The sequence below is a fragment of the Komagataeibacter xylinus NBRC 15237 genome (assembly GCF_001571345.1).
Lineage (GTDB): Bacteria > Pseudomonadota > Alphaproteobacteria > Acetobacterales > Acetobacteraceae > Komagataeibacter > Komagataeibacter xylinus.
On the sequence record NZ_BCTP01000006.1, the window covers coordinates 54,310 to 111,980 of the forward strand.

The following is a 57,671-nucleotide window of genomic DNA, read 5'->3' on the forward strand; positions in this document are numbered from 1 at the left end:
TGGCTTCCACGCCCACGAAAAAGCCGGGATCGGCTTCCTCATACACCAGCGTATCGTGGTCCGCGCCGATGCGGCGGCGATAGACGCGGGCCGGGCGGCCATGGCTGTCGCGCCAGACCCAGAACAGGAAGGCGCTGTCGGGCGAAAACACGAACGCCCCGCTACAGTTCTCGACCGGGGGCAGGGGTGTGCTGTCACCGGCCAGCCTGCGGATGTGGATGCGGTAGATTTCCGAGCCCTGCGTGTCCTCCGCATGGGCGAACAGGCTGTGGTCGGGGCTGTGGGCGGCGGCGGCCACGGCGTAATATTCATGCCCCTTTGCCGCTTCATTCACGTCGAGCAGCACTTCTTCCGCCGTGGGCGTGGCAGTGGGGTAGCGTTTATAGACCGGGTACTGCGCGCCCGCCGTGTAGCTGGTCTGGTAGTTGTAGGGGCCATGCGGGGTAGGCGGATAGGTGTCATCCGCCTGCATGCGGCCCTTCATCTCGGCTACCAGTGTGTCCTGCAACGCATCCGTGCCAGAGAGGACGGACTGCGTATAGGCGTTTTCCGCCCGCAGGTGCCCGGCAATGTCGGGGCGCAGGAGCGTGGGGTCGCGCAGCACCTCCTGCCAGTTATCGTCCTTCATCCACGCATATTCATCGTGCCGGGTGCGGCCAAGCTGCGTGATGGCGTGGGGGATCTGGCGGGCAATGGGGGGCGTGGTCATCGCATGGTCCTCGGGGTGCAGGGGTTCAGGCGGGGCGGGGGGCGTGCCAGCCGGTCAGGCCCTGGCGCAGGCGCTGGCCTTCGGGGCTGGTGGCGTCAATCAGGCCCGTGCGCAGGAACAGGTCGATCAGCACGAGGTTGACGTTGAACTTGAACGCATCCGTGTCACGCACCAGCGTATAGGCTTCCTCGATCGGGATCAGGCGGAATTCCTCCACTTCCCCATCGGCGGGAGTGGGCACGAAGTCAGGCGGCAGTTCCAGTTCGAAGCAGTGCAGCACGTCGCGCCGCAGCCCTTCGGGGCGGTCGAGCGCGTAGCGGATATCGGCAGTGGGGCGGGCGCGCTGCACCAGTTCGGCTGGCAGGCTGGCTTCCTCCGCCGCTTCCTTGAACAGGGCTTCGGCCGCCGTATGGCCCGCCGGTATGCCGCCCGCCACGAGGTGGTCAAGCTTGCCGGGGTCGAGGCGCTTGGTCATGGAGCGCCGCGCGATCCACAGATGCAGGCCGTGGGGCAGGCGCACGAGGCCATTGAGGTGCACGCCCGCCGCCATCAGCCCAAACAGCGGCAGCGCGCCACGGTCGATGCGGGCCACGGGGGGCAGGGCCATGTCGGTCCAGACATCGAACAGCTCATGGTGCGAGCGGTACACGCCTGCCTGCGCCATGGCCTCGCCAATGGCTTCAAGCCGGGCGGGGTCGGCAAGGGTGACGGTGTCGCCCGCATGGGTCATGCCGTGTTCAAGCAGCACCGGCAGCAGGGCGGGCTGCACCCAGCCCGCGGGGGCATGCCCCAGCCGGAACTCCAGCCGCCCGCCGGGCAGCACCGCCGTGTTGCAGGCGGCGATATGACGAAAGAAACCTTCAAGGCTGCGTGACATGTTTCATCCCTGTCCTTCGGGTTGAGGGTGGCATAACGGCTGCCCCCCGGCCTGACAATGCCGGGCTGTTCCGCGCCGGGGTGGGAATATGGGTTGCAAAACAGGCGGCATGTGCCACATGCGGTGGCTATGGCTGTTTCCCCCCCGGCCCGGCCCGACAGGCCGGAGCGCTCCGCCGCCGCCACCCTGCGCGGCCTGTTACCCTATCTGTGGCCCCGCCATGACCCGCGCACCCGCCTGCGCGTGGTGGGGGTGTGCATGCTGCTGGTCACGGCCAAGGTAGCCACCATTGGCGTGCCCTATGCCTATAGCCGCGTGATCGATGCGCTCCAGCCGCATGCAGGGGGCGTTGCCATGATGCCGCTCCTGCTGATCGTGGGCTATGGCCTGCTGCGCATGGCCGCCGCCGGACTGGGCGAATTGCGGGATGCGCTGTTCGCGCCACTGCGCTACCGCATCAGCCGGGTTGCGGCCATGCAGAGCTTTACGCACATGCATCAGCTTTCGCTGCGCTTTCACCTCAACCGTCAGTCGGGCGGGGTGACGCGGGCGATTGCGCGCGGCACGGAAGCCATCGAGACGCTGCTGCGCGTGGGCGTGTTCAACGTAGCGCCCACGCTGATCGAGGCGCTGATGGTCATCATCGTCATCTGGCGACTGTTTGACTGGCGCTACGCGGTGGTGATGCTGGCGGCGGTGGCGGCCTATGTGGTGTTTACCATCAAGTTCACCTCATGGCGCATCGGCCTGCGCCGCCAGATGAACGAGATCAACAGCGAGGCAAGCTGGAAGGCGCTCGACAGCCTGCTCAACTACGAGACCGTCAAATATTTCGGTAACGAGGCGCACGAGCGCCAGCGCTACGAGGATGCCCAGGCCCGTTACGAGCACGCCGCCATCCGCACCCAGATCTCGCTCAACGGGCTCAATTTCGGGCAGGCGGCGATCATTGCCGTGGCCCTGATCGCGGTCATGCTCATGGCCGGGCGCGATGTGGAGGCAGGCCGCATGACGGTGGGGCACTTCGTGCTGGTCAACACCTACCTCATGCAGCTTTACCTGCCGCTCAACTTTCTGGGCAGCGTGTATTCCTCGCTGCGTAATTCCCTCGTTGACCTTGAGCACATGTTCGGCCTGATGGATGAACGCGCCGACATTACCGATTCCGCCAGCGCCCTGAGCCTGCCCGCGCGGCTCGATGAGGCACCGGCCGCCGATATCCGCTTCGAGGACGTGCATTTCAGCTACCGCCCCGACCGCGAGATTTTGCGCGGCATCAGCTTTCACGTGCCCGCGGGGCACCGGGTGGCCATCGTGGGGCCGACAGGGGCGGGCAAGTCCACCATCAGCCGCCTGCTGTTCCGCTTCTATGACGTGACGGCAGGCTGCATTCTGGTCGATGGCCACGACATACGCGACTACACGCAGGCCGCCCTGCGCGGGGCCATTGGCGTGGTGCCGCAGGATACCATCCTGTTCAACGACACCATCGGCTACAACATCGCCTATGGCCGACTGGGTGCCGCGCAGGCTGAGGTGGAGCAGGCGGCAAGGCTCGCCTGCATCCATGACTTCATCATGAGCCTGCCCGAAGGCTACGCGACAAGGGTGGGCGAGCGGGGGCTCAAGCTTTCGGGTGGCGAGAAGCAGCGCGTGGCCATTGCGCGCACCATCCTCAAGAACCCGCGCGTGCTGCTGCTTGATGAGGCAACGAGCGCGCTCGACACCGGCACCGAGCACGAAATCCAGACCGCCCTGCGCGCGGTGGCCGCCAACCGCACCACGCTCATCATCGCCCACCGGCTCTCCACCATCGTGGACGTGGATGAAATCCTTGTGATGGGTCACGGCCAGATCCTCGAGCGCGGCACGCATCGCGCCCTGCTTGAGCGCGGCGGCCTGTACGCGGGCATGTGGGCCGCCCAGGCGGAGGAGGATGCCGAGCGCGGATGAAGCCCCTCACGCGGGCTTGTGACCCCTTTCATGCCCGCCCCGCACTGGTCAGGGGCGGCAAGGCGGTACATATCAGGGATAACGCGAAAAGGAGCCGTGACATGACGGACAAGACCAACCCGCCGCCCGAAGGCGACGCCATTCCCCCCGAACTGAGCCATTGCGGCGCGGTGGTGGACAAGGCCATCGAATACATGCTGGGCGAGAACCTGCCCCCCATGGCCATTGCCTCCGCCCTGCTGGGCGGCTCGCTGGGCCTGCTGTCGCGCACCATGGGGCGCGAGGCCATGCAGGGCCTGCTTGAAAACGCGCTGCACAGCGTGCAGGCGGGCGAACTGCACCCCGACCATGAAGGCGGGGCCGGCTGAACAAAGGGCCGCGAAAGGGCCGTAACGGGGTCGTTTGCGCCCTTTCGCATACAAAATATGCCGAATCATGCTTATGCGTCTTGACGAATGGCGGTGGTTTGGCGATAAGCCGCGCCTAATCTAGACGATCCTTGCCGGGCATTTATGCCTCGGCCAAAGTTATATCCGAGGATGATAAAATGTCTCGCCGCTGCCAGATCACAGGCAAGGGCGTGCTGACCGGTAACAACGTCAGCCACGCCAACAACAAGTCCCGCCGCCGCTTCCTGCCCAACCTGCAGGAAACCTCGCTGCTGTCCGATATTCTCGGCACGGCCGTTCCCCTGCGCATGACCACCAACGGGCTGCGCACGGTCGAGCACAATGGCGGGCTGGACTCGTTCCTGCTGTCCACCCCGAACCGCAAGCTGACGCCGGAAGCCATGACGGTGAAGCGCCGCATCCTGCGCGTTCAGGAAAAGAAGGCCGCCGTGGCCTGACATGCCTCACGCCGCCTGCCTGCAAACGCGGGCGGGTGGCCTGGTGCTGTCAAAAAGCCTGACTGAAGTCTGGCGCATTGTTCCGCTATGCCGGTCTGCGTCGTCCAGGTTGAAAGAGACTGAGGGCGGAAGCAGCTTACGGTTCTGGCAGGCGCGAAAGGGAACGGTTTCCCTTCGCGCCCGTGTTGTCTTGTGGAGGTTCTCCCGTGTCCGCCAAGTCTGATCTGTCCCTGATTCGCAATATCGGTATTACCGCGCACATCGATGCCGGCAAGACCACCACCACCGAGCGTATCCTGTACTACACCGGTGTGTCCCATAAGATCGGTGAGGTGCACGAAGGCAACACCACCACCGACTACATGGCGCAGGAGCGTGAGCGTGGCATCACGATCACCTCGGCTGCCGTGACGTGTGAGTGGGAAAACCACCGCATCAACATCATCGACACCCCGGGCCACATTGACTTCAACATTGAAGTCAACCGCTCGCTGCGCGTGCTCGATGGCGCGATCTTCATCATCGAAGGCGTGGCCGGCGTGCAGCCGCAGTCCGAGACCAACTGGCGTCTGGCTGACCGGTACAACGTGCCGCGCATCATCTTCATCAACAAGCTCGACCGCACGGGCGCCAACTTCTACAACGCGTTCGACACGCTGAAGGAGAAGCTGGACATCGTGGCGATTCCGCTGCAGCTGCCCATCGGCGCGGAAGAGAACTTTGTTGGCGTGGTCGATCTGATCGAGATGCGTGCCATCGTGTGGGAAGGCGGCGAGCTTGGTGCGAAGTTCCACTACGAGGAAATTCCCGCCGACCTGAAGGAAAAGGCCGCCGAAGCGCGCGAGAACCTGCTCGACACCGCGCTGTCCGTTGATAACGCCGCGATGGAAGAATACTTCGACAAGGGCGACGTGGACGTTGCAACGCTCAAGCGCTGCATCAAGAAGGGCACCATCGCGGGCGACTTCCGCCCCGTGCTGTGTGGCACCGCCTTCAAGAACAAGGGCGTGCAGCCCCTGCTCGACGCCGTGATCGACTTCCTGCCCGCGCCGAACGACGTGGAAGGCATCCGCATCGCGCCGCCGGAAGACGAGGAAGTTGACGAGAACAAGCTGCCGATCATCCCGGTTGACCCCGATGGCAAGTTTGCTGGCCTCGCCTTCAAGATCATCAACGACAAATACGGCACGCTGACCTTCGTGCGCGTTTACCGTGGCGTGCTCAAGACCGGTGATACGGTGCTGAACACGACCAAGGGCCACAAGGAGCGTATCGGCCGCATCTACCAGATGCATGCTGACAAGCGCGAGGAACTGTCTGAAGTGCACGCGGGCGACATCGCCGCCTTCGTGGGCCTGAAGGACAGCCAGACCGGTGACACGCTTGCCGATCCGGCCGATCCCGTCGTGCTCGAGCGCATGACCTTCCCGATCCCGGTCATCGACATCTCGGTCGAGCCGAAGACGAAGGACGGCGTGGAAAAGATGACGCTGGCGCTGCAGAAGCTGTCGGGCGAAGATCCTTCCCTGCGCCTGAAGACCGACCAGGAAACCGGCCAGACCATCCTGTCCGGCATGGGCGAGCTGCATCTCGACATCATCATCGACCGCCTGCGCCGCGAATATGGCGTGGATGCGAACATCGGCGCGCCGCAGGTGGCGTATCGTGAAACGATCACCAAGCCGCATGTCGAGACCTACACCCACAAGAAGCAGTCGGGTGGTTCGGGCCAGTTCGCGGAAGTGAAGATCGAGTTCGCGCCGGTCGAGCGCAACGAGGGCATCTCGTTCGAGAACAAGGTCGTTGGCGGCACGGTGCCCAAGGAATACATCCCGGCAGTGGACAAGGGCATCCAGGCCCAGGCCTCGACCGGTGTGCTCGCGGGCTTCCCCACGGTGGACTTCAAGTTCACGCTGCTCGACGGCAAGTACCATGATGTCGACTCCTCGGCGCTGGCGTTCGAAATCGCGGCGAAGGCCTGCTTCCGTGAAGGCATGAAGAAGGCCGGTCCGGTCATTCTCGAGCCGATCATGGACGTGGAAGTGACGACGCCCAACGATCACGTTGGCGACGTGGTGGGTGACCTCAACCGCCGCCGTGGCATGATCCAGAGCCAGGAAACCGCAGGGTCCACCGTTATGGTCCGCGCTTCGGTGCCGCTGAAGGAAATGTTCGGCTACATCTCGCACCTGCGCTCCATGACCAAGGGCCGTGCGTCCTTTACCATGCAGTTCCACCACTACGATCCGGTGCCCCGCAACGTTGCGGAAGAAATCATGGCGCAGTCTGCCTGATCCTTCTCGAAAGAGAGTGCCTGAAAAAAAGCCGGCCCCTGCGAGGGGGCCGGTTTTTTTTGTATGAAAAGCAGGGGCAGGCAAGGCGTGGTTTTACGCTCTTCAGGGGCTGTAGCCATTGGGCGCGGACATGCGTTCTGGAACAATATAAGGTGCTGGCAAGACGGGGCTGATTTTTCAGGTCAGGTCTGGCATCCTGTCATAAAGCAGTTTCTGAACCGCGCTTTGTTCAGCGATACGCCCTGAATCGGGGAAATATATACTTTAACGTCAAAATCGACATCGAGGATATTACCGGACGACAGGAGGGAGGCTAAGATTGTTCCGATACGGATCGTTGTGAACTTTATTTTTATCGGAATACATCAAATGAAAAAACAGGCTTCTGTAGTCTTATATGGGATTGCATGCCTCTCTTTGTCCGGATGCCAGAGTAACCTGCAAAAAGAACATATAAAATATAAGCATTTAATAAATGAATCAGAGGAAAATATACAGAAAAAGACGACTGTTTCTAAGCGGCCGTGGGAAAGATATATCAAGATACAACAGGATCACGTGTATCGGAACGGGTTTAATCGGGAGCTTAATTCAAAACAGAATAGTGTTGGTATTACAACAGATACATTCCTAACTGCAAGAATTGATAAAAAAACAGGAAATATCGACTATTACATATTAATAGATATGCACACTAGCGATAATGTTTTCCAACGCATGGAATATACAGATAATGGAGAGAAGAAATCTATCAATGCAACGGATTTGGATCGTGAAACCAGATGTGTCGGAGTGGGCATATATACATCCAATTTAATTCAAGATAGAGCGCCAAGTTGTGACTATGAGGCAAAATCCTTAGTAAAAATCAGCAGAGAACTGGTAGAAAACATATCCAGATCATCTGCGCCATTCGGGTTTCTTCTTGTTTCCGATAGTCCGGAAATACTGCCTTTCCATGACATCATCACCGCGCCGGAGGCGCATGCTTTGCTCGACCGTGTGCAGCAGGAAAAAGCCAGCGCAGCGACCAGCACTGACGCAGAACTGGACGCGCAGCCGTAATAATCCTGCCATGATCGGCCCATGCGATGGCCCAAGGTCGTCAGAACGGCTCGCGGTGCGCTCCCCCGCCATGTGCCTGATCCTTTACACGCATGCCGTGTCAGGCGGTATTCTGGCCCACAGGTTCTCCTGCAGCCGGACCTTTCCGTCCTCAAGCAGTTTTTCAAGATGCGCCTGCAGGTTGAGCCGTGCTGCCCGGCGCAGGGCAGGGCGCAGGTTGTGGTACAGGCTGTCCACAATCTCATCGAGCGTGCTTGGCCGGGTTGGCAGCAGGGCCATGATGCTGTCCTCGCGCGCCATGCGGTGGGCGACCAGCCCGTCAATGCAGGCTTCCACCCGGGTTATGGCGGGGCCATGCGCAGGCAGCAGCAGGCGGGCGTTGCGGGTGCGTACATAGTCCATGCTGCGCAGGAACTGCCGCACCGAGCCATAGGGCGCGGGCGGGATCATGGTAGTGGACCAGCCCATGATATGGTCGCCGGTAAAGATGATGCCATCCGGCGTTTCAAGGCAGATATGGTCGCTGGCATGGCCCGGTGTGTACAGCACCCGCAGGCCCGCAATCCGCTCGCCATCGCGCAGGCCGATATCGGGTGTGAAGTCCGGGTCTTCGCTGGCATGGAATCCGCACACGGGAATGCCCAGGCGCTGTCCGAGCGGGCGGGCGCCATCAAGGTGGTCATGATGGGTATGGGTCAGGATGATATGGGTCAGCGGCCGCTCACCCTCCGCCGCCACAAGGGCATCGAGATGCGCAGGCGTGGCGCTGCCGGGGTCGATCACCACGCAGCCACCCTCATGCTCCACCAGCCAGCTATTGGTGCCGTTGCCGGTCATGGGGCCGGGATTGTTCGCCACCACCCGCCTTATGGCGGGTGTATGGGGCAGCGGCACTTCATAGGGCGGTGGCGGTTCACTGACCCGCCACCCGTTGCGCGGGGCAGGGTTAGCCAAAAGCGCCAACATGGTGCATCACGCCGGTGCTGATTTCACGCACCATCTGGAACAGGCGCTGCATCGGCTCGAACACTTCTGTGTATTCGCGGCTGTACGTGCCCTCCTGCCGGGGGCCATGAGGCTCGTGGAAATCAAGGTCGAAGCTGCCATCGGAGCGGTAGGGGAAGATCTGCTCCAGTTCCTTGAGCACGGCGGGCACTTCAAGGCACAGCACCTTCAGTGTCATGACATCACGCGAGAAGGCATGCCGGGGCGAGAAATACGGCACGCGGGTGGAAAGCATCCAGATCTGCTCGATCAGCGCAATGCGGATGCCATGCAGCAGCAACTCGTCGGGCTGCATGCGCGGGGCTTCGGGCCAGGCGCGGCGCAGGGCGAGGTGGTCGGACTGGATGCGGCGGAACATGGCCTGCGTGCTGGCCCAGAAATCAAGCTGTTCCAGCCCGTGCATCAGGGTGAGGCAGGCTTCCTGCGCGCCCGCGTCGCGCTGGGCGGTGGCGCGTTCGAGCCACATGTCGGGGTCGAGCAGGCGGATCACGCCGCGCAGTACCCCGTGGTCGGAATGGGCCAGGCCGTGGGCCGCGAAATCCATCGCGCGGCGAAAGCGCGGGCTCTCGGCCAGGTATTTCTCGAAGGTTTCAGGGTGGCGGGCCGCTGCCGTGCCCAGCCCCTGCAAGGTGTTCGCGCACCACGCAAGCTGTTGCAGGATGGCGTTGTTGGGAATGGCGCGGAGCTGGCTGGGGTGCTTGATGCGCGTGACCGTGGAGGCGGCATCGCTCTGCCGCGCTGACGGGCGCGAGCCGGTCTTGTCGATCAGCGAGGGGCCGAACGCGCCAAGCAGGGCGGCATAGCCGGGGTCTTCCACCAGCCCGGTCATGCCATTGGCGATGGTGGAGAAGAAATCGGCCGAGAAATCCGGCTCGTCATAAACCGGGTCGCGGTCAAGTGCGCTTGTGGCGAAGGCGTGCTCGGCAATGATGCTGACCGTGGCATCGGCCAGGGTCTGGGTGCCGAACAGAAGGTAGCCATCCCCGCCCTGGAAGGCGGTTTCCTCACGTAGCTGGATGCCTGCGCGGGTGTAGCGGGCGCGGGCATGCGGCGGGGAGAGGTAGTCAAAGCGGTCGGCCAGCCGGTAGGGGTGGGCACCACGACCAATGCTCTCGCCATGCGTGTCGAACAGGATCACCTCGACAAAGGCCAGATCCCACTTGCGCAGAAGGTCACATACCTTGATGCGCAGCCGCTCGATCAGGTAGGTCGCGGCCAGTTGCCCCACATACCGCCCGGAATCGGAGAAGCCGAACTGCAGGCTCAGCTTGCGCGTGCGCTGCAGGTAGGCGCGCCAGTGCGGCGAGCGCAGGGCCTCCTCGATGATCTGCTCGCCATTTTCCAGCGCATCCTGCGTCTCGAACAGGGGCGAGATCTCGATCATGTCCGCCACGCCATACAGCCGCGCCAGCCACAGCGCGGTGAGCAGGGTGTAGCCGGTCTCGGTCTCGGCAATGAGGAAGCGGATGGGGCTGGTGCGGTCGATATGGCGCAGGATCTGGCGCACGGTCATCATCAGCCGGCCCGCGCTGGCCTGCTCCATCAGCAGGGAGCCGAAATCGATCTCGACCGGCTCCACCGTGTCCAGCGCCTCGTTCATGCGGCTGATCAGCGCGCGGCGCTGGGCGGGAATGTCGGGGTTGTCGGTAATGTTCAGCCGCTGGCGGGCAATGTTGTGCAACTGTGTCGCGTTGAGGCGCGTGTGCGTGTGTGCGGCGGAAAGCCCGTGCGCCATGAAGCCCGCCCGGGCCACCACCAGCGCCATCTTGTCCTCGGGCGTAGCGGCGTCGATGGCCTCGCTGAAGGTCGCGCGCAGGTCGTTGCTGCTGGTCAGGGCCTCCGTGCTGCGGTTGATCAGCACATCGGCAAAGCGCGATACGCCTTCAGGCTCGGGGCCGGTGGGGCAGGCGGCGATCTGGGCGGTCACGGCCTCAAGGGCCGTGGCCACGCGGGCGTGGAGGTCATTGGCGCAGGAGGTGACGGGTTCAAGCTGGGCCTGCAGGCGGCTCAGTTGCAACTGCTTCATGCGCAGGCGCAGGCGCAGCGTGTCCCACCAGCCAATATCGGTGCGGCCATCGGTGTCGTAGCCCACCCAGCTGGTCATGATGATGGGGCGCGGCACCAGCGTGGACCATTGCTGCGGCCAGTGGATGCGCGCCTCTGTGAGCAGGGTCGTGTTGAGCCGGTCAAGCGCGTTGCGCCCGCGCAGTATGGCCTGGGTGGCGAGCGTAAACTCCTCATCCAGCGTGGGTGGCCCCACGCGGCGATGCGTGAGGAAGGCGGGAACGTGTTCGGGTGCGGCAGCGGGATTGGTCGAGGCCAGTTCGGCCAGCGCCTCATAGACCGGGTTGGCGAGCGCGAAGGTGGGGTGCGCGGTAAACACGGCGGCAAAGCGGCTGCGCTCGATGGCGGCGCGGAAGCGCGCGATGGGCACCGGGCTGTCAGTGGGGTCGGGCTGCACGATGTGACGGGCGACGGTGCGCATGCGCGCTGTCACGGTCTGTTCATCCGGCCCGTCGAGATAGGTGGCGATATGGTGGGCGCGGCCCGCAAATGCGCGGTCGCGCAGCAAGCGCACGATGTCCTCCACCGCGTCCATCGTCAGGGTGCCGCTGGCCATCTTCCGGCCAATCTGGCGGGCAAGCGCCATGACGGGACTGCCCGATGCGGTCTCATCGTGGCTTGCGATCAGTTGCGTGGCCTGCTGGAGCAGGTCGGACACATTCCGCGCGGCGGCTTCGGTCATCGGGTCGTCCTGTCATGAAAGGTCGTCATGGTTCTTCTCCCCCAAATCCCATGTTCGGCGGCGGGCTGCAATGTCCCGCGTGGCTTATTCATGCCAATTTGAGGCGTTATATCGAGTGTTGCTTGGGCTGGCGCGGAGACAATGGTATCAGTGGCTTCATGAATGGTATTCCACAAACGGACCATGACGCGCGGCGTATCCTGCTGCGCCACAAGCGGTCCGCAACCGGCCTGCTGGCCGCCATGGCGGGGCTTACGGTGGCAGGCTACGCCCTGCCGCAGATGGGCTGGCTGGCCGATCGCCCCTGGCTCGAGATCCTGCGCTCTGGCACCAAGGCGGGCGTGGTGGGTGGCCTTGCGGACTGGTTTGCCGTGACCGCCCTGTTCCGCAGGCCCATGGGGCTGCCGATTCCGCACACCGCCATCCTGCCCGCCCAGAAGGAGCGGCTGGCGCAGGCGCTCGGGCGTTTCGTCTCGAACAACGTGTTTACGGAAAAGGAAGTGGGCGCCGCCTTCAGCCGCATCGACCTGCCGTCGCTCATTGGCAATATCCTCCAGGAGCCGGAAACGGCGGAGATGGTCAACCGCGCCGTGCTCGGCTCCGTGCCCCACGTGCTCGACCGGCTGGAGGATGGCCGGGCGAGTTCGGCCATAGCCAGCCTGCTGCCCACCCTGCTTGGCGGCGAGGAGATCGCCCCCATCGTGACCCGCAGCCTGCGCGCTATGGTGGAGGGAGACTGCCACCAGGAGGTGCTGTCCTTCCTGCTTGCAAGGCTCAAGGAAGGGATCAAGGCCAAGGAACCCGCCCTGCGCATGATGATCGAGGACCGCGTGCGCGAGCAGGGCGGCCGCGTGCTGGGCTGGGCCATTGGCGGCTCGATCGCGACCAAGGTGCTGCTGGCCGCGAGCCAGGAACTCGACCGCATCGACCCGCAGAACTCCGAGCTGCGTGAAGGCTTCACCACCTGGGTGCGCACCGAGATCGACCGGATCGAACTCGACCCCGTGCGGCGCGGCGAGATTACGGATGCCGTGATGGGCGTGCTGACGCATGACAGCGTGCGCGGCTGGAGCAGCGATGTGTGGCACCGCCTGCGTGGCGTGATTGAAGACGACATGCGCAAGGGCGAGGCAAGCTGGGTGGCAACGCTGGTGCGCGACGCCCTGCAGCGCCTGGCCGACCAGATGTACAATGATGCCGCCATGCGCAAGCGCGTGGAAGACGCCGCGCGCAACATGATCGTGAGCAGCCTGCCCTTCCTGCGTGATCGCATGTCGCGTTTTATTTACTCGGTCGTAAACGGCTGGGATGCCGAAAGCCTGAGCGACCGGCTGGAACTGCGCGTGGGCAAGGATCTACAGTATATCCGGCTTAACGGCACGCTGGTCGGTTTTCTGGCGGGGTGTGGCCTGTCCATGTTATTGCAGATGATATTCGGAACCGGGATCGGTTAGGGCGTCGCTGCTTTACGATTGGACTTGACGGCGCCCGGCTGGTAGCCCATCTGAAACTTCAGGAAACAGTACTGTTCTGGTCCAATTATGGATGCAGGCTCAGGACGTACGGGAGAGCGGAATGCTGAAACTGTCGAAACTGACCGATTACGCCGTGGTGGCTCTGGTCCGGCTGGGGCAGAAAAGCGAGGTCACCACCTCGCCTGTCCTGTCGCGTTCGACCGGCATTCCCGAACCCACGGTGGCGAAGGTGCTCAAGATCCTTGCAACGCAGGGCATCGTGACCTCGCAGCGCGGCGCGCGCGGCGGCTACAGGCTGGCCCAGCCGCTTGAGGAGATCTCGATCGCGGCCGTGATCCAGGCCATTGATGGCCCCATATCGCTCACCACCTGCGTTGATGGCGGCGATTGCGATGCGCGCTCCACCTGCGGGCTGGGCGGGCAGTGGGATATGGTCAATGCCGCCATCCGCCATGCGCTTTCAGCCATTACGCTGGCCGATATGAAGAACCATACAGTAACCGACAGACTGGGTGGCCTGCACGTGCCGCCCATGCCCGACGGGCCCGAGGCCACGGCCTGATACAGGGGAGGAAAGACACATGCCGGCAGTAGCCGAAACCCGCAAGACGGTCGAAACCCTGGGCCAGAACACCTATAAATGGGGGTTCGAGACCGATATCGAGATGGATATCGCCCCCAAGGGCCTGAACGAGGACACGATCCGCCTCATCTCCAGCCGCAAGAACGAGCCCGGATGGCTGCTGGAATGGCGGCTGAAGGCCTACCGTTCATGGCTGGAAATGCGCGAGCCGACCTGGGCCAAGGTCAAGTATCCGCCCATCGACTACCAGGACGTGCACTACTACGCCGCCCCGCGCAAAAAGCCTGGCCCCAAGTCGCTTGACGAGGTCGATCCCGAACTGCTGCGCACCTACGAGAAGCTGGGCATTCCGCTGCACGAGCAGGCGATGCTGGCCGGTGTGGAACTGCCCGAAGGGCAGGAAGCCCGCCCGCCGGTCGCGGTCGATGCGGTGTTTGACAGCGTGTCCGTCGCCACCACCTTCCGCAAGACATTGCAGGAAGCGGGCGTGATCTTCTGCCCGATTTCGGAGGCGGTGCAGGAGCATCCCGAACTCGTGCGCAAATATCTCGGCTCGGTCGTGCCGGTAACGGATAATTTCTACGCAGCGCTGAATGCCGCCGTGTTTACCGATGGCTCCTTCGTGTTCGTGCCCAAGGGCGTGCGCTGCCCGATGGAACTCTCGACCTATTTCCGCATCAATGCCCGCAACACCGGGCAGTTCGAGCGCACGCTGATCATTGTGGAGGACGGGGCTTCCGTCTCCTACCTCGAGGGCTGCACCGCGCCGATGCGCGACGAGAACCAGCTCCATGCCGCCGTGGTCGAGCTGGTGGCGATGGAAGATGCCTCGATCAAGTATTCCACCGTGCAGAACTGGTACCCCGGTGATGAAAACGGCCGCGGCGGCATCTACAACTTCGTGACCAAGCGCGGGGCATGCCGGGGCGCGCGCTCCAAGATTTCATGGACGCAGGTTGAAACCGGCTCGGCCATTACGTGGAAGTATCCGTCGTGCATCCTGCAGGGCGAGGGCTCGGTGGGCGAGTTCTACTCGGTAGCGGTGACCAACAACCACCAGCAGGCCGATACCGGCACCAAGATGATCCATATCGGGCGCAACACGCGCTCGACCATCATTGCCAAGACCATCAGCGCGGGCCAGTCGGACAGCACCTATCGCGGGCTGGTGCGGATGATGCCCAAGGCGTCGGGCAGCCGCAACTTCACGCAGTGCGACAGCCTGCTGATCGGCGACCGGTGCGGGGCGCATACCGTGCCCTATATCGAGAACCGCAACATGTCCGCGCGCGTGGAGCATGAGGCGACAACCTCCAAGATATCGGAAGACCAGCTCTTCTACTGCCGCCAGCGCGGCCTGTCGGAAGAAGATGCGGTGGGGCTGATCGTCAACGGGTTCTGCAAGGACGTTCTGAAGGAACTGCCGATGGAATTCGCCGTGGAAGCCCAGAAGCTTCTGCAGATCAGCCTAGAAGGCAGCGTGGGCTAACAGGGATTCAAAGACGTGAGCAAGCAATTCGTAAGCATCAATGGCCTGTGCGCCCGCATCGATGATGGGGAAGCCCACAAGGAAATCCTGCGCGGGGTCGATCTCGAGATTCCGGCAGGCGAGGTCCATGCCATCATGGGGCCGAACGGCTCGGGCAAGTCCACCCTGTCCTACGTGCTGGCCGGGCGCGAGGATTATGAGGTGACCGGCGGCTCGGCCACCTTCAAGGGGCAGGACCTGCTCGCGCTCGAGCCCGAAGAGCGCGCGGCCCTTGGCCTGTTCCTTGCATTCCAGACGCCGGTGGAACTGCCGGGCGTGAACAACGCCAACTTCCTGCGCACCGCCGTCAACGCCGTGCGCCGCGCCCGCGGTATGGACGAGCTTGATGCCGTGGCCTTCCTCAAGGCCGTGCGCAAGGAGACCAAGCATCTGTCCATGTCTGACGAGATGCTCAAGCGCAACGTGAATGTCGGCTTTTCGGGTGGCGAGAAGAAGCGCAACGAGGTGCTGCAGATGCGCATGCTCCAGCCGTCCTTCGCCATCCTTGACGAGACCGATAGCGGGCTGGACATCGATGCCCTGCGCATCGTGGCCGAGGGCGTGAACTCGCTGCGTTCGCCCGATTTCTCGGCGCTGGTCATCACGCATCACCAGCGCCTGCTGGACTATATCGTGCCTGACCGCATTCATGTCATGGCCAAGGGCCGCATCATTCACAGCGGCGGCCCGGAACTGGCCAAGCAGCTTGAGGCGCAGGGTTACGCCCAGTTCCTCTCGGAGGCGGCGTGAACGCCATTGCACCGGTCGGGATCAGTCCCTCAGCCTTTCTCGACCGGGGTGACGTAAAGGGGAATGCCGCGCGGCTCAAGGCCGCCGACTACCTGCGCACGGTGGGCCTGCCGCGTGCGGGTGTCGAGGCATGGAAATACACCTCGCTGCGCGCGCTGGCCGATGTGCCGTTTGCTGATGCGCCGCGTGATGTCGATACGGGCGCGGTCGATACGCTTCTGGCCGAGGTCGAGTCCATCTCGGGCCTTGGGGCCGGGGCCAATCGGGCCGTGTTCGTCAATGGCCGTTTTGATGCCGGGCGCTCGCGCCTGCCCCAGGGGGTGAAGGTTGCAGCCTTTGACCCGGCGGCCGAACCGCGTGATGGAATTGACCCGGCAGGCGACGTGACCACCGCGCTCAACACCGTGCTGGCCCATGACGGGCTGGCGCTCATCGTGCCCGCGGGCGTTGATGCAGGCTGCCTGCTGCTGGTCAGCATTGGCCTGGCAGGCGAGGATATGCCGGTGTCCTTCCACCCGCAGCACCGCATTGTGGTGGAAGAGGGCGGCAGGCTGGCCGTGCTCGATGCGGCCGTGGGGCGGGGTTATTACCTGCATAACCCGCTTTATGACATCACGGTGGAAGAAGGCGGCTACCTGTCTCATGCCCGCATCCAGGCGGAGGGCAAAAAGGCGCTGCACCTTGCCGTCAGCCATGCCCGCGTTGCCAGCCGTGGCGTGTATGACAGCTTTACGCTCACGCTTGGCGCCAGCCTGTCGCGCCATGAGGTGCATGCCGGGCTGAATGCGGCAGGCGCCAGCGTGCATGTCAACGGCGCGCAGCTGCTGGCGGGCCACCAGCATGGCGACCTGACCAGCGTGATCACCCACGCGGCACCGGACTGCATTTCGCGCCAGACGGTCAAGAACGTGCTGGCTGATCATGCGCGCGGCGTGTTTCAGGGCAAGATCCATGTCGAGCGGATTGCCCAGAAGACCGATGGCTACCAGATGAACCAGGCCCTGCTGCTGTCTGACACGGCCGAGATCGACGCCAAGCCCGAACTCGAGATCTATGCTGACGACGTCAAATGCAGCCATGGCGCCACCGTGGGCGCGCTTGATGATGACCAGTTGTTCTACCTGCGCAGCCGTGGCATCCCGAATGAGGCGGCCCGTTCCATCCTGATCCGTGCCTTTTTGCATGACGTGGTGGACCAGATTGACGATGCGCGGCTCAAGGACGGCCTGAACCTTGCGGTAGAAGCCTGGTGGAAGCGGGAGGTCGCCTGATGGACCAGAGCGTCATCACGCCCACGGATGCCGCAGGCAGCCTGCGCCATCTCCGCGCCGACTTCCCCATCCTGAGCCAGAAGGTGCATGGCAAGGATCTGGTGTTTCTCGATAGTGCCGCCTCGGCCCAGAAGCCCCGGCAGGTGATCGACTGCATGGCCGACACCATGCGCACCCAGTACGCCAACATCCATCGCGGCCTGTACTGGATGAGCGAGCGCACGACCGAGGCATACGAGGCCGTGCGCGATCAGGTCGCACGCTTTGTGGGTGCTGCCGCGCGTGAGGAAATCGTCTTCACCCGCAACAGCACCGAGGCCATCAATCTCGTGGCCCATTCCTATGGTTCGCTGCTCAAGCCGGGGCAGGTGGTGCTGGTGTCCGAGATGGAACACCACGCCAACCTCGTGCCGTGGCAGATGCTGCGTGACCGCATGGGCATCGAACTGCGCATCACCCCCATCACCGATGACGGGGCGCTGGACATGGACGCGCTGGCGGCCAACCTGGCCGATGGCAGGGTGGCGCTGGTGGCGATCACCCACATGTCGAACGTGCTGGGCACCATTACCGATGCCCGCGCCATTATCGACATGGCGCATGCGGCGGGGGCGAAGGTGCTGCTTGATGGCAGCCAGCTTGTCGTGCACCGCCGGGTGAACGTGCAGGAACTGGGCGCTGATTTCTATGTCGTGACCGGGCACAAGCTGTATGGCCCCACCGGCATTGGCGTGCTGTGGGCGCGGCGTGAGCTGCTGGAGGCAATGCCGCCTTTCCTTGGCGGCGGCGACATGATCTCCACCGTGTCGTTCGAGCGCGCGACCTGGGCGAATGTGCCGCATAAATTCGAGGCGGGCACGCCTGCCATCATCGAGACCATTGGATTGGGCGCGGCCCTTGCCTATATCGAGTCCATCGGGTTTGACGCGATTGGCGCACATGAAGATGCGCTGACGGCCTACGCCCTGAAGGCGCTGGGCAATGTCAACGGGCTGAAGGTGATTGGCACGGCACCGCAGCGCGGCGGGGTGATTTCGTTTACCATGAAGGATGTTCATCCGCATGATATCGCCACCCTGCTTGACCGCAACGGTATTGCCGTGCGGGCTGGCCACCACTGTGCCGAGCCGCTCATGCGCAGGCTGGGTGTGACGGCCACGGCGCGGGCGAGCTTCGGCATCTACACCACGCCGGAGGAAATCGACTTTCTGGCCGCAACGCTGGAACAGATCCGTGGCTTTTTTGTCTGATGGCAGATGATGGCGCAGGATGATCTGTACCGCACCGTGGTGCTGGAGCGGGCCAGGGCACCACAGCATGCCGGACCACTCCCGGCGGCCACGCTGAACGGGCAGGGGTCCAACCCGCTGTGTGGCGACCGGGTGCAGTTGCATGCGGTGCTGGACGGACAGGGGCGGATCGAGGCGATCCGGCATGAAACGCGGGGCTGCGCCATCTGCGCTGCTTCCGCCGACCTCATGGCCGGGCGGGTAACGGGCCAGGACCGCGCACATGTGGGTAGGCTGCACGCGGAACTGGTCGAGGCGGTTGAAACAGGCACGGCCCCGGCGGAACTGGGCGAGCTTGCGGCCTTTGCGCCGCTGCACCAGCACCGTTCGCGCAGGCGCTGCGCCCTGCTGCCGTGGTCGGCACTGATTGATATGCTCAATGATGATAAAAACGGGTGAAAGTCTCATGGACGAGAAAAATCAGGTAGAGCCTGCCATGGGCATGGCGGAAGAGACCGGGCATTTTTCCCTTGAGGCCAGCGATGCGCCTGCCACGAAAGCGGCCACCGTATCGGCCTGGACACCGGATGGCGAGCAGCCCGCTACCCCCGCAGACAAGGCGGCCATGCCCGATGAGGAATCGGTGATCGAGGCGATCGCCACGGTGTATGACCCCGAAATTCCGGTCAATATTTACGAACTTGGCCTGATTTACGCCATCGACCTGCATGAAGATGGATCGGTCAAGGTCGAGATGACGCTCACGGCCCCCAACTGCCCCAGCGCGCAGGAACTGCCCGTGCAGGTGAAGGAAGCCATTGAAAAGATCGGGACGGTGACTTCTGCCACGGTCGAGATCGTATGGGAGCCGCCATGGGACATGTCGCGCATGAGCGAAGATGCCCGCCTTGCCCTGAACATGTTCTGAACCCTCAAGGGGACTGTGCCATGACCGAACACCAGACAGCCACACCCGTAAAAGCCCCCGCCCGCCGCGCCCTGCCACCGCTCATGACGATGACGGACCGGGCCGCCGCACGGCTGGAAAAACTCTACCAGACCAGGAACGCGGGCCATCTTCTGCGCATCGCGGTTTCAACCAAGGGCTGTTCGGGCCACGCCTATGACATGAGCTTTGTGGAAAAAGCCGGCCCCGGCGATGAAGTGGTGGTGGACAAGGGCGTGACCCTGCTCGTGGACCGCAAGGCGACGCTGTTCCTGATCGGCTCGGTGATGGATTACGAGGTCAGGCAGCTTGAATCCGGCTTTACCTTCACCAACCCGAACGAAAAAGGCCGATGCGGCTGCGGGGAAAGCTTCCACGTCTGATTGCTGCAGATAAAAAATGTAAGTTTTTGGGTGCCGCCTTTTTTCAAAAAGGCGGCATTTTTTTTAGAGACTATTTGAACAGTCAGCCCGTAAACATCCAGAAATCATAAGGAAGTTTTTGGTGAAGTTTTTTTCAAAAAGCTTCGAAGAATGCTGCCTTTTTGAAAAAAGGCAGCACCCAAAAACTTTTGTCTGTTTTCTAGCGCCGGTAGTTTTTTCCAGCGCCCGGCAGCTTCAGCACGCACACGGCCTCGACCTCGGTTGACCACAGGAACTGGTCGATCACCGTCAGGCGCTCGAGCTGATAGCCAATCTGTTGCAGCGGCGTCAGGTCGCGCTGCAGGGCAACCGGATTGCAACTGACATAAATGACATGGCGCGGCTTGCCTGCCACGATCTGCGCCATCTGCGCGCCTGCACCGGCATGGGGCGGATCAAGCACAATGGCCGCGGCCTTGGCCAGTTCAGCCGCCATGACCGGCTGGCGGTTCAGGTCACGCAGCGCGGGCAGCACCCGGGTGCCCCCACTGGCCTGCTTGAGGCAGGCGAGCGCCGCCCGGTCCCCTTCATAGGCCAGCACCTTGGCATGGGCAGCGAGCGCGAAGGACAGCGTGCCACAGCCTGCATAAAGCTCGATGATGCCAGCCTTCAGCCCCTTGGTGGGGAGTGCCGCCAGCACGGCTTGCCTGATAGCATCCTCGCCTGCCCGTGCAGGTTGCAAAAAGGCACCGGGTGGGGGTGTTACGCGCACGCCATCAAAATGATGAAAGACCGGGCCGTTCAGCGCCAGTGTTTCGGGCGGCGTGCCACCCAGCGAAATGCGCGGTATGCCATGCGCCTTGCTGAACTGGGCCAGAATACGCCGGTCATTGGCATCCGGCCTGCCATCCATCGTAATCAGCAGGTCCGGCCCGCTATCGAGCAGGTTGATCTGCAGGTCGCCACCCGCATGCACGCCGGGCAGCGAATGCAGCATCTCGCGCAGCGGGGCGAGCAGGGCGAACAGGGCCGGGTCGAGCAGGGTGCAGGTGGTCATGTCCACCACATCGCCCCGGCGGCGATGCAGGCCAAGGATGATGCGCCTGCCGTCACGGCGGAAGGCCAGGTCAACGCGCCGCCGCCCCTGCGGGGCAACCTGCACGGTGGTGGGCGTGGGGATGGTGGCAAAGCCCGTGCGGTGCAGCGCCTCGGTCACGCGCCCGGTCTTCCATGCCAGCAGGGCAGGCAGCGCCATCTGTTGCAGGCGGCAGCCACCGCACTGGCCAGACAGGGCGCAGGGCGGCGCAACCCGGTCAGGGCCGGGCGTGACGATGCGCTCAAGTGCTGCGTGGGTGCCGTGGACTGCGCCGAGCACCACGTCATCGCCCGGAACGGCGCCGGGCACGAATATCCGTCCAGCCGGGGTCTCGGCTATGCCATCCCCGTCATTGCCAAGCGCCACCACCCGGGTGGCACTGGCCATGTCGTGTTCCATGCTGGCTCTGTTTATTCGTCAGCCGGGACGACGGGCTTTTCCCGGCGCGGCAACTGCATGAAGGCCGGAACATCATCGCCAAACCCGGTAACGGCATGGTCAGGCGCCGCCGGAAGCAGGCCCTGGTCGCGGCGACCCGCACCCGTGGCGGGCGCAGTGCGGCTGCGCGAAGGCTTGGGCGCGGGGGGAGGCGCTTCCTCAACCGGTGCCGCCGGTGCGGGGGCAGGGGTTGCCGCATTGCTTTTGCGGCGCGAACCGCTCTCGGCACGGGATTTGCGACGACCGCCCGCAGAGCGCGGCTCATCCGACCATTCAAGGTTATCCACGCCTTTGACCTCAATTCGGGGTATGGGTTTGCCCGTCAGTTTCTCGATAGCCTGGGCCAGGGCTTCCTCGTCCGGGGTGGCGAGGCTGTAGGCGTGGCCGGTGCGACCGGCACGGCCGGTACGGCCGATTCGGTGCACGTAGTCCTCGGCATGGAACGGCAGGTCGAAGTTGAACACATGCGACAGGCCGCCAATGTCGATGCCACGGGCCGCGATGTCGGAGCAGACGAGGATTTGCAGCGCGCCTGTCTTGAAGGCCTCAAGGGTTGAGAACCGAACCGACTGCGGCAGGTCACCATGCAATGCGCCGGCTGAAAAACCATGCTTGATGAGGGATTTGCACAGCACATCCACATCGCGCTTGCGGTTGCAGAACACGATGGCGTTCTGCATGTCCGCCTCACGCAGGAGCTTGCGCAGTGCGCGGCGCTTGTCAGCCGCATCGACAATGGCAAGCCCGGTCTCGATGGTGGACGCTACGGAGGAGGGGCGGCTGACCGTAATTTCCTTGGGGTTGCTCAGGAACGCATCGGCCAGGCGGCGGATTTCAGGCGCCATGGTGGCCGAGAAGAACAGCGTCTGGCGCAGCGGCGAGAGCATGCCCACGATCTTCTCGATATCGGGGATGAACCCCATGTCGAGCATGCGGTCGGCTTCGTCGATCACCAGCAGCTTGGTCTGGGTCAGCAGCAGCCCGCCGCGCTCGAACAGGTCGATCAGGCGGCCCGGCGTTGCAATCAGCACGTCCACGCCGCGATTGAGCACTTCCTTCTGCTCGGCCATGCTCTCGCCGCCGATCAGCAGTGCATGGGTCAGCTTGAGATGCTTGCCGTAATTGACGAAATTCTCGGCAACCTGCAGTGCGAGTTCGCGCGTGGGCTCGAGGATCAGCGAACGGGGCATGCGCGCCCGGGCGCGTGAACCCTGAAGGATCTCGAGCATGGGCAGCGTGAACGACGCCGTCTTGCCCGTGCCGGTCTGGGCCACGCCAAGCACGTCGCGGCCCATCAGCACATAGGGGATGGCCTGTGCCTGAATGGGGGTGGGATGACGGTATCCCATTTCATCAATGGCGCGCTGGATGGGTTCGGACAGGCCGAGTTCCGAAAACAGGGGCAGCGCCTCTTCCTGCGCCGGGGTGGCCTGTTCTGGCGCGTCAGGCGGCAGTGCCGCTTCCGTGCTGGCGACGGGGGCCGGGGCGACCGCCTTCTTTGCGGAACGGGTCGGGGCGGGGGACGTTTTTTTGGCGCTCAAATTACTCTCGAACGTATCAGCAGATGAATATGGCCCCGTCCGATTGCCACCGTGTCGCGCTGTATCAGGCTGCCGTCCCTGATGTACCTGCAGCAATGCAGGGAAGGGGAGTGTGACACGCAACGGGGATAAACCCCTCAAAGCGCCACATTCCCAGTGCGTATCGAGATTTGCAATGGAAATCAAGGGGGCGTGAGGTTACGCCCCATATTTGTCAGAACGGATGGGCCAGGCAGGCGGTGATGATGGTCAGGATGCCGATGCCGGTGTTGAGCAGCACCAGCGAGCGGATCGAGTCGAACTGCCCCGGCTGCGGGCGCAGGGCGCGGCGGGCCTTCTGGTAGGGACCGAAATAGATGCGCGCGAAAATGCCCGCCATGATCAGGCCAAGCAGTTGCATGAGGTTGATCTGCCACGGCAGTGAGGCGAACCCGCCCTCGTGCCAGATCATGAGCCAGCCACTCACCAGCACCATAGGCATGGTGTGCCACACGATGCGGAAGAAGCGGTTCAGCGTCTGCAGATGCACCGAGGCGCGCTGCGTTGCATCGAGCAGGTTCAGGCTGGGCTTGAGCACGAAGGCCGCATACATCATGCCGCCGACCCAGGCCGCCATGCCTGTAATGTGGATTGCGAGCACAAGGCTCCAGACAATGGAAAGGGACATGAAGCCTCCTTGCAGGGGTAAGGAATAAGGAAAACGCTCACCTGCCATAAAGCAGGATGCGGGATGCTTGTTTCCTCATTCCTGTATCATGTGCAAGGCCAGTGCGGCAGCCAATTGCCGGGAAAGGGAAAAGAACATGCCCGCGAACGAACAGATGCAAGCCCCCGAAGCCACCCGCCTCGTGCTGCCCACGCCAGCGCAGATGGGCCAGATCGATGCCGCCGCCGCCCGTAGCGTGCCGGTATCGGTGCTGATGGAAAACGCGGGCCGCGCGGTGGCGCGCGCCATACGCCAGCACATGCGCCCGTGCCGGGTGCTGGTGCTGTGCGGGCCGGGCAATAATGGCGGCGATGGGTACGTGGCCGCCCGCAGGCTGGCCGAGCAGGGCTGGCCGGTTTCGGTAGCAGCCCTTGCGGCTCCGCGCCCCGGCGGAGATGAAGCGGCGGCTGCCGCCCGGTGGCGCGGGCCAGTGGTGCCGTTTACGCCTCAAAGTGCGGCAGCCTTCGACCTGGTGGTCGATGCGGTGTTTGGCGCGGGGCTGAGCCGCGACGTGGCGCCTGACGTGGTGGCCGTGCTCGCGGCAGCGCGCCGCATCGTGGCCATAGACATGCCCAGCGGCGTGGATGGCGCGACGGGGGGCGTGCGCGGTGGCGCGGCGCAGGCTGGGATGACCGTGACTTTCTGCCGCCTCAAGCCCGGCCACCTGCTGCTGCCCGGTCGCACGCTGTGCGGGCACGTCGTGCTGGCCGATATCGGCATTCCCGAATCCGTGATCGGGGGTGTTGCGATTCGCACCTGGCGCAATGAACCCGGCCTGTGGCGCACGCCGCCATGTACGGTGAACTCCTATAAATACAGCCGGGGCGTGGTCAGCATATGCGGCGGGCGCGAGATGCCCGGCGCGGCCCGGCTTTCCGCCGCAGGCGCGCGGGCGGCGGGGGCAGGGCTGGTGCGGCTGGCCGTGGGCGACAGCGCGGAGGTCTACCGCATGACCGCGCCCGCGGGCCTGATCGTGGATTCCGACCCGCTGGAAACCCTGCTGGAAGACAGGCGCCGCCATGTATGGGTGTGTGGCCCCGGCCTTAGTGTGGCGGAGGTGGCGGCGGTCTTTCCGGCCCTGGTGGCGGCGGGACGGGCGGTGATTGCCGATGCCGGGGCCTTCAGCATGGCGGCAGGTCACCCGGAGCGGCTGAAGGGGGCGGCCATCATCACGCCGCATATCGGCGAGTTCTCGCGCGTGTTCGGCAAGCCGGGGGCTGACCGGGTGCAGGCCGCACGCAGCGCTGCGGCCTGCACGGGGGCGGTGACGGTGCTCAAGGGGCCCGATACCATCATCGCGGCCCCCGATGGCCGGGTGGCGATCAACGAACATGCCACCCCCATGTTGGGCACGGCGGGCTCGGGCGATACGCTGACCGGCATCATCGCCGCCATGCTCGCTGCCGGCATGCCCGTGTGGGAGGCAGCATGCGCCGGGGTCTGGCTGCATGGCGATGCGGCGCTGCACGCGGGACAATGGCCGCTGGCCGAGGATTTCGACCGCCATATCGGCACGGCCCGCCACCGGGCGGAGGGGCTGGCGAAAAAAGTTTTCGGCTGAAAAGCCCAATCCTTTTCCCTTCGCATCTTGCCCCATGGCCTGTGGTGCGCTAAAGCCGCGCGCTTACAGGCTGGGCACTGTGCGGGCGTGGTGGAATTGGTAGACACGCCAGATTTAGGTTCTGGTGGCGCAAGCCGTGGGGGTTCAAGTCCCTCCGCCCGTACCAATGATCCCGGCAAGTCGCGTTATGCGAGCAGACGTGGTGGCCCCAACCGGCTTCTTGCGTTCTTTGACACGTTCTGACCGAGAGGATGGCCTGGCAGATGCAGGTTACTGAAACGCTTTCCGATGGCCTGAAGCGCGGTTTCACCGTTACGGTGCCCGCAGCGGAAATCGAGAGCAAGCGCACCGCGCGCCTGAAAGAAGTTGGACAGTCCATGAAGCTGCCGGGTTTCCGCCCGGGCAAGGTGCCGATGAGCATCCTGCAGCAGCGTTTTGGCGAATCCGTGCAGGGTGAGGTGATGGAGCAGGTCGTAAGCGACGCGACACGCACCCTGCTTGACGAGCGCGGCCTGCGCCCTGCCATGCAGCCGAAGGTTGACCTCGTTTCCGGCAGCGAGCCGGGCAGCAAGGAAGACCTGAAGTTCACGGTCGAGTTCGAGATCCTGCCCGAGATCACCATTCCCGACCTGTCCACCCTGTCGCTCGTGCGCCTCAAGTCCGAGGTGAATGCCGAGACGGTGGACAAGGCGCTCACGGAAATCGCGAGCCGCCAGCGCGAGTTCGAGAAGGTCGAGGAAGACCGCCCCGCCGCCGATGGCGACGTGGTGAGCGTGGACTTCGTGGGCAAGGTTGACGGCACGGCCTTTGAAGGCGGCTCCGCTGACGACGTGAACGTCGAACTCGGTGGCGCTGGCTTCATCCCCGGTTTTGCCGAGCAGATCGTGGGCATGAAGGTCGGTGAAGAAAAAGTGATCACCGTCACTTTTCCCGCCGATTACGGCGCAGAGCACCTTGCAGGCAAGGAAGCCACCTTCGACATCAAGGTGAAGGAACTCAAGCGCCCGGTCGAAGCCAAGATCGACGACGAGCTGGCCAAGAAGCTCGGCTTCGAGGGCCTCGAGCAGGTGCGCGAGCTGATCACGCAGCAGGTGACGCAGGAATACGACCAGCTTTCCCGCCTGCGCCTCAAGCGCGAGCTGCTCGACAAGCTGGCTGAAAAGACCGACTTCCAGGCGCCTCCGGGCATGGTGGATGCCGAGTTCAGCCAGATCTGGGCCCGCATCGAGGAAGATCGCAAGGCCGGTCGCCTCGATGAGGAAGACAAGGACAAGGACGAGGACACCCTGCGCGCCGACTATCGCAAGATTGCCGAGCGCCGCGTGAAGCTTGGCCTGCTGCTTGCCGAAATCGGTCGTGTGAACAACATCACCGTGACGCAGGAAGAAATCGTTCACGCCGTCCGGGCCGAAGCCGCGCGCTATCCGGGCCAGGAACAGGCCGTGTTCGAATATTTCGGCAAGAACCCGCAGGCGGTCGATGGCCTGCGTGGCCCGATCTTCGAGAACAAGGTCATCGACTACATCGTCGAGCTGGCCAAGGTCGAGGATAAGGTCGTGACGCCGGAAGAACTGGCCGAAATGCCGGAAGCTGACGTCTGATCCGCTCTGGCGGCATAGGTAACGCCTGCGGCGCGCGGAAGGAGACTTCCGCGCGCCGTATGTGTTTGTAGACAGGTGAGCACGCGCGGATTGTGCGCCCCGTTTCTGGCAAAATGACAGGGGTGGGGTGGTATCTGGCGTGTTTGTCTCTATTTTGTCATAAGTAACCGGGAAGGGTCCGGCTGCGCCTGCGCTGTCCGTGCCTCCTGCACCGGGCGCGTAACGTGGAACGGGCCCTTGCTTTTCAGGATCGGGAATATGGCTATGAGGGATCGGGATCCCGTAGAGATCTTCAATAACGCTCTGGTACCGATGGTGGTCGAACAGACCTCCCGTGGGGAACGGGCATTCGACATCTATTCCCGCCTTCTGCAGGAACGGATCATCTTTCTCACCGGGCCGGTCTATGATCAGGTCTCGGCGCTGGTTTCCGCGCAGCTGCTTTATCTGGAAAGCGTGAACCCCAGCAAGGAAATCTCGTTCTACATCAACAGCCCCGGCGGCGTGGTGTCGGCGGGGCTCGCCATCTACGACACCATGCAGTACATCCGCTGCCCCGTCAGCACGGTGTGCATCGGGCAGGCGGCCTCGATGGGGTCGCTGCTGCTCGCCGGTGGCGAGAAGGGGCGGCGATTCGCGCTGCCCAATTCGCGCGTCATGGTGCACCAGCCTTCGGGCGGGGCGCAGGGCCAGGCCAGCGATATCGAGATCCAGGCGCAGGAAATCCTGACCATCCGCCAGCGCCTGAACGAGATCTACAAGGAGCACACCGGCCGCACGCTCGAGGAGATCGAGCAGAAGCTGGAGCGCGACAGCTACATGTCCGCCGAAGAGGCGCAGGCATTCGGCATTGTGGATGAAGTGGTCCGTCGTAACGTTGCGTCAAAACCTGCAGAGTAATCTGCATCAGGGGGTGCGTTCGCAGGCGCGCTCCCGGCCCCGGTGGGGAAGGGTTGCCTGCGGCGGTCCGGGCAGCGCTTTTCGCCCGGTCGCAAGGTATGGAGAAGTTCCCCTGAGCGGGAATAGGAGCGGTTATGAATAACAAGTCCGGCGATTCCAAAAATACGCTTTACTGCTCGTTCTGCGGCAAGTCGCAGCATGAGGTCCGCAAACTGATCGCCGGTCCCACCGTGTTCATTTGCGATGAATGCGTCGAATTGTGCATGGATATCATCCGTGAGGAGCACAAGACGCATCTGGTCAAGTCGCGCGACGGGGTGCCTACGCCGCGTGAAATCTCCAAGATTCTCGATGATTACGTCATTGGGCAGAGCCATGCGAAGAAGGTGCTGTCGGTGGCGGTGCATAACCACTACAAGCGCCTCGCCCATGCCCAGAAGAACAATGATGTCGAGATTGCAAAATCCAACATCATGCTCATCGGCCCCACCGGCACGGGCAAGACCCTGCTGGCCCAGACGCTTGCCCGCATCCTTGACGTGCCCTTCACCATGGCCGATGCCACCACGCTGACCGAAGCGGGTTACGTGGGCGAGGATGTGGAGAACATCATCCTCAAGCTTTTGCAGGCAGCCGACTACAATGTGGAGAAGGCCCAGCGCGGCATTGTCTATATTGACGAGATCGACAAGATCTCGCGCAAGTCGGACAACCCCTCCATCACCCGCGACGTGAGCGGCGAGGGCGTGCAGCAGGCCTTGCTCAAGATCATGGAAGGCACCGTTGCCTCCGTGCCGCCGCAGGGCGGGCGCAAGCACCCGCAGCAGGAATTCCTGCAGGTTGACACCACCAACATGCTGTTCATCTGCGGTGGCGCGTTTGCGGGGCTCGACAAGATCATCAGCGCGCGTGGCAAGGGGTCGGGCATTGGCTTCGGCGCCGATGTGCAGTCGCCCGACGAGCGGCGCATGGGCGCCGTGCTGCGCGAGGTTGAGCCCGAGGATCTGCTGAAATTCGGCCTGATTCCCGAGTTCATCGGCCGCCTGCCCGTGGTCGCCACGCTCGAGGATCTTGATGAGGCGGCCCTGATCGAGATCCTGACCAAGCCCAAGAACGCGCTCGTCAAGCAGTATGCCCGCCTGTTCCAGATGGAAGACGTGCAACTCACCTTCACCGAGGATGCGCTGCGCCAGGTGGCCCAGCGCGCGATTGCGCGCCGCACGGGTGCCCGTGGCCTGCGTGCGATCCTGGAGAGCATCCTGCTGTCGACCATGTTCGACCTGCCCGGCCTGAAGAATGTCGAGGAAGTGGTGGTCAACAAGGAAGTGGCCGAGGGCAAGGCGCAGCCCGTCTATGTGTATGGCAAGAACCAGCCGGCCGAACAGTCCGCCTGACGGTCTGGCCGCTTTATGCCGAATTGCCGGCACCACTTGTGGTGGCGGCGCGTCGTGACAACATTGAAGTGAGGTTGTCGCATATGCGGCGCAACGGATGGGCAGGCCACATGCTTGGGTGCCCATCCGGGATCGTCCATCAGGAGGTCAAAAAAACAATATGTCTGAAACTGACAGACTGACTCCCGTGCCCGAAGGCACGGAAACCACCGAGAACAACACCGCCAGCACCCCCGTCGCCACCACGCGTGGCGTGGAGGAAGCTGATGATGATACGACGCGTGACACGATTGCCGTGCTGCCCCTGCGCGATATTGTCGTTTTTCCGCACATGATCGTGCCGCTGTTCGTGGGGCGTGAAAAATCCGTCCGCGCGCTTGAGGCGGTGACGCGCAGCGACAAGCAGATCCTGCTCGTGGCCCAGAAGAACGCGGCGCAGGATGACCCCACGCCCGAGGACATCTATCGCTACGGCACGGTCTCCACCATCCTGCAACTGCTCAAGCTGCCCGATGGCACGGTCAAGGTGCTTGTCGAGGGCGGCAGGCGCGCCCACATCACCGCGCTGCACGAGGTCGATGGCCACTTCGAGGCCGAGATCGAGGATGTGCCCGAGCAGGAAACCGACGGCAAGGAAGCCGAGGCCATTGGCCGCACGCTGATCGGCCAGTTCGAGCAGTACATCAAGCTGAACAAGAAGATCGCGCCCGAGGTGCTGGTCTCGCTCAACCAGATTGATGACCTGTCGAAGCTCGCGGACACCATTGCCAGCCATCTGAACCTGAAGATTCCTGAAAAGCAGGAAATCCTTGAAATTCAGGACGTGAATGCGCGCCTGGAGCGGGTTTTTGCGCATATGGAAGCCGAGATCGGCGTGCTCCAGGTGGAAAAGCGCATCCGGAACCGCGTGAAGCGGCAGATGGAAAAGACCCAGCGCGAGTACTACCTCAACGAGCAGCTCAAGGCGATCCAGAAGGAACTGGGCGAAGGCGAGGACGGCAAGGACGAGACCGCCGAGCTTGAGGAAAAGATCGCCAAGACCAAGCTGAGCAAGGAAGCGCGCGAAAAGACCCTGGCCGAGCTGAAGAAGCTGCGGAGCATGAGCCCGATGTCCGCCGAGTCGACGGTGGTGCGCAACTATCTCGACTGGATTCTGGGCATTCCGTGGAAGAAGCGCTCGAAGGTCCGCCATGACCTGTCCGAGGCCCAGAAGGTGCTCGACACCGACCATTACGGGCTGGAGAAGGTCAAGGAACGCATCATCGAGTACCTGGCCGTGCAGAGTCGCGCCCAGAAGCTCAAGGGTCCGATCCTGTGCCTCGTGGGGCCGCCGGGCGTGGGCAAGACCTCGCTTGCCAAGTCCATCGCCAAGGCGACGGGGCGGCAGTACGTGCGCATGTCGCTCGGCGGCATGCGTGACGAGGCCGAGATCCGGGGCCATCGCCGCACCTATATCGGCTCCATGCCGGGCAAGATCATCCAGGGCATGAAGAAGGCCAAGACGTCGAATCCGCTCTTCCTGCTTGATGAGATCGACAAGCTCGGCGCCGACTGGCGCGGCGATCCGTCTTCCGCCCTGCTTGAAGTGCTGGACCCCGAGCAGAATTCGACCTTTGGCGATCACTATCTCGAGGTCGATTATGACCTGTCGGATGTGATGTTCATCACCACGGCCAACAGCCTGAACATGCCCCAGCCGCTGCTGGACCGCATGGAGATCATCCGCCTGTCCGGCTATACGGAGGATGAGAAGGTCGAGATTGCCAAGCGTCACCTGTTGGGCAAGCAGACGGAAGCCAACAACCTCAAGCCAGGCGAGTGGTCGGTGTCGGATGATGCCCTGCGCGAGCTGATTCGCAGTTACACGCGTGAAGCGGGCGTGCGTAACCTGGAGCGTGAAATCGCCACACTGGCCCGCAAGGCCGTGACCGAGATCGTGACCGGCAAGGCCAAGACCGTGGCGATCACGGCCGAAAACCTTGAGAAATACGCAGGCGTGAAGCGATTCCGCCACGGTGAGACCGAGTCGGAGGACATGGTCGGAGTCGTGACCGGGCTGGCCTGGACGGAGGTGGGCGGGGAAATCCTGACCATCGAAAGCGTGATGGTGTCGGGCAAGGGCAACATCAAGCTGACCGGCAAGCTGGGCGACGTGATGAAGGAAAGTGTCGCGGCAGCCCTGTCCTACGTGCGTAGCCGTGCGGTGACCTTTGGCATCGCCCCCGACCTGTTTGAAAAGCGCGACCTGCACGTGCATGTGCCCGAAGGGGCCACGCCCAAGGATGGTCCTTCGGCCGGTATCGCCATGGCCACCTCGATCGTGAGCGTGATGACGGGCATTCCCGTGCGGCGCGACGTGGGCATGACCGGCGAGATCACGCTGCGTGGCCGCGTGCTGCCGATTGGCGGCCTGAAGGAGAAGCTGCTGGCCGCCCACCGCGCGGGGCTGCGCACCATCTTCATCCCCAAGGATAACGAGAAGGATCTGGTGGATATTCCCACGGTGGTGACCGAGGCGCTGACCATCCTGCCGGTCTCGCATGTGGATGAAGTGATTGGCCAGGCACTGGTGGAAAAGCCCGAGCCGATCGAGTGGACGGAGCCGGTGGCAGCTTCCTCCACCGAAGGGGCCGCAACACCTGCATTGACGCATTGAGCGCCGTAGGGCAGGGGTGCGTGGTCGCAAAATTGTCATGATGGAGGGGAATGACGGTTTTCTCTGTCATTCCCCGAATTCTGTTGGTTGACGTGAGAAAAAACAGCGGCATAGTGCGAGCAGAAATGCGGCGCGATGTTTGAACGATTGCGTAAGCGCACAGTACAAAGAAAGGCGTAAAATGGAGAAGCCACTTAACAAGCAGGAACTGGTTGCTGCGGTAGCCGAGGAAGCCGATCTGGCCAAAGCCAAGGCTGGCGAAGTGGTTGATGCGGTTTTCGGTGCAATCGAAAAGGCGCTGGCAAACAATCAGGAAGTTCGCCTGGTCGGTTTCGGCACGTTCGTTACGGCGACCCGCAAGGCCGCCAAGGGCCGCAACCCCCGCACGGGTGAACCGCTGGACATTCCGGAATCCACGTCCGTGCGTTTCAAGCCGGGCAAGAACCTGAAGGAAGCGGTCAGCAAGTAAGACCGCCTGTTTTCAGGAAAAAAAGAGGGGGCAATCCATTTTCCGGGTTGCCCCCTTTTTTGTAATCCCTTACTAGGGGCGCGGGCGATTAGCTTAGCGGTAGAGCATCTCGTTTACACCGAGAGGGTCGGCGGTTCGATCCCGTCATCGCCCACCATGTTTCCTGTGTTCGTGCGGGAACATGCCCCATGCGGGTGTAGCTCAGTTGGTTAGAGCGCCGGCCTGTCACGCCGGAGGTCGCGGGTTCGAGCCCCGTCACTCGCGCCATTATGGCGCACAGCCCATCATCATGTTCCGCACCACGCCAGATGCCATTGCACTGGCGTTTTTTTGTGCCCGTTTTTCCACACGGAAAAATGAGAACAATAAATCGTGCCATTATGGCCGAGAAAGAACAGCGTTGACGGAAGCGTTACTGTATTCATCTTCACGGTAATGTTCATGAATGCACACGGTTAAGTAACTGTTCCCTCCACCACGTTGGGTCTAGCATCCGTTCAGCCACACATAAGTCGATAAAGACACCGGGCGGCGTATTAACAGGTTGGGAACACGGAAGATGCATTCCGTTATCGCTGATTATTTACCCGTACTGATATTCGGGTGCATTGCTGTGGTGATCGCGGGGGCCATGCTGGGCAGCTCGCTGCTTTTTGGCCACCAGAAACCCTATGCCGAGAAAACGTCGGCCTATGAATGTGGTTTCGAGGCATTTGACAATGCCCGCCGCCGTTTTGACGTGCGGTTCTATCTGGTGGCGATCCTGTTCATCATTTTCGACCTTGAGGTCGCTTTCCTCTTTCCCTGGGCGCTCAGCCTGTCGCGCATCGGCTGGTTCGGCTTCGCTTCCATGATGGGTTTCCTCGGCGTTCTGGTGGTCGGCTTCATTTACGAATGGAGCAAGGGCGCGCTGGACTGGGATTGAGCATGACAAGGGGAGGCGCCCCAATGGGCAACGACGATACATCAGGGCCAGGTCGGCCCGCTGACAGCATTGCCTGGAACCGCGAGATGCTGCCCCCGGGGCCGGAGCAGGATGCGGTGATAAAGGGCATCACCGGCGAGATGACGGAAAAGGGCTTTGTCGTCGCCAGTCTCGACAAGCTGGTCAACTGGGGGCGCACGGGCAGCCTGTGGCCCATGTCGTTCGGGCTGGCATGCTGTGCGGTGGAGATGATCCACGCCTACATGCCGCGCTACGATCTTGACCGCATGGGCATCATCCCGCGTGGCTCGCCGCGCCAGTCCGATGTGATGATCGTGGCGGGCACGCTGACCAACAAGATGGCCCCGGCCCTGCGCCGCGTGTACGACCAGATGGCCGAGCCGCGCTGGGTCATCTCCATGGGGTCATGCGCCAACGGGGGCGGGTATTACCATTATTCCTACTCCGTCGTGCGTGGGTGTGACCGGATCGTGCCGGTGGATGTGTACGTGCCCGGCTGCCCGCCCACGGCGGAGGCGCTGATCTACGGCATCCTGCAACTGCAGAAGAAAATCCGCAGGACGGGGACAATCCGCCGTGGCTGATGCACCGAACCTTCCCGCAAGCCAGCCGCGTACGGTCACGGGCAGCCTGGGGGCCATCAGCTTCCGGCTTTCCACCACCGTGCCGGGCATCATGTCCGCTGGCATCGAAAAGGGCGAACTGGTGGTGCGCACCACGCGCGACCGCCTGCTTCCCCTCATGTCCATGCTGCGCGATGAGCCGCTTTATGCCTGCCAGCAGGTAATGGACATATGCGGCGTGGACTTTCCCGACCGTACGGAACGGTTCGAGGTGGTCTATAACCTGCTGTCAGTCACCCATAACCACCGTATCCGCGTGATCGTGACCACGGATGAGACCCATCCCGTGCCATCGGTGCACCAGCTCTGGCCCGCCGCCACATGGTGGGAGCGCGAGGCGTATGACCTGTTCGGCATCCTGTTCACCGACCAGCCGGACCTGCGCCGCATCCTGACCGATTACGGCTTCGAGGGGCATCCGCTGCGCAAGGACTTCCCGCTGACCGGCTATGTCGAGATGCGGTACGACGAGGAGCGGCGGCAGGTGGTCTACGAGCCGGTCGATCTGGTGCAGGACTTCCGCAATTTCGATTTTGAATCGCCGTGGGAAGGCATCCTGACCCTGCCGGGCGATGAAAAAGCCCATGCCGACCGCCACGACATCAAGCGAAAGGGCTGAGCCAATGAGCGATGTCACCCTGCGTAGCGATACGGGCATTCCCGACAGCCTGCTGCCTGAAGAACCCGATGGCGAGGTGAAGCGCCATGTGGTGGAAATTGATTCCCACGCGCTGAACTTCGGCCCCCAGCACCCCTCCGCCCACGGCGTGCTGCGGCTGGTGCTGGAGATGGAGGGCGAGGTCGTGGCCCGCGCCATCCCGCATGTGGGGCTTTTGCATCGCGGCACGGAAAAGCTGATCGAATACAAGACCTACCCCAAGGCACTGCCGTATTTCGACCGGCTCGATTACGTCTCGCCCATGTGTGAGGAACAGACCTTCGCGCTGGCGGTGGAAAAGCTGCTCAATATCGAGGCCCCGGAGCGCGCGAAGTGGATCCGGGTCATGTTTGCCGAGATTACGCGCATTCTCAACCACATCCTCAACCTGACCTCCTTCGGGCTGGATTGCGGCGCGCTCACCCCCGCGCTGTGGGGGTATGAGGAACGCGAGAAGCTGCTCGAGTTCTATGAGGCCGCATCCGGCGCGCGCTTCCATGCCAATTACGTCCGCCCCGGCGGCGTGGCGCAGGACCTGCCCGCCGGGCTGGAGGAGCGTATCGCCAACTGGGCGCGCACCTTCCCGCAATGGATTGATGATCTTGAAAGCCTGCTGACCAGCAACCGCATCTGGAAGCAGCGCACGGTTGGCATTGGCGTGTTCACCACCGAGCAGGCGCTGGCCTGGGGCTTCAGCGGTCCGTGCCTGCGGGCCTCCGGCGTGCCGTGGGACCTGCGCCGCAGCCAGCCCTACGATAATTACGACAAGGTGCAGTTCAACGTGCCCGTAGGCCGCCAGGGCGACTGTTATGACCGTTACCTCGTGCGCGTGGCCGAGATGCGCGAGAGTGTCAGCATCATCAACCAGTGCCTCGAGCAGATCCGCCCCGGCCCGGTGAAAGTGCGCGACCACAAGGTTACGCCACCCCCACGGCGCGAGATGAAGCGCTCGATGGAGGCGCTGATCCATCACTTCAAGCTGTTTACCGAAGGCTATCACGTCCCGCCCGGTGCCACCTACACCGTGACCGAAACGCCCAAGGGCGAGTTTGGCGTGTATCTGGTGGCCGATGGCAGCAACCGGCCGTATCGCTGCAAGATCCGGCCCACGGGTTTTTCCCATCTCCAGGCAATCGACGAGATGTCGCGCCGCCACATGCTGGCGGATGCCGTGGCCATCATCGGGTCGCTCGACCTGGTGTTTGGCGAGATTGACAGGTGACCGACATGTCCACCCAGCCCACTGTGCCCACGGGCGCGGAACCCACCCATTTCGCATTTGATGCCGAGAGCGAGCAGCAGATTGCGGTGATCCTTGCCAAATACCCGCCCGAGCGCAAGGCAAGCGGCGTGCTGCCGCTGCTTTACGTGGTGCAGAAGCAGATGGGCCGCCAGACCGGCAGCGCGTGGATACCGCGCATTGCCATGGATGTGGTGGCCGAGCGCCTCGAGATGGCGCCGATCCGGGTGTATGAGGTCGCGACCTTCTACCTCATGTTCAACACAAAACCGATCGGGCGTTATCACCTGCAGGTCTGCACCACCACATCATGCTGGCTGCGCGGGTCGGATGATGTGACGGCGGCCTGCAAGAAGGCCACCGGCATCAGGGCGTTTGGCGAGACCAGCACGGACGGGCTGTTCACCCTGACGGAGGTGGAATGCCTCGGCGCGTGCGCCAATGCGCCGATCCTGCAGGTGGACGATGATTACTACGAGGATCTCGACGGCCCGCGCACGCTTGAGCTGATCGAGGCGCTGAAGCGTGGCGAGCGCCCCACGCCCGGCCCCACCATCGACCGCCTCAACTCCGCCCCGGCAGGCGGGCGCAGGGTGCTGGTGGATGAGGCCGCAATCAAGCCGCAGGGGCAGGGGTAAAGCGCATGTTGCAGGACAAGGACCGCATCTTCACCAACCTGTATGGCCAGGGTGACTGGACGCTGGCCGGGGCCCGCGCCCGGGGCGACTGGGATGGCACGGCGGAAATCCTCGCCCGCGGGCGCGATGCCATCATCGGCGAGATGAAGGCATCCGGTCTGCGCGGGCGGGGTGGGGCTGGCTTTCCCACCGGGGTCAAGTGGTCGTTCATGCCGCGCAAGAATGACGGGCGGCCGCATTACCTCGTCATCAACGGCGATGAGTCCGAACCCGGCACCTGCAAGGACCGCGAGATCCTGCGCCACGACCCGCACAAGCTGGTGGAAAGCGCGCTGATCGCCTCCTTCGCCATGGGGGCGCATGCGGCCTACATCTACATTCGCGGCGAGTTCTACAACGAGGCCATGCATCTCCAGCACGCCATTGACGAGGCGTACGAGGCGGGCCTGATCGGCAGGAACGCCTGCGGCTCGGGCTGGGATTTCGACTTCTACATCCACCGTGGAGCGGGTGCTTACATATGCGGCGAGGAAACGGCCCTGCTCGAAAGCCTTGAGGGCAAGAAGGGCCAGCCGCGCATGAAGCCGCCTTTCCCTGCCGCGATGGGGCTGTATGGCTGCCCCACCACGGTCAATAACGTGGAGAGTATTGCGGTTTCCGCCACCATCCTGCGGCGCGGGGGGGCCTGGTTTGCGGGGCTGGGGCGGCCCAATAACGCGGGCAGCAAGCTCATGGCCATATCGGGCCATGTCAACACGCCCTGCGTGTTTGAAGAAGAGCTGGGCGTGCCGATGCGCGAGATCATTGAAAAACATGGCGGTGGCGTGCGTGGTGGGTGGGACAACCTGCTGGCCGTCATCCCCGGTGGCTGCTCGGTGCCCATGCTGCCGCGTGATGTGTGCGAGAGCGTGCTGATGGATTACGACAGCCTGCGTGCCGAAGGCTCCGGCCTTGGCACGGGCTGCATGATCGTGATGGACAAGTCCACCGACATCATCGCGGCCATTGCCCGGTTCTCGAAATTCTTCAAGCATGAAAGCTGTGGCCAGTGCACGCCGTGCCGCGAGGGCACGGGCTGGATGATGCGCATCATGGACCGCATGGTGGAGGGCCGCGCCGAGATCGAGGAAATCGACATGCTCGAGCAGGTCACCCGCCAGGTCGAAGGCCACACCATCTGCGCGCTGGGCGATGCGGCGGCGTGGCCCATACAGGGGCTGATCCGCAGGTTTCGCCCGGTCATGGAGGAACGCATCCACGCCTACAAGGCGGCGCATGGTGGCGGCCGACCGGTGCAGGTGCCCACCGGCCTTGTTGAAGCGGCGGAGTAGGAACAGTGGTCAAAGTAACCGTTGACGGTATTGTGGTTGATGTCGCGCCCGGTTCTTCCGCGCTACAGGCGTGCGAGGCGGCGGGCAAGGAAATACCGCGCTTTTGCTACCATGAGCGGCTATCGGTCGCGGGCAACTGCCGCATGTGCCTTGTTGAAGTATCAGGCGGCCGCAAGCCGGTGGCCTCATGCGGCTTTCCCATCAGTAATGGCATGCAGATCTTTACCGACACCGAGGTAGTGCGCCGTGCCCGCCGGGCGGTGATGGAGTTCCTGCTCATCAACCACCCGCTTGACTGCCCCATCTGCGACCAAGGTGGCGAGTGCGACCTGCAGGATCAAGCCTTCGGCTACGGGGCGGACCATTCGCGCTACCGCGAGAACAAGCGCGCTGTGACCGACAAGTATCTTGGCCCGCTGGTCAAGACGGTGATGACGCGCTGCATCCAGTGCACGCGCTGCATCCGCTTTTCCACCGAGGTGGCGGGCGTGCCGGAACTCGGCGGCGTGTCACGCGGCGAGAACCTCGAGATCACCAATTATGTCGAGAAGGCGCTGACATCCGAACTGTCAGGCAACCTGATCGATATCTGCCCTGTCGGCGCGCTCACTTCGCAACCCTACGCCTTCAGCGCCCGGCCGTGGGAGCTCAAGCGCACGGACTCCATTGATGTGTGCGATGCGGTGGGCACCAACATCGTCATGCAGGCCCGCGGGGCGTCGGTGCTGCGCATCGTGCCGCGCATCAATGATGAAGTGAACGAGGAATGGCTGGCCGACAAGGGGCGCTTCGTGGTCGATGGCTTCCGCCGTCGCCGCCTTGACCGGCCCTGGGTGCGGGTGGACGGCAAACTCCAGCCCGCAAGCTGGGCGGATGCGTTCTCGCTCATTGCAACACGCCTCAAGGGCGTGCCGGGCGCGCGCATTGGCGCAATCGCGGGTGACATGTGCGACGCCGAGAGCCTGATGGCGCTCAAAGACCTGATGGGCATGCTGGGCTCGCCCAATATCGACTGCCGTCAGGACGGCGCGCGTTACGATACATCGCGCCGTGACTTCTACACATTCAATACCGGCATTGCGGGCATTGACGAGGCGGATGCGCTGCTGATCGTAGGCTCCATCCCGCGGCAGGAGGCCCCGGTGCTCAATGCCCGCATCCGCAGGCGCTTTGTCGATGCGGGACGGGGCAAATTCCCCATCGCCATGATCGGCGCGCCCAATGCCGACCCGACCTACACGGCAGAAGTGCTGGGCGAGGGGCCGGACACGCTGGGCAAGCTCGCTGCAGGCGAACTGCCTTTTGCCGAGGTGCTGGCCAACGCGAAGAACCCCATGATCATCGTGGGCCATGGCGCGCTGACCCGCCCCGACGGGCAGGCCATTGCAAAAGCCTGCTGGGACCTGGCGGTGCAGGTAAATGCCATCCGCCCCGACTGGCATGGCTTCAACGTGCTGCACACGGCGGCCAGCCGTATGGCGGGCCTTGACCTTGGCCTCGTGCCCGGCCCGCAGGGGCGTGATGTGGCGGGCATGCTGGGCGGCGGGGTGGACGTGCTGTGGCTGATGGGCGCCGATGAGTTCGCGGTGCATGACATCGGGCCGGACACCTTCGTCATCTATCAGGGCCATCATGGTGATGCGGGGGCCGCGCGGGCGGATGTGATCCTGCCGGGCGTGCTCTATGCCGAAAAGCCGGGCACCTACACCAATACCGAAGGCCGCGTGCAACGCGCTTTCCGCGCGGTCATGCCGCCAGGCGAAGCACGTGAGGACTGGCGCATCCTGCGTGCCTTCTCGGAGGTGGCGGGCCGCAAGCTGCCCTATGACACGATCGAGGCCCTGCGCGCGCGCATCGCACAGGCGCACCCGGCCTACGGGCAGGTAGCGCACACACGCCTTGGCGCTACGGACACAACGCCCCCGCAGGCGGGCAGCATGGCGGTGGCGGCAACGCCCTTCCATCCGGTCATCGCCGATTATTACCTGACCCATGCCGTGTGCCGCGCAAGCCCGACCATGGAAACCTGTTCGGGGATTTACGTGCGCCCCGCAACCGAGGCGGCGGAGTAGGGACATGGCGGATTTCTTCTTTCACACCACGCTTGGCCAGCTTCTGCTGATCGTGCTCGAATCCCTTGCGGTGCTCGTGCCGCTGCTGCTTGGCGTGGCCTATCTTACGCTGGCCGAGCGCAAGGTGATGGCCGCGATGCAGTTGCGCAAGGGGCCGAACGTGAACGGCCCGTTCGGCGTGCTGCAGGCCTTTGCCGATGCCATCAAGATGCTGACCAAGGAGACGGTCATCCCGTCTGGTGCCAACCGGATGCTGTTCCTGTTTGCGCCCTTCCTCACCTTCTCGCTGGCGATGATCGCGTGGGCGGTCATTCCCACCGGCAACGGGCTGGCCATTGCCAATATCAACGTGGGCATCCTCTACCTGCTGGCCATCTCATCGCTCGGTGTTTACGGCATGCTGATTGCGGGCTGGGCGTCAAACTCCAAATACGCTTTTCTCGGCGGGCTACGCTCGGCGGCGCAGATGGTGTCGTATGAAGTGTCCATCGGGCTGGTGATCGTGTCGGTGCTGCTGGCGGTGGGCAGCCTCAACCTCAATGACATCGTGCTGGCGCAGCGCCATGTGTGGTTCTGCCTGCCCATGTTCCCGATGTTCATCGTGTTCTTCATCTCGGCGCTGGCCGAGACCAACCGCGCGCCGTTCGACCTGCCCGAGGGCGAGAGCGAACTGGTGGCAGGCTTCTTTGTGGAATATTCGGCACTCGCCTTCGGCCTGTTCTTCCTGGGTGAATACGCGAACATGTTCCTCATGTCCGGCATGGTCAGCATCCTGTTCCTTGGTGGCTGGCTGCCGCCGCTGGCCATTGCACCCTTTACATGGATACCGGGGCCTTTGTGGCTGATCGCCAAGATCCTGTTCTGCCTGTTCGTCTTCATCTGGGTGCGCGCGACATTTCCCCGCTACCGCTACGACCAGCTCATGCGGCTGGGCTGGAAGGTGTTCCTGCCGTTCTCGCTGGCGTGGATGGTGCTGACCGCGGGGTTCCTGATGGTAACGGGCCTTCTGCCCGGAGGAGCAGGCTGATGAATGCGTTAACCAAAGCCGCCCGCTCCATGCTGCTCGCCGAGCTTGCGGCAGGCATGGGGGCAACGCTGAAGGCGTTTTTCAAGCCCAAGGCCACGATCAACTACCCCTACGAGAAGGGCGTGCTCTCGCCGCGTTTCAGGGGCGAGCACGCGCTGCGCCGCTACCCCAATGGCGAGGAGCGCTGCATTGCGTGCAAGCTGTGCGAGGCAACGTGCCCTGCCGAGGCGATCACCATCGAGGCCGAACCGCGCGATGACGGCTCGCGCCGCACCACGCGCTACGACATCGACATGACCAAATGCATCTATTGCGGCCTGTGCGAGGAAGCCTGCCCGGTGGATGCGATTGTCGAAGGGCCGAATTATGAGTTCGCGACCGAAACCCGCGAAGAACTGATGTACGACAAGGACAAGCTGCTGGCCAATGGCGACCGCTGGGAAAGCGTGCTGGCCCGCAGGCTCGAGCTTGATGCCCCGTACCGCTGAACGTGCATGGCCGCCCCGGCCCATGCCGGGAAAGCCTTGCCAGCAGGAGGAAACATCCATGCGGCAGGAAACCTACCCATGATGACCCAGATTGTCTTTTACGTTTTTGCTGCGGTTCTGGTCCTGTCCGCCACCATGGTGGTGAGCGCGCGCAACCCCGTGCATTCGGTGCTGTTCCTGATCCTCGCCTTCTTCAACGCAGCCGGGCTGTTCCTCATTGCAGGGGCCGAGTTCCTGGCGATGACGCTGGTCATTGTCTATGTGGGCGCGGTCGCAGTCCTGTTCCTGTTCGTGGTCATGATGCTGGATGTCAACTTCACGCACATGCGCGAAGGCGTGCAGCGTTACGCGCCCATTGGCGGGGTCGTGGGGGGCGTGCTGCTGGTTGAACTGCTCATGGCGTTCATGCACTGGCGCTCGGCAACCAATATCGGCCAGATCGCGCATCTCGTGCCCTCATCGCCCACGCGCACCAACACGGCGGCTTTGGGCGATGTGATCTACACGCACTACATCTTCCTGTTCCAGGCCTGCGCGCTGGTGCTGCTCGTGGCCATGATCGGGGCCATTGTGCTCACCCTGCGCGAGCGGCCCACAGGACGGCGGCAGAACATCGACCGCCAGCATGACCGCATGCCTGCCGGTTCACTTGAAATGCTGCAGGTGCCGCTTGGCGCGGGCGTTGATGCGCAGGGCGGCTTCCTGCGCCCGCATGAAAGCTACGACATCGCCGCCGTGCCCGGCACCTATGGCACCGAGGCCTGGCGCGAGGCGGAAGCACGCGAAGCTGACGGCACCGCGCTGGTGATCGCGACGCCTGCGACTGGCACGAAAGGAGAAGGCAATGAATAGCCCGATCGAGGCCATCGGCCTGGCACCCTATCTGAGCATTGGCGCGATCTTGCTGGTGCTTGGCGTGTTCGGCATTTTTCTCAACCGCAAGAACGTCATCATCATCCTGATGTCGATCGAGTTGATCCTGCTTTCGGCCAATATCAATTTCGTGGCGTTTTCAGCCGCCACCGGCGATCTGTCGGGGCAGGTGATGACCCTGTTCGTGCTGACCATCGCGGCGGCGGAATCCGCCATCGGGCTGGCCATTGTCACGGTGTATTTCCGTAATCGCGGCTCGATTGAAGTTGACGATATTACGATGATGAAGGGGTAAGGGACATGCAGGCGGCATCCTTCCTGTTTGAAGTGGCGGTCTTCGCGCCCCTGATCGGGTTTCTCCTCGCCGGTGGCTTTGGCCACCTGATGGGCGATAGTGCTGCGCGGTTCACCACCATTGCCCTCATGCTGTGCGCGGCGCTGTCCGCCATTGGCGTGCTGGGCTTCGAGATGGGGGGCGTGAACCCGATTGTCGTGCCGGTGGCCGACTGGATCCATGCAGCAGGCTTTGAGGCTGACTGGCAGTTGCGCATGGACATGCTCTCGGTCAGCGTGGTGGCCATGGTCACGACCGTGTCGCTGCTGGTGCATGTGTACAGCGTGGGCTACATGGCGCATGAGAAGCAGGCGGTCTGCCGCTTCTTCGCCTATCTCTCGCTGTTCACCTTCGCCATGCTCATGCTGGTCACGTCCGACAACCTGCTCCAGCTCTTCTTTGGCTGGGAAGGGGTGGGGCTCGCGAGCTACCTGCTGATCGGCTACTGGTATGACCGCCCTGCAGCGTGTGCTGCTGCCATCAAGGCGTTCGTGGTCAACCGCATTGCCGACCTGTTCTTCCTTGTCGGCATCTCGCTCATCTATATCCGGCTGGGCAGCGTGTCGTATGATGCGATCTTCGCCGCCATTCCCTATCATGTGCATGACACGTTCCAGCTTTTCGGCACGCATCCGCTGCTGGAGGTGATTGCCACCCTGCTGTTCATTGGCGCCATGGGCAAGTCGGCGCAACTGTTCCTGCACACCTGGCTGCCCGATGCGATGGAGGGGCCAACCCCGGTTTCCGCCCTGATCCACGCGGCCACCATGGTTACGGCGGGCGTGTTCCTGATGGTGCGCATGTCGCCGCTGGTGGAACTGGCACCCGTAACGCGCGACCTGATCATTCTCATTGGTGGCACCACCAGCTTCTTTGCCGCGACCGTTGGGCTGGTGCAGCCCGACATCAAGCGCACCATTGCCTATTCCACCTGCTCGCAGCTGGGCTACATGTTCGTGGCGGTTGGCGTGGGGGCCTATCAGGCGTCGATGTTCCACCTCACCACGCATGCCTTTTTCAAGGCGCTTCTGTTCCTTGGGGCGGGCTGCGTGATCCATGCCGTGCATGACGAGCAGGACATGTTCCGCATGGGCGGGCTGTGGCGCAAAATTCCCTATACCTACGCCGCCATGTGGATCGGCAGCCTCGCACTTGCCGGTATCTTCCCGTTCGCGGGCTACTGGTCGAAGGACGCCATTCTGGAGGCAGCGTGGATGTCAGGCTCCTCCATGGGCCATTATGGCTGGGTTATGGGTTGCATCACCGCGTTCCTCACCGCGCTGTATAGCTGGCGGCTGATCTTCCTCGTGTTTCATGGCCAGCCGCGTGACATGCACCTGCATGAAGGCGCGCATGAAAGCCCGCCTTCGATGATGGTGCCGCTGGCCGTCCTGTCGGTGGGGGCCGTGCTGGCGGGTGTGGTGCTGGCGCCGTTCTATGTGGGGGGCAACCAGGCCGGGTTCTGGGGTGGGGCGATTGCCAGCCTGCCGGGGCATGACATCATGGAGCGCCTTGAGCGCACACCGGGCCTGATTGCGCTCGTGCCGACATTTGCTGGCGTTGCGGGCATTGCGGTGGCCTATCTGTGCTACATGGCAAGCCCCGACATTCCGGCCACGCTGGCGCGCAGCCTGCGCCCGCTTTATCTGTTCCTGCTCAACAAATGGTATTTCGACGAGGTGTACGATGCCGTGTTCGTGCGCCCCTACCGCGCGCTGGCGCGGCTGTTGTGGAAGGGCGCTGACGAAGGCGTTGTCGAAGCCATACCCGAAGGGCTGGCCAGGCTGACCGCAGGCACTGCAGGCCAGGCCGTGCGGGTGCAGACCGGGTCGATGGCGGTCTATGCCTTTTCCATGCTGATCGGGCTGGTGGTGCTGCTGACCACCATCCTGTTCGCCAGCTAACCCCAAGGATGTCAGGGCCAAACCAATGAACTGGACACTTGCTCTGCCCGAAATCGTGCTGGCCCTGTCCGGGCTGGTCATCCTGCTGGCCGGGGTGATGCAAAAGCGCGGTCAGGCTTTCTTTTCATGCACCATGATGACGCTGTTCGCCCTGGTGGTGACGGCCGCACTCGTGGTGCTCTCGCCCGATGGCACGGGTTACAGCCATGTCTTCATCAATGATGGTTTTGCGCGTTTCATGAAGGTGCTGGCGCTGGCGGGGGCGGCACTCTCGCTGGTGCTGGGCATTGGCTATGCACGCGAGATGGAAATCGACAAATTCGAGTTCCCCGTGCTGGTGCTGTTCTCGACCCTTGGCGCCATGATCATGGCCTCATCGGGCAACCTCATGACGCTGTTCGTGGGGCTCGAACTCTCCTCGCTGTCCATCTACATCCTGTGCGCCTTTGCGCGTGATCAGGTTACGGCGGCTGAGGCGGGGCTGAAATATTTCGTGCTCGGTTCGCTGGCCTCGGGCATCCTGCTTTATGGCATCTCGCTGGCCTATGGCTTTGCGGGCACGCTGGATTATGCCGGGTTGCAGCAGGCGGTGCGCGGTAGCGCCGTGCTGCCGGCGGGGCTTATGGTGGGCATCGTGTTCGTGCTGGTGGGGCTGTGCTTCAAGCTGTCCATGGTGCCGTTCCATATGTGGACGCCCGATGTGTACCAGGGTGCCCCCACCTCGGTCACCGCCTACATGGCAGGTGCCCCCAAGATCGCGGCGTTTGCCGTGCTGCTGCGGGTGATGGCGGGGCCGTTCGGCTCCATGGCGCACCAGTGGCAATTGCTGATCGAGGTGGTCTCGGCGGCGTCGATGGTGTTTGGCGCACTTGCCGCCATACCGCAGGGCAACATCAAGCGGCTCATGGCGTATTCCTCCATCGGGCATATGGGCTACGCCATGATCGGGCTTGCGGCGGGCACGGCGGAGGGCACGCGCGGCACGCTGGTCTATCTGGTAACGTATCTGTTCATGAACGTGGGCGCGTTCGCGGGCATCGTGGCCATGCGGCGCAAGGGCCGCGCGGTCAGCCGCATCAGCGACCTCGCGGGGCTGGGGCGCAGTGACCCCGGCATGGCGCTGGCCATGGCGGTGTTCATGTTCTCCATGGCGGGCGCACCGCCGCTGGCAGGCTTCTTTGGCAAGCTCATGGTGTTCTATGCCGCGATCAACGCGCAGCTTTACGGGCTGGCGGCCATCGGTATCATCAGTAGCGTGATCGGGGCGTATTATTATATACGCATCGTCAAGATCATGTTTTTTGATGCCGCTGCCCCCGCGCTTGATCGCGCGCCGGTTTCGGTCTCGTTCGTGTCCGTCGGCATGGGGCTTGTCACGGTGTTCTTCATCGTAGCCCTCGGCCCGGTCGCCACGGCGGCTCAGGCGGCGGCGGCTGCATTGTTCAGGTAGTTCATGACCCATAACCCTCCTGCCTTCCGCACCATGAGCATTCCCCGCAGCGGGGGGCGCGCGTGGCCATTGCAGGTGCATGACAGGCTCGGCTCCACATCCGACCTGTGCAAGGACATGCTGGCGGCGGGGCACGGGCAGGACGGGCTTGCGGTGCTGGCACTTGAACAGACAGCCGGGCGCGGCAGCCGGGGGCGCGAATGGCGTAATCCGGGTGGCAATCTGGCGCTGTCGGTCATGCTGGTGGGGCAGGGGGCGGTGGTGCCGGTAGGGGCGTGGCCGTTCATTGCGGGCCTTGCGCTGCATGACGCGGTGGCGGGCTTCCTGCCCGAACAGGGCGCGCTGGAACTCAAATGGCCCAATGACCTGCTGCTGCACGGGCGCAAGATGGCGGGCATCCTGATCGAGACGGGGGCGGCTGAGGCAGGGCCGTGGCAGGTGATCGGCATGGGCGCCAACCTTGCCGCCGCCCCGCGCATAGAAGGCCGTGAACTGGCCTGCCTGGCGGAATGTGGCGTTGCGGTCAGCCCGCCCGACATGGCCCGCGCCGTTTTGCAGGCACTCGATAAATGGCTGGAATGCCATGAGGCGCAGGGGTTTGGCGCCATACGCGCGGCGTGGCTGGCGCGGGCGCACCCGCCGGGCACCAGACTGCGTGTGGTGGCGGGCAACCAGGCTTTCAGTGGCACGTTTGCCGGGCTGGCGGATGATGGAATCATGCTGCTCGAAACCCCCGCAGGCCCCCGGCAGGTGGTGACGGGCGAGGTGCTGATGGCGGGTGGCAGGCAAGAATAATCCGCCCCGATTGCGGAAAGAGATTTAAGTCAGGGGGATTACATGATAATCCCTTGCATGAATTCATCGTGCGTCGTTTTGTTTCGGTGCGGTGTCGAACGCCATTTTCCGGGCGGGAAATGCGCTGGTTCCACCGCCTGCTTCAGGCCGCGCACACTGCCAGCGACTGGCGAGAGAACAGGATCTTGGCCCTGATCGGGCTGACAACAGGACAGGCAAACCGGCACGGAACGGGCGTTCCGGGCCCTTTCTTCAAACGCATCTTCCAACCCATGATATCTTGTAACAGGACCTTTTAATGAATGACATGACAGGCGTTTCTTTCCTTCCGCTGGGCGGAACCGGCGAAATTGGCATGAACCTCAACCTCTATCGCCAGGGCGATACGTGGCTGGCGGTGGATTGTGGCATCGGCTTCAGCGGCAACGACACGCCCGAGGCCGAGATCATCCTGCCCGACCCCGTGTTCATCGCCGAGCGGCGCAAGGCACTGGCCGGGCTGGTCGTGACCCACGCGCATGAGGACCATCTCGGCGCCATCGCCCATCTGTGGCCGCAGCTTGGCTGCCCGGTCTATGTCACGCCGTTTGCCGCAGCCGTGCTGCGCCGCAAGCTTGGCGAGGCAGGGCTTGTGCAGCAGGTGCCCATCCATGTGATCGCGCCCGGTGGCGCGTTCAACGTGGGGCCGTTCGACCTGCGTTTTGTCTCGGTCACGCATTCGGTGCCGGAATCGCAGTCGCTGGTGCTGCGCACGCCGCAGGGCATCATCATCCACACCGGTGACTGGAAGATCGACCCCGACCCGCAGGTCGGCCCGCCGACCGACCTTGAAACCTTTGCAGCCCTTGGCCGCGAGGGCGTGCTGGCCATGGTGTGCGATAGCACCAATGTGCGCACTGAAGGGCCTTCCGCCTCGGAAGCCGATGTGCGGCGCGAGATGACCCGCCTCATCGCATCGCTTGAAGGCCGCATTGCCGTCACCTGCTTTGCCAGCAACGTGGCACGCGTGGAAACGCTGGCCAAGGCGGCGCAGGCGGCAGGGCGCCGCGTGGCCGTGGTGGGTCGCAGCCTGCGCAACCTCGAGGTGGCGGCGCGCGAATGTGGCTACCTGTCCGATGTGCCGAACTTCCTGTCCGAACAGGATGCCAATTCGGTGCCGGACAACCAGATCATGCTGATCGTGACTGGCAGCCAGGGCGAGCCGCGCTCGGCGCTGTCGCGCATCGCATCCGACACGCACCCCAACATCTCGCTGGGCGAGGGGGATACGGTCATCTACAGCAGCCGCATGATTCCCGGTAACGAGCAGGCCGTCATCCAGGTGCAGGACAACCTGACCCGGCGCGGCGTGCATGTCATTACCGACAAGGATCATCTCGTGCATGTGTCCGGCCATGCCACGGGCGGTGACGTGCGCAAGCTGTATGACCTCGTGCGTCCGCGCTTTCTCATTCCCGTGCATGGCGAGTGGCGTCACCTGACCGCCAATGCCGCCATCGCGCAGGAACTCAACATCGAGCCGGTGCTGCTTGAGGATGGCGATATTCTCGATATCCGCAGCGACGGGGTGGAAATCGGCGACACCGCGCCCACCGGGCGGCTGGTGCTCGATGGCGGCCGCATCCTGCCCATGAATGGCGGCGTGCTGTCGGCGCGGCGGCGCATGCTGTTCAACGGCATGGTGATGGGCAGCTTTGCCGTCGATGAGGAGGGCTACCTGATTGGCGACCCCAAGGTGAGCGCGCCCGGCCTGCTCGATGCCGAAGACCCCGAGACCGCGCGCGTGACGGAAGAGTTCGGCAATGCGCTGGATGAAATTCCCGATGAACTGCGCGAGAACGACACCACCTTCCGCGAGGCCGCCAAGACCGCGCTGCGCCGGGCGCTTGGCCGCAAGCTGCAAAAGCGCCCTCTGGTGGATGTGCATCTGCTGCGCGTCTGAGAACCTGTTTGAAAACAACGCATTGATAAAAGTTTTTGGGTGCCGCCTTTTTTAAAAAGGCGGCGTTCTCCGAAGCGTTCTGAAAAAAGCTTCACCAGAAACTTTCTTATGATTTCTGGCTGTTTTCCAGGCTGGCTATTTCAGATAGTTCCTGGGTCTGGCGCCACGGCACAAACATTTATGGCAGGGAACGGACGAACCGTTTCCTGCCATTTTTTATTGGTACGTTTTCCCTAAACCCGGCGGCTTTCGTGCAACCCGATTTGTGGGGGCACCATACGCCCGCAAGGGGCGCGTGGCCATGCCTGCTCACGCGGATGTTTACGGCCTTGCGGGCCGGTTGCATCACGCTTGAGTGTAATGTGGGTGTGCATCGGGTGCACATGCCCCATTCCACGGGCGTTGCGATTGGTCTAGGGTCCGCAGCGTTATCGGTTCTCATACGTCAAGGTTCATACGGATATGCGTCTGTCCCGCAGTTTTCTGCCGACCCTCAAGGAAAATCCGGCCGAGGCCCAGATCACCTCGCACCGGCTCATGCTGCGCGCGGGCATGATTCGCCAGACATCGGCCGGCATCTATGCCTGGCTGCCCGCTGGCCTGCGCGTGCTGGAGAACATCGCCAACATCGTGCGTGAAGAGCAGGATGCCGCGGGCGCGCAGGAAGTGCTGATGCCCACCATGCAGTCCGCCGAGTTGTGGAAGCGTTCGGGCCGGTATGATGATTATGGCCCCGAGATGCTGCGCATCCGAGACCGCCACGAGCGCGACATGCTGTTCGGCCCGACCAATGAGGAAATGATTACCGATATCTTCGGGCAGGTGGTCAAGTCCTACAAGGAACTGCCGCAGGTTCTCTACCAGATCCAGTGGAAGTTCCGCGATGAGGTGCGCCCCCGCTTTGGCGTGATGCGCGGCCGCGAGTTCTACATGAAGGACGGCTACAGCTTCGATCTCGACACGGCCTCGGCAGTCGATACCTATCGCCGCATGATGCTGGCCTACCTGCGCACCTTCCAGCGCCTTGGCGTGCGCGCCATCCCCATGCGGGCCGATACCGGGCCGATTGGCGGCGAGCTGAGCCATGAATTCCTCATCCTTGCCCCCACGGGCGAGAGCGGCGTGTTCTTTGACAGCGCGCTCGAGGATCAGGACTGGCTGGGTGAGGACGTGGACACCAATGACCGTGCCTCGCTGGAAAAATTCTTCACGCGCATGACCTCGTTCTATGCCGCAACCGACGAGATGCATGATGCCGCAGCCTGGGCCGAAGTGCCCGCCGCGCGCCAGCGCGAGGGGCGTGGCATCGAGGTGGGGCATATCTTCAACTTCGGGCGTAAATACACCCAGTCCATGGATATTGCGGTCAGTGGCCCCGATGGCGCGCCGCTCTACCCCGAGATGGGTTCCTACGGCATTGGCGTCTCGCGTCTTGTCGCGGCCATCATCGAGGCCAGCCATGACGAAAACGGCATCATCTGGCCTCAATCCGTGGCGCCTTTCAAGGCGGTCATCATCAACCTCAAGAATGGTGATGCCCAGTGCGACGCGCTGTGCGAACAGCTTTACGGCGCCGCCCCCAAGGCCCTGCTGTATGATGACCGCGCCGAGCGGGCAGGGGCAAAGTTTGCCGATGCCGACCTGATGGGCCACCCGTGGCAGCTTATTGTTGGTCCGCGGGGTGCCAAGGAGGGCAAGGTGGAAGTCAAGAACCGCCGCACTGGTGAGCGCACCGAGGAGACGGCAGAAGGCGCGCTGGCCCTTATCGCGAAACTGCAGGGCTGAGCATGTTTGGTCCCTTCGAGCGGATGATCGCCGGGCGCTACCTGCGGGCCCGGCGGGGGGAGCGGTTCGTTTCCATCATCGCGATCTTTTCGCTGGTCGGGATCGCGCTTGGCGTTGCCACGCTGATTATCGTGATGTCGGTCATGAACGGGTTCAAGGCCGACCTGCTCGGTCGCATCCTTGGCCTTAATGGCGACCTGAGCGTGTACGGCCTGAGCCGCACCATCAGCGATTATGATGCCGTGGCAGGCCGCGTGCGCGGCGTGCCAGGCGTGGTTTCGGCCGCACCGCTGGTTGAATCGCAGGTGCTGCTCAATTCGGGCAGCTACAATGCGGGTGGGCTGGTGCGCGGCATGACGCGGGCCGACCTGGTGGGCTTGCATGAGGTCAGTGACAACCTTGTTGCGGGCAGCCTTGATGATTTTGGTGGCGATGACACGATCGTTGTCGGCACCACGCTGGCCGAGCGCGCGGGGCTGACCGTGGGCGGCAGGCTTACCCTTGTCTCGCCACAGGGGGCGGCCACCGCCTTCGGCACCATGCCGCGCGTGCGGGCCTACCGCGTGGTGGCGATTTTTGATGCGGGCGTGAGCGACTATAATTCCAGCTACGTGTTCCTGCCGCTGCATGCCGCCCAGGTCTATTTCCAGCTACCGGGGCAGGTGACGCAGGTGCAGGTCATGACGAAGGACGCGGAGAACGTCATCCCCATCCGCACGGCGATTGAAAAGGCGATGGATGGCGAAGTGCGCGTGATGGACTGGACCCAGAGCAACAACGCCTTCTTTGGCGCGGTGCAGGTGGAGCAGAACGTGATGTTCCTGATCCTGACGCTCATCATCCTTGTCGCGGCCTTCAACGTCATTTCCTCGCTGATCATGATGGTCAAGGACAAGAGCGCCGATATTGCCGTGCTGCGCACGCTGGGCGCCACGCGGGGCGCGATCATGCGCATCTTCCTCATGTGCGGGGCCTCGGTGGGGATAACGGGCACGTTTGTCGGCACTGGTCTGGGCATCGTGTTCTGCCTCAACATCGAGCGCATCCGCCAGTTGCTCCAGCGCATGACCGGCACCGACCTGTTCAATGCCGAGGTGTATTACCTCGAGCACCTGCCTGCCAAGCTGGTATGGTCGCAGGTGATCGAGGTGATCGCCATGGCGCTGGTGCTCTCGCTGCTGGCCACACTCTACCCCTCATGGCGGGCGGCGAAGACCGACCCGGTGGAGGCCCTGCGCCATGAATGACACCGTAAATACCGCCCCGCCGCTGCATCTTGATGGCGTGGTGCGCCGCTATATCAGCGGTGAGGAAACGCTTGAGGTGTTGAGCGGGGCAGATCTTACGCTGCACGGTGGCGAGATCGTGGCCCTTGTGGCCCCCTCGGGCACCGGCAAGTCGACCCTGCTGCATGTGGCGGGCCTGCTGGAAAAACCCGATGCAGGCTGCGTGCTGCTGGCAGGGCAGGATGCGGGCGCGCTGCCTGATGGCGGGCGCACGGAACTACGGCGCGACCGGATCGGGTTTGTCTATCAGTTCCATCACCTGCTGGCCGAGTTCACCGCGCGCGAGAATGTCATGATCCCGCAGATGATTGCGGGTGTGCCGCGCAGTCAGGCGCGGGCAAGGGCGGATGAACTGTTGGCCGACTTTGGCCTGGCGCACCGGCTGGACCACCTGCCGGGCAAGCTTTCGGGCGGCGAGAAGCAGCGCGTGGCCATTGCCCGCGCACTGGCCAACCGCCCGCACGTGCTGCTGGCCGATGAGCCGACCGGCAACCTCGATGTCAATACATCCGATGCCGTATTCGATGCCCTGCTCGTCACCGTGCGGGCGCATGGTGTGGCGGCCCTGATCGCCACCCATAACATGGAACTTGCCCGCCGTATGGACCGCATCGTGACCCTGCGGGATGGAAAGGTGGTGCCGGTGGAAGGGTAATCTCCCTGCGCCCGGCAACACAGGACCGACAGGCGTGCAGGCCCGTGCCGTAAGCAGGGACCGCATGCGCGATGCGGTTCGTGGTATCACGTTGGTCGGGAAAAGAACTGGGCGGAGGGGTATGAGTTATTTTGAACGCTACAGGCATCTCCATATTGAACTGCTCAGCCATGATGATGACCGCAACCTGCCCCTGAAGTGGATCAGGTGCTACGACAGGCCCGGCATCTACGATGACTGTTTCCTGATTGACTGGGCCGGTTCCATACGGGCGCATGCGATCTGGTATGAAGATAACAACCTTGCCATCCAAGAACATACGGCGCTTTCATTCAGCACGCATGTAGATGACCTGTTTCTTCATATGAAGAAAACGCATGAACAGGCCCGGTTTTTTGTTTTCACAAACGAATATGCGCAGCAGTACAACCTGTTCAGGCTTGAAGGCACGCCACCTTTTGCGAAAGAGCCGGGACTGGATATTAACCGCATTGTAAAATTCATGAAGGAAAAGAAAAAGCGCGAAGAACAGGAAGCCATCGAGAATAAAGCCAGGCTCTCGATGATGAATTTCATTCACCGGATTACAACGCTTTTCTGACTGGGCATGGCCTGCCCTGATTCCGCCCCTGCCAGCACCATGACAGGGCACGAAAGTGCACAGGCCCGTGCCCGGCTATAAGACCATTTTTACGAACCTTCATGTGTTTGTTCCTTATGTATCAAGCATGAATGGAAATATTAAAAAGTTATTTCTGGCAGAATGTGACAACGGGACCATAATCCTGTTCATCATGAAAATATTTCACGGCAAATTCCCGTTCAGGAAATTTCTGCCTTAAAACCATGTCCCATGAAAGCCGGACAATCTTGCCTATTTCCTCAAAAACCATATCAGGAACGTTCCCGCTGAAGCCGTCAAACACTACGTAAAGGAATGTGTTGTTCATACTTTCTTCAATTTTTATTTTATCGTTATTGTAGTTTTCGCGGGCATCCAGGAACTTGCTTTCGGTATAATAATACTCCAGAAGGAAGCACCCATCCACTACGATAATGGAGGGAAACAGCAGGGCACAGAAAGCTAGTGATGTGTAAGGGCTGCAATTGCTGGCAATATAGGCCAGCTTGTCGTGCGCGCTGCCCGGTTCTATTGCATTCATGATTGAATTGATATTTTCAATGCAGGGCAGGGAATCAATAAGTTCGGTTATTCATCATATCACCTCTCCGCAAAAGGCATTGTGTAACGGATTGCCGCATGGCCACAACTGCCTTGGCCGTGCACCACCTTCGCTGCCTTGCGGCGGTGTCAGGGGAGTGCACATCGCGCCCCGAGTGGGGTAGAATGGCTGCATGTCCCATGCCGATTTTGTCCATCTGCGCGTCCACTCCGCCTATTCCCTGAGCCAGGGGGCCATCCGCGTGCCTGAACTGGTGGCGCTGGCGCATGACATGCGCATGCCCGCCGTTGCCATAACCGATACGGGCAACATGTTTGGCGCGCTGGAGTTCTCGCAATATTGCGGCAAGAAAGGCGTGCAGCCCATCATCGGCTGCCAGCTTGCACTCCCGTCGCGCAGCGACAAGCCCGGCATGCCCGCCGAGCCACTGGTGCTGCTGGCTCGCAACCCCGAGGGACTGGCCAACCTGCAGTTCCTGTCCTCGGCCGGGTTCTTGCAGCACGAGACGGACGAGCCAACCGTCACGCTGGACCAGTTATGCGAACGCGCGGGCGGGCTGTTCCTGCTCACCGGCGGCAGCCGTGGCCCGCTGTTTCACATGCTGGCCGAAGGGCAGGAGAAAGAAGCCGCCCGCTTCATGGACCGCCTGCATGAGGCCTATGGTAGCCACATGGCGGTTGAACTGCACCGCCACGGGCAGGCGGCCGAGCGCGCGGTGGAGCCGGGCATGATCGCCATGGCCGACCGCATGGGCCTGCCGCTTGTCGCCACCAATGAGTGCTTCTTCCCCAAACCCGATATGTACGAGGCGCATGACGCACTGTTGTGCATTGCCCAGGGCCGCACCATGGCCGAGCGCGAGCGCTGGCGCGTCACCCCCGAGCACTGGTTCAAGCCGCCGGAGGTCATGCGCGAACTCTTTGCCGACCTGCCCGAAGCCTGTGACAACACGCTCGAGATCGCGCGCTGCTGTGCCGTTCAGGTGGAAACGCGCAAGCCCCTCCTGCCCATGTGCCCCAAGGTGCAGCCCGGCAAGACCGAGGATGAAACCCTGCGCAACATGGCCATCACCGGCCTGAGCAACCGCCTGTCGCGCATGAGCGTGGATGACGAGATGCGCACGAAATACGAGGAACGCCTGGCGTTTGAACTCGATATTATCGCGCAGATGGGATTTCCCGGCTACTTCATGATCGTGGCCGACTTCATCCAGTGGGCCAAGGCGCATGACATTCCCGTAGGCCCGGGACGTGGCTCGGGCGCAGGCTCGCTTGCCGCATGGGCGCTGACCATTACCGATATCGACCCCATTCCCTTCAACCTGCTGTTCGAGCGCTTCCTCAACCCCGAGCGCGTGTCGATGCCGGATTTCGATATCGATTTCTGTCAGGACCGGCGTGATGAGGTCATCAGCTACGTCCGCAGCGAATATGGCCCGGACCGCGTGGCCCAGATCATTACTTTCGGTAAATTGCAGGCCCGCGCCGCCGTGCGCGACGTGGGGCGCGTGCTTGGCCTGCCATTCGGCATGGTCAACCGCGTGGCCGAACTCATTCCCAACAACCCCGCCCAGCCGGTCACACTCAAGCAGGCGATCGAGGGCGAGCCGCGCCTGCAGGAAATGCGCGACGAGGACGAGGCCATCCGCCGCCTGCTGGAAATTGGCCAGCAGCTTGAGGGCCTGTTCCGCCACGCCAGCACGCATGCCGCGGGTGTTGTGATTGGTGACCGCGAACTCGTGGAACTGGTGCCGCTCTATCGCGACCCCAAGAGCGAGATGCTGGTCACGCAGTATAACATGAAGTTCGTGGAGCAGGCGGGGCTGGTCAAATTCGACTTCCTTGGCCTGACCACGCTCACCATCCTGCAACGCGCGGTGCAATTTTTGCATGGCATGGGCATCGAGGTTGACCTGTCCGCCCTGCCGCTGGATGACGAACTGACCTACGACATGCTGGCGCGTGGCGATACGGCGGGCGTGTTCCAGTTTGAAGGCGCGGGCATGCGCGACGTGCTCAAGCAGATGCGCCCGACCCGGCTCGAGGACCTGATCGCCGCCGTGGCCCTGTACCGCCCCGGCCCCATGGCCAACATTCCTGATTACTGCCGCCGCAAGCATGGCGAGGCATGGGAGCCGCCGCACGAGGAAATCCGCGACATTCTTGAAGAGACCTACGGCATCATGGTCTATCAGGAACAGGTCATGCAGATTGCCCAGAAGATGGCGGGCTACAGTCTGGGCGGGGCCGACCTGCTGCGCCGCGCCATGGGCAAGAAGATCCGCGCCGAGATGGACCGCCAGCGCGAGATCTTTACCGAAGGCGCGATGAAGCGCGGCATCGAGCAGGACAAGGCTGCCGAGGTGTTCGACCTCATGGCCAAGTTTGCTGATTACGGCTTCAACAAATCGCACGCCGCAGCCTACGCGCTGGTATCGTACCAGACCGCGTGGATGAAGGCGAACCACCCGGTGGCCTTTATTGCGGCCTGCATGTCGCTTGCGCGGGAAAAGACCGACAAGCTGGCTGGCCTGCGGCAGGAGGCCGACCGGCTGGGCATTGCGCTGCTGCCGCCCGACATCAATGCCTCGGGCGCCGACTTTACGGTGGAAAAACTGCCCGATGGCGCGACATACGGCATTCGCTACGCGCTGGCGGCAATAAAAAAGGTGGGGCTGGGCGCCATGCAGTCGCTGGTGGCGGTGCGTGGCAACAAGCCCTTTACCGACCTTGAGGATCTCGCCGCCCGCCTTGACCCCAGGCAGGTCAACAAGATGCAGCTTGAAAACCTGGCCCGCGCGGGTGCGTTCGACACCATCCTGCCCAACCGCGCGCAGGCCTGCGGGGCTGCCGAGACCGTCATGCGTCGCGCGCAGGCCAATGCACAGGCGGCAGCAAGCGGGCAGATCGGCCTGTTTGGCGGCGGCAGTGGCGGCCCGGCCCAGCGCGAGCCGCTGCGCATGCCGCGCTGTGCCGACTGGCCGGAATTCGAGCGACTGAACATGGAGGCGGACGCCATCGGCTTTCACCTGACCGGGCACCCGCTGGATTCCTACGGCCCGCTCATGCGCAGGCTGGGTGCAATCCGCGCCACGGGGCTGGAGGCTGCGGCACAGGCCGGGATCGGGCGGGTCAAGATCGCGGGCTGCGTGGTCGACCGCAAGGAGCGCCCCACGCGCACGGGCAACAAGATGGCATGGGTGCGCCTGTCAGATGCATCGGGCGGGTGCGAGGTCACATTCTTCTCCGAGGTGCTGTCGCGCGCGCGTGAAATTCTGGTGGCGGGCAATGCCGTGGTGGTCACGGCCGACCTCAAGCTGGAAGGCGAGGCGTTGCGCATTACCGCATCCGACGTGATGGAACTTGAACAGGCGGCGGCTGAGGCAGCGGCGGAACTGCGCATCTGGTTCGATCAGGCCGAGGCCATCGAGCCGATCCGCGATGTGCTGCTTGGCCACGGCAGCGGGCGTGGGCGGGTGATCCTGATGCCATCGGTCGCGGCAACACAGGATGTGGAACTGACCCTGGCCGAGCGCTACCGCGTGACCCCGCGGGTTGCGCAGATGATCAAGGCCATTGAAGGCGTGGGCAAGGTGGAACAGTTCTGAATGTTATTTATTGATAACGTATAAATAAGGGAAGAATGCTCCGGGGGGCGCCCATCGCCTCGTCGTGTGGGCAGGAACCTTGCAAGGGCAGGGCAGGGGTGCCATACGCAGGGGCTGTCTTTTGCGCACCATCCCTGTTCATGCAACGCCGGATACAGAATGGACAACGCCATTCCCGCCACCAGCCTGTCGCACCAGAGCGTAACCTTTGCCGAGGGCCTGCCGCTTGACTGCGGCTTCCATCTTGCCCCGGTTGAGGTGGCCTACCGTACCTATGGCACGCTCTCGCCCGCGCGCGATAACGCCATCGTGGTGTGTCATGCGCTGACCGGCGACCAGTACGTGGCCGACCCGCATCCGCTTACCGGCAAGCCCGGCTGGTGGAGCCGCATGGTCGGCCCCGGCCTGCCGATTGATACCGATCGCTTCTTTATCATCTGCTGCAACGTGTTGGGCGGCTGCATGGGCACCACCGGGCCGCGCAGCCTCCGCACGCTGCCCGATGGCACGCAGGAGCCGTGGGGCACCGATTTTCCCCCCATCACCATCCGCGACATGGTGCGCGCGCAGAAGCTGCTGGTCGAGCATCTGGGCATTACGCGCCTGCTGGCCGTTGTTGGCGGCTCAATGGGTGGCATGCAGGTGCTCGAATGGGCCGCGACCTACCCCGAATGCGTGTTCGCGGCCCTGCCCATTGCCACAAGCCCGTTCCATTCCGCCCAGAACATTGCGTTCAACGAGGTCAGCCGCCAGGCCATTTTCGCCGATCCGCAATGGCATGGCGGGCGATATTGGGAATGCGGCGAGATCCCGGCGCGCGGGCTGGCGGTG

General features: G+C 63.0%; 49 protein-coding genes and 3 tRNA genes (2 of these 52 only partly in view). 44 read left to right on the forward strand and 8 right to left on the reverse strand.

Going from position 1 to position 57,671, the window contains the following annotated elements; genetic code table 11:
* Positions 1–709: the 5' portion of a S9 family peptidase gene (locus GXY01S_RS04050; RefSeq protein ID WP_061272146.1), read on the reverse strand. The gene continues 1,376 nt to the left of window position 1, outside the view; 709 of the gene's 2,085 nt are visible here — the first part of the coding sequence; the start codon lies at positions 707–709; the stop codon falls past the left edge of the window.
* Positions 710–734: 25 nt separating this feature from the next.
* A complete protein-coding gene (locus GXY01S_RS04055) occupies positions 735–1,586 on the reverse strand; it encodes an NUDIX hydrolase (RefSeq protein ID WP_061272147.1) in 852 nt (283 codons plus the stop codon).
* A 129-nt stretch (positions 1,587–1,715) separates the two neighbouring features.
* Here GXY01S_RS04055 and GXY01S_RS04060 point away from each other — a divergent pair, with 129 nt between their 5' ends.
* The 5 genes from GXY01S_RS04060 to GXY01S_RS17945 all read left to right on the forward strand — a co-directional run bounded on the left by GXY01S_RS04060 (position 1,716) and on the right by GXY01S_RS17945 (position 7,745).
* Positions 1,716–3,539 (forward strand): ABCB family ABC transporter ATP-binding protein/permease, encoded by a 1,824-nt coding sequence (locus GXY01S_RS04060; RefSeq protein ID WP_061272149.1) that lies wholly within the window; start codon positions 1,716–1,718, stop codon positions 3,537–3,539.
* A 101-nt stretch (positions 3,540–3,640) separates the two neighbouring features.
* A complete protein-coding gene (locus GXY01S_RS04065) occupies positions 3,641–3,907 on the forward strand; it encodes a hypothetical protein (protein ID WP_061272151.1) in 267 nt (88 codons plus the stop codon).
* A gap of 179 nt (positions 3,908–4,086) precedes the next feature.
* Positions 4,087–4,386, forward strand: coding sequence for a 50S ribosomal protein L28 (gene rpmB, locus GXY01S_RS04070; RefSeq protein WP_061272153.1), 300 nt, complete (start codon positions 4,087–4,089; stop codon positions 4,384–4,386).
* A gap of 206 nt (positions 4,387–4,592) precedes the next feature.
* Complete coding sequence (fusA, locus tag GXY01S_RS04075) at positions 4,593–6,680, forward strand: elongation factor G (RefSeq protein ID WP_061272154.1); 2,088 nt, start codon at positions 4,593–4,595, stop codon at positions 6,678–6,680.
* A 369-nt stretch (positions 6,681–7,049) separates the two neighbouring features.
* Entirely contained in the window at positions 7,050–7,745 is a 696-nt protein-coding gene (locus tag GXY01S_RS17945; protein ID WP_129551340.1) for a hypothetical protein, read from the forward strand.
* 84 nt (positions 7,746–7,829) lie between these two features.
* Here GXY01S_RS17945 and GXY01S_RS04085 read toward each other — a convergent pair whose 3' ends face one another.
* Both GXY01S_RS04085 and GXY01S_RS04090 read right to left on the reverse strand, forming a co-directional pair.
* Complete coding sequence (locus tag GXY01S_RS04085; protein ID WP_061272159.1) at positions 7,830–8,711, reverse strand: MBL fold metallo-hydrolase; 882 nt, start codon at positions 8,709–8,711, stop codon at positions 7,830–7,832.
* Positions 8,692–11,496, reverse strand: coding sequence for a phosphoenolpyruvate carboxylase (locus GXY01S_RS04090; protein ID WP_061272160.1), 2,805 nt, complete (start codon positions 11,494–11,496; stop codon positions 8,692–8,694). Before GXY01S_RS04090 ends, GXY01S_RS04085 begins: the two co-directional genes overlap by 20 nt.
* A 158-nt stretch (positions 11,497–11,654) precedes the next feature.
* Here GXY01S_RS04090 and GXY01S_RS04095 point away from each other — a divergent pair, with 158 nt between their 5' ends.
* From GXY01S_RS04095 to GXY01S_RS04135, 9 genes are all read left to right on the forward strand, one after another.
* Complete coding sequence (locus GXY01S_RS04095; RefSeq protein ID WP_061272258.1) at positions 11,655–12,950, forward strand: DUF445 domain-containing protein; 1,296 nt, start codon at positions 11,655–11,657, stop codon at positions 12,948–12,950.
* Between the two features lie 121 nt (positions 12,951–13,071).
* Positions 13,072–13,533 carry an SUF system Fe-S cluster assembly regulator gene (locus tag GXY01S_RS04100; RefSeq protein WP_061272163.1) on the forward strand — a complete coding sequence of 154 codons (462 nt, stop codon included), beginning with the start codon at positions 13,072–13,074 and terminating at the stop codon, positions 13,531–13,533.
* Between the two features lie 19 nt (positions 13,534–13,552).
* Entirely contained in the window at positions 13,553–15,043 is a 1,491-nt protein-coding gene (gene sufB, locus GXY01S_RS04105; protein WP_061272164.1) for a Fe-S cluster assembly protein SufB, read from the forward strand.
* Positions 15,044–15,058: 15 nt separating this feature from the next.
* Positions 15,059–15,832, forward strand: coding sequence for a Fe-S cluster assembly ATPase SufC (sufC, locus tag GXY01S_RS04110; protein WP_061272166.1), 774 nt, complete (start codon positions 15,059–15,061; stop codon positions 15,830–15,832).
* Positions 15,829–17,103 carry a Fe-S cluster assembly protein SufD gene (gene sufD / locus GXY01S_RS04115; protein ID WP_061272168.1) on the forward strand — a complete coding sequence of 425 codons (1,275 nt, stop codon included), beginning with the start codon at positions 15,829–15,831 and terminating at the stop codon, positions 17,101–17,103. Before sufC ends, sufD begins: the two co-directional genes overlap by 4 nt.
* Positions 17,103–18,353 carry an aminotransferase class V-fold PLP-dependent enzyme gene (locus tag GXY01S_RS04120; RefSeq protein WP_061272170.1) on the forward strand — a complete coding sequence of 417 codons (1,251 nt, stop codon included), beginning with the start codon at positions 17,103–17,105 and terminating at the stop codon, positions 18,351–18,353. The genes sufD and GXY01S_RS04120 overlap by 1 nt, the downstream gene beginning before the upstream one ends.
* Before the next feature lie 9 nt (positions 18,354–18,362).
* Complete coding sequence (sufU, locus tag GXY01S_RS04125) at positions 18,363–18,791, forward strand: Fe-S cluster assembly sulfur transfer protein SufU (protein ID WP_061272260.1); 429 nt, start codon at positions 18,363–18,365, stop codon at positions 18,789–18,791.
* 7 nt (positions 18,792–18,798) lie between these two features.
* A complete protein-coding gene (locus GXY01S_RS04130; RefSeq protein ID WP_061272172.1) occupies positions 18,799–19,260 on the forward strand; it encodes an SUF system Fe-S cluster assembly protein in 462 nt (153 codons plus the stop codon).
* A 20-nt stretch (positions 19,261–19,280) separates the two neighbouring features.
* A complete protein-coding gene (locus GXY01S_RS04135) occupies positions 19,281–19,661 on the forward strand; it encodes a HesB/IscA family protein (protein ID WP_061272174.1) in 381 nt (126 codons plus the stop codon).
* Positions 19,662–19,860: 199 nt separating this feature from the next.
* On the opposite strand, the gene GXY01S_RS04140 is transcribed toward GXY01S_RS04135, so the two are convergent.
* The 3 genes from GXY01S_RS04140 to GXY01S_RS04150 form a co-directional block, all read right to left on the reverse strand.
* The gene (locus GXY01S_RS04140; RefSeq protein WP_242501341.1) at positions 19,861–21,123 is read right to left on the reverse strand and encodes a class I SAM-dependent RNA methyltransferase; all 1,263 of its coding nucleotides are present in this window, start codon (positions 21,121–21,123) and stop codon (positions 19,861–19,863) included.
* Between the two features lie 23 nt (positions 21,124–21,146).
* Positions 21,147–22,715 carry a DEAD/DEAH box helicase gene (locus GXY01S_RS04145; protein WP_061272178.1) on the reverse strand — a complete coding sequence of 523 codons (1,569 nt, stop codon included), beginning with the start codon at positions 22,713–22,715 and terminating at the stop codon, positions 21,147–21,149.
* A gap of 214 nt (positions 22,716–22,929) precedes the next feature.
* The gene (locus GXY01S_RS04150) at positions 22,930–23,382 is read right to left on the reverse strand and encodes a CopD family protein (protein ID WP_061272262.1); all 453 of its coding nucleotides are present in this window, start codon (positions 23,380–23,382) and stop codon (positions 22,930–22,932) included.
* 154 nt (positions 23,383–23,536) lie between these two features.
* On the opposite strand from GXY01S_RS04150, the gene GXY01S_RS04155 reads away from it, so the two are divergent.
* The 28 genes from GXY01S_RS04155 to GXY01S_RS04295 all read left to right on the forward strand — a co-directional run bounded on the left by GXY01S_RS04155 (position 23,537) and on the right by GXY01S_RS04295 (position 52,650).
* Positions 23,537–24,982 carry an NAD(P)H-hydrate dehydratase gene (locus GXY01S_RS04155; RefSeq protein WP_110570328.1) on the forward strand — a complete coding sequence of 482 codons (1,446 nt, stop codon included), beginning with the start codon at positions 23,537–23,539 and terminating at the stop codon, positions 24,980–24,982.
* 81 nt (positions 24,983–25,063) lie between these two features.
* Positions 25,064–25,148, forward strand: a tRNA-Leu gene (locus GXY01S_RS04160).
* Between the two features lie 97 nt (positions 25,149–25,245).
* Positions 25,246–26,583: a trigger factor gene (gene tig, locus GXY01S_RS04165; protein WP_061272266.1), complete on the forward strand. Its 1,338-nt coding sequence runs from the start codon at positions 25,246–25,248 to the stop codon at positions 26,581–26,583.
* Positions 26,584–26,847: 264 nt separating this feature from the next.
* Positions 26,848–27,483 (forward strand): ATP-dependent Clp protease proteolytic subunit, encoded by a 636-nt coding sequence (locus GXY01S_RS04170; protein WP_061272180.1) that lies wholly within the window; start codon positions 26,848–26,850, stop codon positions 27,481–27,483.
* 134 nt (positions 27,484–27,617) lie between these two features.
* Entirely contained in the window at positions 27,618–28,877 is a 1,260-nt protein-coding gene (clpX, locus tag GXY01S_RS04175; protein WP_061272182.1) for an ATP-dependent Clp protease ATP-binding subunit ClpX, read from the forward strand.
* 160 nt (positions 28,878–29,037) lie between these two features.
* Positions 29,038–31,533: an endopeptidase La gene (lon, locus tag GXY01S_RS04180; RefSeq protein WP_061272183.1), complete on the forward strand. Its 2,496-nt coding sequence runs from the start codon at positions 29,038–29,040 to the stop codon at positions 31,531–31,533.
* Between the two features lie 181 nt (positions 31,534–31,714).
* Entirely contained in the window at positions 31,715–32,002 is a 288-nt protein-coding gene (locus GXY01S_RS04185) for an HU family DNA-binding protein (protein ID WP_061272185.1), read from the forward strand.
* 82 nt (positions 32,003–32,084) lie between these two features.
* A tRNA-Val gene (locus GXY01S_RS04190) sits at positions 32,085–32,159 on the forward strand.
* Positions 32,160–32,192: 33 nt separating this feature from the next.
* Positions 32,193–32,269 (forward strand) — tRNA-Asp (locus GXY01S_RS04195).
* Positions 32,270–32,561: 292 nt separating this feature from the next.
* Positions 32,562–32,927, forward strand: a complete 366-nt coding sequence (locus GXY01S_RS04200; protein WP_061272187.1) for an NADH-quinone oxidoreductase subunit A — start codon at positions 32,562–32,564, stop codon at positions 32,925–32,927.
* Positions 32,928–32,950: 23 nt separating this feature from the next.
* A complete protein-coding gene (locus GXY01S_RS04205) occupies positions 32,951–33,532 on the forward strand; it encodes a NuoB/complex I 20 kDa subunit family protein (protein WP_061272189.1) in 582 nt (193 codons plus the stop codon).
* Entirely contained in the window at positions 33,525–34,190 is a 666-nt protein-coding gene (locus GXY01S_RS04210; RefSeq protein ID WP_061272191.1) for an NADH-quinone oxidoreductase subunit C, read from the forward strand. The genes GXY01S_RS04205 and GXY01S_RS04210 overlap by 8 nt, the downstream gene beginning before the upstream one ends.
* Before the next feature lie 4 nt (positions 34,191–34,194).
* The gene (locus GXY01S_RS04215; protein ID WP_061272193.1) at positions 34,195–35,451 is read left to right on the forward strand and encodes an NADH-quinone oxidoreductase subunit D; all 1,257 of its coding nucleotides are present in this window, start codon (positions 34,195–34,197) and stop codon (positions 35,449–35,451) included.
* A 5-nt stretch (positions 35,452–35,456) separates the two neighbouring features.
* Positions 35,457–36,107: a complex I 24 kDa subunit family protein gene (locus GXY01S_RS04220; protein ID WP_061272268.1), complete on the forward strand. Its 651-nt coding sequence runs from the start codon at positions 35,457–35,459 to the stop codon at positions 36,105–36,107.
* Positions 36,108–36,112: 5 nt separating this feature from the next.
* A complete protein-coding gene (nuoF, locus tag GXY01S_RS04225) occupies positions 36,113–37,438 on the forward strand; it encodes an NADH-quinone oxidoreductase subunit NuoF (protein WP_061272194.1) in 1,326 nt (441 codons plus the stop codon).
* Between the two features lie 5 nt (positions 37,439–37,443).
* Positions 37,444–39,510 carry an NADH-quinone oxidoreductase subunit NuoG gene (nuoG, locus tag GXY01S_RS04230; protein ID WP_061272195.1) on the forward strand — a complete coding sequence of 689 codons (2,067 nt, stop codon included), beginning with the start codon at positions 37,444–37,446 and terminating at the stop codon, positions 39,508–39,510.
* A 4-nt stretch (positions 39,511–39,514) separates the two neighbouring features.
* On the forward strand, positions 39,515–40,537 hold the full coding sequence (gene nuoH, locus GXY01S_RS04235) for an NADH-quinone oxidoreductase subunit NuoH (RefSeq protein ID WP_061272199.1): 1,023 nt from the start codon (positions 39,515–39,517) through the stop codon (positions 40,535–40,537).
* A complete protein-coding gene (nuoI, locus tag GXY01S_RS04240; RefSeq protein WP_061272200.1) occupies positions 40,537–41,025 on the forward strand; it encodes an NADH-quinone oxidoreductase subunit NuoI in 489 nt (162 codons plus the stop codon). The genes nuoH and nuoI overlap by 1 nt, the downstream gene beginning before the upstream one ends.
* Positions 41,026–41,103: 78 nt before the next feature.
* Positions 41,104–41,877 (forward strand): NADH-quinone oxidoreductase subunit J, encoded by a 774-nt coding sequence (locus GXY01S_RS04245; RefSeq protein ID WP_061272203.1) that lies wholly within the window; start codon positions 41,104–41,106, stop codon positions 41,875–41,877.
* On the forward strand, positions 41,870–42,193 hold the full coding sequence (nuoK, locus tag GXY01S_RS04250) for an NADH-quinone oxidoreductase subunit NuoK (protein ID WP_061272205.1): 324 nt from the start codon (positions 41,870–41,872) through the stop codon (positions 42,191–42,193). Before GXY01S_RS04245 ends, nuoK begins: the two co-directional genes overlap by 8 nt.
* 5 nt (positions 42,194–42,198) lie before the next feature.
* Positions 42,199–44,136, forward strand: a complete 1,938-nt coding sequence (gene nuoL / locus GXY01S_RS04255; RefSeq protein ID WP_061272207.1) for an NADH-quinone oxidoreductase subunit L — start codon at positions 42,199–42,201, stop codon at positions 44,134–44,136.
* Positions 44,137–44,161: 25 nt separating this feature from the next.
* Entirely contained in the window at positions 44,162–45,586 is a 1,425-nt protein-coding gene (nuoN, locus tag GXY01S_RS04260) for an NADH-quinone oxidoreductase subunit NuoN (protein ID WP_061272211.1), read from the forward strand.
* Between the two features lie 3 nt (positions 45,587–45,589).
* Entirely contained in the window at positions 45,590–46,381 is a 792-nt protein-coding gene (locus tag GXY01S_RS04265; protein WP_061272214.1) for a biotin--[acetyl-CoA-carboxylase] ligase, read from the forward strand.
* A 298-nt stretch (positions 46,382–46,679) separates the two neighbouring features.
* Positions 46,680–48,323 carry a ribonuclease J gene (locus tag GXY01S_RS04275; RefSeq protein WP_061272220.1) on the forward strand — a complete coding sequence of 548 codons (1,644 nt, stop codon included), beginning with the start codon at positions 46,680–46,682 and terminating at the stop codon, positions 48,321–48,323.
* Positions 48,324–48,785: 462 nt separating this feature from the next.
* Positions 48,786–50,108, forward strand: coding sequence for a proline--tRNA ligase (gene proS / locus GXY01S_RS04280; protein ID WP_061272221.1), 1,323 nt, complete (start codon positions 48,786–48,788; stop codon positions 50,106–50,108).
* Between the two features lie 2 nt (positions 50,109–50,110).
* A complete protein-coding gene (locus tag GXY01S_RS04285; RefSeq protein WP_061272223.1) occupies positions 50,111–51,355 on the forward strand; it encodes a lipoprotein-releasing ABC transporter permease subunit in 1,245 nt (414 codons plus the stop codon).
* Positions 51,348–52,049, forward strand: coding sequence for an ABC transporter ATP-binding protein (locus GXY01S_RS04290; protein WP_061272224.1), 702 nt, complete (start codon positions 51,348–51,350; stop codon positions 52,047–52,049). The genes GXY01S_RS04285 and GXY01S_RS04290 overlap by 8 nt, the downstream gene beginning before the upstream one ends.
* Before the next feature lie 34 nt (positions 52,050–52,083).
* Positions 52,084–52,650 (forward strand): hypothetical protein, encoded by a 567-nt coding sequence (locus tag GXY01S_RS04295; protein ID WP_169797727.1) that lies wholly within the window; start codon positions 52,084–52,086, stop codon positions 52,648–52,650.
* 148 nt (positions 52,651–52,798) lie between these two features.
* On the opposite strand, the gene GXY01S_RS04300 is transcribed toward GXY01S_RS04295, so the two are convergent.
* Positions 52,799–53,212, reverse strand: a complete 414-nt coding sequence (locus GXY01S_RS04300) for a hypothetical protein (RefSeq protein ID WP_061272229.1) — start codon at positions 53,210–53,212, stop codon at positions 52,799–52,801.
* Positions 53,213–53,405: 193 nt separating this feature from the next.
* Between GXY01S_RS04300 and dnaE the strand changes: the two genes are divergently transcribed.
* Together dnaE and metX are read left to right on the forward strand one after the other, a co-directional pair.
* Positions 53,406–56,840 (forward strand): DNA polymerase III subunit alpha, encoded by a 3,435-nt coding sequence (gene dnaE / locus GXY01S_RS04305; RefSeq protein ID WP_061272231.1) that lies wholly within the window; start codon positions 53,406–53,408, stop codon positions 56,838–56,840.
* A 159-nt stretch (positions 56,841–56,999) separates the two neighbouring features.
* Positions 57,000–57,671, forward strand: partial view of a homoserine O-acetyltransferase MetX gene (gene metX, locus GXY01S_RS04310; protein ID WP_061272233.1) — the 5' portion only. It continues 498 nt past the right edge of the window; only the first 672 of its 1,170 coding nucleotides appear in the window; the start codon lies at positions 57,000–57,002; its stop codon lies beyond the right edge, outside the window.

Coding starts and splice junctions, on each gene's coding strand:
- GXY01S_RS04055 (WP_061272147.1), bottom strand. CDS start 1,586: ATGTCACGCAGCCTTGAAGGTTTCTTTCGTCATATCGCCGCCTGCAAC.
- GXY01S_RS04060 (WP_061272149.1), top strand. CDS start 1,716: ATGGCTGTTTCCCCCCCGGCCCGGCCCGACAGGCCGGAGCGCTCCGCC.
- GXY01S_RS04065 (WP_061272151.1), top strand. CDS start 3,641: ATGACGGACAAGACCAACCCGCCGCCCGAAGGCGACGCCATTCCCCCC.
- rpmB (WP_061272153.1), top strand. CDS start 4,087: ATGTCTCGCCGCTGCCAGATCACAGGCAAGGGCGTGCTGACCGGTAAC.
- GXY01S_RS17945 (WP_129551340.1), top strand. CDS start 7,050: ATGAAAAAACAGGCTTCTGTAGTCTTATATGGGATTGCATGCCTCTCT.
- GXY01S_RS04085 (WP_061272159.1), bottom strand. CDS start 8,711: ATGTTGGCGCTTTTGGCTAACCCTGCCCCGCGCAACGGGTGGCGGGTC.
- GXY01S_RS04090 (WP_061272160.1), bottom strand. CDS start 11,496: ATGACCGAAGCCGCCGCGCGGAATGTGTCCGACCTGCTCCAGCAGGCC.
- GXY01S_RS04095 (WP_061272258.1), top strand. CDS start 11,655: ATGAATGGTATTCCACAAACGGACCATGACGCGCGGCGTATCCTGCTG.
- GXY01S_RS04100 (WP_061272163.1), top strand. CDS start 13,072: ATGCTGAAACTGTCGAAACTGACCGATTACGCCGTGGTGGCTCTGGTC.
- sufB (WP_061272164.1), top strand. CDS start 13,553: ATGCCGGCAGTAGCCGAAACCCGCAAGACGGTCGAAACCCTGGGCCAG.
- GXY01S_RS04120 (WP_061272170.1), top strand. CDS start 17,103: ATGGACCAGAGCGTCATCACGCCCACGGATGCCGCAGGCAGCCTGCGC.
- sufU (WP_061272260.1), top strand. CDS start 18,363: ATGGCGCAGGATGATCTGTACCGCACCGTGGTGCTGGAGCGGGCCAGG.
- GXY01S_RS04130 (WP_061272172.1), top strand. CDS start 18,799: ATGGACGAGAAAAATCAGGTAGAGCCTGCCATGGGCATGGCGGAAGAG.
- GXY01S_RS04135 (WP_061272174.1), top strand. CDS start 19,281: ATGACCGAACACCAGACAGCCACACCCGTAAAAGCCCCCGCCCGCCGC.
- GXY01S_RS04140 (WP_242501341.1), bottom strand. CDS start 21,123: ATGGCCAGTGCCACCCGGGTGGTGGCGCTTGGCAATGACGGGGATGGC.
- GXY01S_RS04150 (WP_061272262.1), bottom strand. CDS start 23,382: ATGTCCCTTTCCATTGTCTGGAGCCTTGTGCTCGCAATCCACATTACA.
- GXY01S_RS04155 (WP_110570328.1), top strand. CDS start 23,537: ATGCAAGCCCCCGAAGCCACCCGCCTCGTGCTGCCCACGCCAGCGCAG.
- tig (WP_061272266.1), top strand. CDS start 25,246: ATGCAGGTTACTGAAACGCTTTCCGATGGCCTGAAGCGCGGTTTCACC.
- GXY01S_RS04170 (WP_061272180.1), top strand. CDS start 26,848: ATGAGGGATCGGGATCCCGTAGAGATCTTCAATAACGCTCTGGTACCG.
- clpX (WP_061272182.1), top strand. CDS start 27,618: ATGAATAACAAGTCCGGCGATTCCAAAAATACGCTTTACTGCTCGTTC.
- lon (WP_061272183.1), top strand. CDS start 29,038: ATGTCTGAAACTGACAGACTGACTCCCGTGCCCGAAGGCACGGAAACC.
- GXY01S_RS04185 (WP_061272185.1), top strand. CDS start 31,715: ATGGAGAAGCCACTTAACAAGCAGGAACTGGTTGCTGCGGTAGCCGAG.
- GXY01S_RS04200 (WP_061272187.1), top strand. CDS start 32,562: ATGCATTCCGTTATCGCTGATTATTTACCCGTACTGATATTCGGGTGC.
- GXY01S_RS04205 (WP_061272189.1), top strand. CDS start 32,951: ATGGGCAACGACGATACATCAGGGCCAGGTCGGCCCGCTGACAGCATT.
- GXY01S_RS04215 (WP_061272193.1), top strand. CDS start 34,195: ATGAGCGATGTCACCCTGCGTAGCGATACGGGCATTCCCGACAGCCTG.
- GXY01S_RS04220 (WP_061272268.1), top strand. CDS start 35,457: ATGTCCACCCAGCCCACTGTGCCCACGGGCGCGGAACCCACCCATTTC.
- nuoF (WP_061272194.1), top strand. CDS start 36,113: ATGTTGCAGGACAAGGACCGCATCTTCACCAACCTGTATGGCCAGGGT.
- nuoH (WP_061272199.1), top strand. CDS start 39,515: ATGGCGGATTTCTTCTTTCACACCACGCTTGGCCAGCTTCTGCTGATC.
- nuoI (WP_061272200.1), top strand. CDS start 40,537: ATGAATGCGTTAACCAAAGCCGCCCGCTCCATGCTGCTCGCCGAGCTT.
- GXY01S_RS04245 (WP_061272203.1), top strand. CDS start 41,104: ATGATGACCCAGATTGTCTTTTACGTTTTTGCTGCGGTTCTGGTCCTG.
- nuoK (WP_061272205.1), top strand. CDS start 41,870: ATGAATAGCCCGATCGAGGCCATCGGCCTGGCACCCTATCTGAGCATT.
- nuoL (WP_061272207.1), top strand. CDS start 42,199: ATGCAGGCGGCATCCTTCCTGTTTGAAGTGGCGGTCTTCGCGCCCCTG.
- nuoN (WP_061272211.1), top strand. CDS start 44,162: ATGAACTGGACACTTGCTCTGCCCGAAATCGTGCTGGCCCTGTCCGGG.
- GXY01S_RS04265 (WP_061272214.1), top strand. CDS start 45,590: ATGACCCATAACCCTCCTGCCTTCCGCACCATGAGCATTCCCCGCAGC.
- GXY01S_RS04275 (WP_061272220.1), top strand. CDS start 46,680: ATGAATGACATGACAGGCGTTTCTTTCCTTCCGCTGGGCGGAACCGGC.
- proS (WP_061272221.1), top strand. CDS start 48,786: ATGCGTCTGTCCCGCAGTTTTCTGCCGACCCTCAAGGAAAATCCGGCC.
- GXY01S_RS04285 (WP_061272223.1), top strand. CDS start 50,111: ATGTTTGGTCCCTTCGAGCGGATGATCGCCGGGCGCTACCTGCGGGCC.
- GXY01S_RS04290 (WP_061272224.1), top strand. CDS start 51,348: ATGAATGACACCGTAAATACCGCCCCGCCGCTGCATCTTGATGGCGTG.
- GXY01S_RS04300 (WP_061272229.1), bottom strand. CDS start 53,212: ATGAATGCAATAGAACCGGGCAGCGCGCACGACAAGCTGGCCTATATT.
- dnaE (WP_061272231.1), top strand. CDS start 53,406: ATGTCCCATGCCGATTTTGTCCATCTGCGCGTCCACTCCGCCTATTCC.